The sequence below is a fragment of the Streptosporangium sp. H16 genome (genome assembly GCF_051918855.1).
Classification (GTDB): domain Bacteria; phylum Actinomycetota; class Actinomycetes; order Streptosporangiales; family Streptosporangiaceae; genus Streptosporangium.
Window position 1 is genome coordinate 1 of record NZ_JBPXMD010000045.1, and the last position, 44,321, is coordinate 44,321.

The 44,321-nt window shown below is 72.1% G+C and carries 45 protein-coding genes; 27 read left to right on the forward strand and 18 right to left on the reverse strand.

The genetic code is table 11. The features are described 5' to 3' along the window. Positions 1-111: 111 nt before the first annotated feature. Positions 112-756, reverse strand: coding sequence for a class I SAM-dependent methyltransferase (locus ACTOQ2_RS39340; RefSeq protein ID WP_440106398.1), 645 nt, complete (start codon positions 754-756; stop codon positions 112-114). 37 nt (positions 757-793) lie between these two features. Between ACTOQ2_RS39340 and ACTOQ2_RS39345 the strand changes: the two genes are divergently transcribed. Then, on the forward strand, positions 794-1,219 hold the full coding sequence (locus ACTOQ2_RS39345) for a MerR family transcriptional regulator (RefSeq protein WP_440106400.1): 426 nt from the start codon (positions 794-796) through the stop codon (positions 1,217-1,219). An 83-nt stretch (positions 1,220-1,302) separates the two neighbouring features. Here ACTOQ2_RS39345 and ACTOQ2_RS39350 read toward each other — a convergent pair whose 3' ends face one another. The 3 genes from ACTOQ2_RS39350 to ACTOQ2_RS39360 all read right to left on the reverse strand — a co-directional run bounded on the left by ACTOQ2_RS39350 (position 1,303) and on the right by ACTOQ2_RS39360 (position 4,076). Next, a complete protein-coding gene (locus ACTOQ2_RS39350; protein ID WP_440106402.1) occupies positions 1,303-2,118 on the reverse strand; it encodes an isocitrate lyase/PEP mutase family protein in 816 nt (271 codons plus the stop codon). After that, the gene (locus ACTOQ2_RS39355; RefSeq protein ID WP_440106404.1) at positions 2,115-3,017 is read right to left on the reverse strand and encodes a hypothetical protein; all 903 of its coding nucleotides are present in this window, start codon (positions 3,015-3,017) and stop codon (positions 2,115-2,117) included. Before ACTOQ2_RS39355 ends, ACTOQ2_RS39350 begins: the two co-directional genes overlap by 4 nt. A gap of 354 nt (positions 3,018-3,371) precedes the next feature. Beyond that, positions 3,372-4,076 (reverse strand): CTP synthase C-terminal region-related (seleno)protein, encoded by a 705-nt coding sequence (locus ACTOQ2_RS39360; RefSeq protein ID WP_440106406.1) that lies wholly within the window; start codon positions 4,074-4,076, stop codon positions 3,372-3,374. Positions 4,077-4,153: 77 nt separating this feature from the next. On the opposite strand from ACTOQ2_RS39360, the gene ACTOQ2_RS39365 reads away from it, so the two are divergent. Beyond that, entirely contained in the window at positions 4,154-5,041 is an 888-nt protein-coding gene (locus ACTOQ2_RS39365) for a LysR family transcriptional regulator (RefSeq protein ID WP_440106408.1), read from the forward strand. On the opposite strand, the gene ACTOQ2_RS39370 is transcribed toward ACTOQ2_RS39365, so the two are convergent. Further along, entirely contained in the window at positions 4,984-6,339 is a 1,356-nt protein-coding gene (locus tag ACTOQ2_RS39370; protein ID WP_440106410.1) for a serine hydrolase domain-containing protein, read from the reverse strand. The genes ACTOQ2_RS39365 and ACTOQ2_RS39370 overlap by 58 nt on opposite strands. Before the next feature lie 518 nt (positions 6,340-6,857). On the opposite strand from ACTOQ2_RS39370, the gene ACTOQ2_RS39375 reads away from it, so the two are divergent. Next, positions 6,858-7,124, forward strand: a complete 267-nt coding sequence (locus ACTOQ2_RS39375; RefSeq protein ID WP_440106412.1) for a GlsB/YeaQ/YmgE family stress response membrane protein — start codon at positions 6,858-6,860, stop codon at positions 7,122-7,124. A gap of 312 nt (positions 7,125-7,436) precedes the next feature. Here ACTOQ2_RS39375 and ACTOQ2_RS39380 read toward each other — a convergent pair whose 3' ends face one another. Continuing rightward, complete coding sequence (locus ACTOQ2_RS39380; protein WP_440106414.1) at positions 7,437-7,910, reverse strand: MarR family winged helix-turn-helix transcriptional regulator; 474 nt, start codon at positions 7,908-7,910, stop codon at positions 7,437-7,439. A gap of 98 nt (positions 7,911-8,008) precedes the next feature. Here ACTOQ2_RS39380 and ACTOQ2_RS39385 point away from each other — a divergent pair, with 98 nt between their 5' ends. Both ACTOQ2_RS39385 and ACTOQ2_RS39390 read left to right on the forward strand, forming a co-directional pair. Further along, the gene (locus ACTOQ2_RS39385) at positions 8,009-10,762 is read left to right on the forward strand and encodes a helix-turn-helix transcriptional regulator (protein WP_440106416.1); all 2,754 of its coding nucleotides are present in this window, start codon (positions 8,009-8,011) and stop codon (positions 10,760-10,762) included. A 39-nt stretch (positions 10,763-10,801) separates the two neighbouring features. Further along, a complete protein-coding gene (locus ACTOQ2_RS39390) occupies positions 10,802-11,272 on the forward strand; it encodes an SRPBCC family protein (RefSeq protein ID WP_440106418.1) in 471 nt (156 codons plus the stop codon). 176 nt (positions 11,273-11,448) lie between these two features. Here ACTOQ2_RS39390 and ACTOQ2_RS39395 read toward each other — a convergent pair whose 3' ends face one another. Together ACTOQ2_RS39395 and ACTOQ2_RS39400 are read right to left on the reverse strand one after the other, a co-directional pair. Next, the gene (locus tag ACTOQ2_RS39395) at positions 11,449-11,811 is read right to left on the reverse strand and encodes a nuclear transport factor 2 family protein (protein WP_440106420.1); all 363 of its coding nucleotides are present in this window, start codon (positions 11,809-11,811) and stop codon (positions 11,449-11,451) included. A gap of 2 nt (positions 11,812-11,813) precedes the next feature. Beyond that, positions 11,814-12,125: a phenolic acid decarboxylase gene (locus tag ACTOQ2_RS39400; protein WP_440106422.1), complete on the reverse strand. Its 312-nt coding sequence runs from the start codon at positions 12,123-12,125 to the stop codon at positions 11,814-11,816. 162 nt (positions 12,126-12,287) lie between these two features. Between ACTOQ2_RS39400 and ACTOQ2_RS39405 the strand changes: the two genes are divergently transcribed. The 4 genes from ACTOQ2_RS39405 (at position 12,288) to ACTOQ2_RS39420 (ending at position 15,709) form a co-directional block, all read left to right on the forward strand. Beyond that, positions 12,288-13,142, forward strand: a complete 855-nt coding sequence (locus ACTOQ2_RS39405; RefSeq protein ID WP_440106424.1) for an alpha/beta hydrolase — start codon at positions 12,288-12,290, stop codon at positions 13,140-13,142. Positions 13,143-13,252: 110 nt separating this feature from the next. Beyond that, complete coding sequence (locus ACTOQ2_RS39410) at positions 13,253-13,963, forward strand: alpha/beta fold hydrolase (RefSeq protein ID WP_440106426.1); 711 nt, start codon at positions 13,253-13,255, stop codon at positions 13,961-13,963. Positions 13,964-14,064: 101 nt separating this feature from the next. After that, positions 14,065-15,060: a hypothetical protein gene (locus tag ACTOQ2_RS39415; protein ID WP_440106428.1), complete on the forward strand. Its 996-nt coding sequence runs from the start codon at positions 14,065-14,067 to the stop codon at positions 15,058-15,060. 1 nt (position 15,061) lies between these two features. Then, the gene (locus ACTOQ2_RS39420; protein WP_440106430.1) at positions 15,062-15,709 is read left to right on the forward strand and encodes a pyridoxamine 5'-phosphate oxidase family protein; all 648 of its coding nucleotides are present in this window, start codon (positions 15,062-15,064) and stop codon (positions 15,707-15,709) included. A gap of 220 nt (positions 15,710-15,929) precedes the next feature. Here ACTOQ2_RS39420 and ACTOQ2_RS39425 read toward each other — a convergent pair whose 3' ends face one another. Beyond that, positions 15,930-16,553 (reverse strand): hypothetical protein, encoded by a 624-nt coding sequence (locus tag ACTOQ2_RS39425; protein ID WP_440066887.1) that lies wholly within the window; start codon positions 16,551-16,553, stop codon positions 15,930-15,932. A gap of 369 nt (positions 16,554-16,922) precedes the next feature. Between ACTOQ2_RS39425 and ACTOQ2_RS39430 the strand changes: the two genes are divergently transcribed. The 3 genes from ACTOQ2_RS39430 to ACTOQ2_RS39440 all read left to right on the forward strand — a co-directional run bounded on the left by ACTOQ2_RS39430 (position 16,923) and on the right by ACTOQ2_RS39440 (position 20,427). Next, the gene (locus ACTOQ2_RS39430) at positions 16,923-17,372 is read left to right on the forward strand and encodes a helix-turn-helix transcriptional regulator (protein WP_440106432.1); all 450 of its coding nucleotides are present in this window, start codon (positions 16,923-16,925) and stop codon (positions 17,370-17,372) included. 5 nt (positions 17,373-17,377) lie between these two features. Then, positions 17,378-17,788 carry a VOC family protein gene (locus tag ACTOQ2_RS39435; protein WP_440106434.1) on the forward strand — a complete coding sequence of 137 codons (411 nt, stop codon included), beginning with the start codon at positions 17,378-17,380 and terminating at the stop codon, positions 17,786-17,788. Positions 17,789-18,036: 248 nt separating this feature from the next. After that, positions 18,037-20,427 (forward strand): ATP-binding cassette domain-containing protein, encoded by a 2,391-nt coding sequence (locus ACTOQ2_RS39440; protein ID WP_440106436.1) that lies wholly within the window; start codon positions 18,037-18,039, stop codon positions 20,425-20,427. A 96-nt stretch (positions 20,428-20,523) separates the two neighbouring features. On the opposite strand, the gene ACTOQ2_RS39445 is transcribed toward ACTOQ2_RS39440, so the two are convergent. After that, complete coding sequence (locus tag ACTOQ2_RS39445) at positions 20,524-20,820, reverse strand: hypothetical protein (protein ID WP_440106479.1); 297 nt, start codon at positions 20,818-20,820, stop codon at positions 20,524-20,526. A 35-nt stretch (positions 20,821-20,855) separates the two neighbouring features. Here ACTOQ2_RS39445 and ACTOQ2_RS39450 point away from each other — a divergent pair, with 35 nt between their 5' ends. After that, entirely contained in the window at positions 20,856-21,290 is a 435-nt protein-coding gene (locus ACTOQ2_RS39450; RefSeq protein ID WP_440106437.1) for a nuclear transport factor 2 family protein, read from the forward strand. 132 nt (positions 21,291-21,422) lie between these two features. Here ACTOQ2_RS39450 and ACTOQ2_RS39455 read toward each other — a convergent pair whose 3' ends face one another. Then, on the reverse strand, positions 21,423-22,067 hold the full coding sequence (locus ACTOQ2_RS39455) for a dihydrofolate reductase family protein (RefSeq protein WP_440106439.1): 645 nt from the start codon (positions 22,065-22,067) through the stop codon (positions 21,423-21,425). 184 nt (positions 22,068-22,251) lie between these two features. Here ACTOQ2_RS39455 and ACTOQ2_RS39460 point away from each other — a divergent pair, with 184 nt between their 5' ends. From ACTOQ2_RS39460 to ACTOQ2_RS39470, 3 genes are all read left to right on the forward strand, one after another. Continuing rightward, positions 22,252-22,620, forward strand: a complete 369-nt coding sequence (locus ACTOQ2_RS39460) for a YciI family protein (protein WP_440106441.1) — start codon at positions 22,252-22,254, stop codon at positions 22,618-22,620. A gap of 7 nt (positions 22,621-22,627) precedes the next feature. Next, positions 22,628-23,944: an RNA polymerase sigma factor gene (locus ACTOQ2_RS39465; protein ID WP_440106443.1), complete on the forward strand. Its 1,317-nt coding sequence runs from the start codon at positions 22,628-22,630 to the stop codon at positions 23,942-23,944. A 505-nt stretch (positions 23,945-24,449) separates the two neighbouring features. Further along, entirely contained in the window at positions 24,450-24,884 is a 435-nt protein-coding gene (locus ACTOQ2_RS39470) for a cupin domain-containing protein (protein ID WP_440106445.1), read from the forward strand. 245 nt (positions 24,885-25,129) lie between these two features. Here the strand turns inward: ACTOQ2_RS39470 and ACTOQ2_RS39475 are convergent, their stop codons facing one another. Further along, positions 25,130-25,963: a helix-turn-helix domain-containing protein gene (locus ACTOQ2_RS39475; protein ID WP_440106447.1), complete on the reverse strand. Its 834-nt coding sequence runs from the start codon at positions 25,961-25,963 to the stop codon at positions 25,130-25,132. Between the two features lie 119 nt (positions 25,964-26,082). On the opposite strand from ACTOQ2_RS39475, the gene ACTOQ2_RS39480 reads away from it, so the two are divergent. After that, positions 26,083-26,919, forward strand: a complete 837-nt coding sequence (locus ACTOQ2_RS39480) for an SDR family oxidoreductase (protein ID WP_440106449.1) — start codon at positions 26,083-26,085, stop codon at positions 26,917-26,919. Between the two features lie 480 nt (positions 26,920-27,399). Continuing rightward, positions 27,400-28,731, forward strand: coding sequence for an aspartate--tRNA(Asn) ligase (gene aspS / locus ACTOQ2_RS39485; protein ID WP_440106451.1), 1,332 nt, complete (start codon positions 27,400-27,402; stop codon positions 28,729-28,731). A 53-nt stretch (positions 28,732-28,784) separates the two neighbouring features. Here aspS and ACTOQ2_RS39490 read toward each other — a convergent pair whose 3' ends face one another. Next, the gene (locus ACTOQ2_RS39490; RefSeq protein ID WP_440106453.1) at positions 28,785-29,999 is read right to left on the reverse strand and encodes a M20/M25/M40 family metallo-hydrolase; all 1,215 of its coding nucleotides are present in this window, start codon (positions 29,997-29,999) and stop codon (positions 28,785-28,787) included. Positions 30,000-30,166: 167 nt separating this feature from the next. Between ACTOQ2_RS39490 and ACTOQ2_RS39495 the strand changes: the two genes are divergently transcribed. The 6 genes from ACTOQ2_RS39495 to ACTOQ2_RS39520 all read left to right on the forward strand — a co-directional run bounded on the left by ACTOQ2_RS39495 (position 30,167) and on the right by ACTOQ2_RS39520 (position 35,820). Continuing rightward, complete coding sequence (locus ACTOQ2_RS39495; protein ID WP_362692404.1) at positions 30,167-30,625, forward strand: Lrp/AsnC family transcriptional regulator; 459 nt, start codon at positions 30,167-30,169, stop codon at positions 30,623-30,625. A gap of 105 nt (positions 30,626-30,730) precedes the next feature. After that, entirely contained in the window at positions 30,731-31,699 is a 969-nt protein-coding gene (locus ACTOQ2_RS39500; RefSeq protein ID WP_440106455.1) for an RNA polymerase subunit sigma-70, read from the forward strand. A gap of 140 nt (positions 31,700-31,839) precedes the next feature. Further along, positions 31,840-32,784, forward strand: coding sequence for a TIGR03086 family metal-binding protein (locus ACTOQ2_RS39505; protein WP_440106457.1), 945 nt, complete (start codon positions 31,840-31,842; stop codon positions 32,782-32,784). Positions 32,785-33,165: 381 nt separating this feature from the next. Further along, positions 33,166-33,840, forward strand: a complete 675-nt coding sequence (locus ACTOQ2_RS39510) for a response regulator (protein ID WP_440066857.1) — start codon at positions 33,166-33,168, stop codon at positions 33,838-33,840. A 7-nt stretch (positions 33,841-33,847) separates the two neighbouring features. Beyond that, entirely contained in the window at positions 33,848-35,338 is a 1,491-nt protein-coding gene (locus tag ACTOQ2_RS39515) for an ATP-binding protein (protein WP_440106459.1), read from the forward strand. Beyond that, positions 35,335-35,820 (forward strand): hypothetical protein, encoded by a 486-nt coding sequence (locus ACTOQ2_RS39520; RefSeq protein ID WP_440106461.1) that lies wholly within the window; start codon positions 35,335-35,337, stop codon positions 35,818-35,820. The genes ACTOQ2_RS39515 and ACTOQ2_RS39520 overlap by 4 nt, the downstream gene beginning before the upstream one ends. Before the next feature lie 26 nt (positions 35,821-35,846). Here ACTOQ2_RS39520 and ACTOQ2_RS39525 read toward each other — a convergent pair whose 3' ends face one another. The 5 genes from ACTOQ2_RS39525 to ACTOQ2_RS39545 all read right to left on the reverse strand — a co-directional run bounded on the left by ACTOQ2_RS39525 (position 35,847) and on the right by ACTOQ2_RS39545 (position 41,232). Beyond that, the gene (locus ACTOQ2_RS39525; protein WP_440106463.1) at positions 35,847-36,539 is read right to left on the reverse strand and encodes an aspartate/glutamate racemase family protein; all 693 of its coding nucleotides are present in this window, start codon (positions 36,537-36,539) and stop codon (positions 35,847-35,849) included. Positions 36,540-36,714: 175 nt separating this feature from the next. After that, entirely contained in the window at positions 36,715-38,094 is a 1,380-nt protein-coding gene (locus ACTOQ2_RS39530) for a UDP-N-acetylmuramoyl-tripeptide--D-alanyl-D-alanine ligase (RefSeq protein WP_440106465.1), read from the reverse strand. After that, the gene (locus ACTOQ2_RS39535; protein WP_440106467.1) at positions 38,091-39,047 is read right to left on the reverse strand and encodes a D-alanine--D-alanine ligase family protein; all 957 of its coding nucleotides are present in this window, start codon (positions 39,045-39,047) and stop codon (positions 38,091-38,093) included. Before ACTOQ2_RS39535 ends, ACTOQ2_RS39530 begins: the two co-directional genes overlap by 4 nt. Positions 39,048-39,218: 171 nt before the next feature. Further along, positions 39,219-39,791 (reverse strand): D,D-peptidase/D,D-carboxypeptidase VanY-N, encoded by a 573-nt coding sequence (vanY-N, locus tag ACTOQ2_RS39540; RefSeq protein ID WP_440106469.1) that lies wholly within the window; start codon positions 39,789-39,791, stop codon positions 39,219-39,221. 190 nt (positions 39,792-39,981) lie between these two features. Continuing rightward, positions 39,982-41,232, reverse strand: coding sequence for an MFS transporter (locus ACTOQ2_RS39545; protein ID WP_440106471.1), 1,251 nt, complete (start codon positions 41,230-41,232; stop codon positions 39,982-39,984). 134 nt (positions 41,233-41,366) lie between these two features. Here ACTOQ2_RS39545 and ACTOQ2_RS39550 point away from each other — a divergent pair, with 134 nt between their 5' ends. The 3 genes from ACTOQ2_RS39550 to ACTOQ2_RS39560 all read left to right on the forward strand — a co-directional run bounded on the left by ACTOQ2_RS39550 (position 41,367) and on the right by ACTOQ2_RS39560 (position 44,236). Beyond that, positions 41,367-42,302 (forward strand): LysR family transcriptional regulator, encoded by a 936-nt coding sequence (locus ACTOQ2_RS39550; protein ID WP_440106473.1) that lies wholly within the window; start codon positions 41,367-41,369, stop codon positions 42,300-42,302. A gap of 252 nt (positions 42,303-42,554) precedes the next feature. After that, positions 42,555-43,202, forward strand: coding sequence for an HD domain-containing protein (locus ACTOQ2_RS39555; RefSeq protein WP_440106475.1), 648 nt, complete (start codon positions 42,555-42,557; stop codon positions 43,200-43,202). Further along, positions 43,190-44,236, forward strand: a complete 1,047-nt coding sequence (locus ACTOQ2_RS39560; protein ID WP_440106477.1) for a GlxA family transcriptional regulator — start codon at positions 43,190-43,192, stop codon at positions 44,234-44,236. Before ACTOQ2_RS39555 ends, ACTOQ2_RS39560 begins: the two co-directional genes overlap by 13 nt. Positions 44,237-44,321 lie beyond the last annotated feature (85 nt).

The following is a 44,321-nucleotide window of genomic DNA, read 5'->3' on the forward strand; positions in this document are numbered from 1 at the left end:
GCAGGCACGAGATCACCTTAGACACAGCCGGGCCGGAGCGCGCCGGCACGGCGACCGTCACGACCGGGCGCGTCCGCGAGGACCTGGACGCCGACCGGCATGACCCCGCGATCACCCGGTCGGATCGTCGGCGAGCACACAGGCCACGGGCGGGTCGAGCTCAAGGGTCTCGACCCGGAGACGGGTGAAGCCGGCCTGGGTGAGCATGTCCTGGAGCTCCTGGGCGGCTCGGGCCGTGGTGTCGCGGGTGGCACCGGGGCAGCGGGGCTGGCTGACGAGCGCGATGCGTCCCGCCGGGCGGAGCAGGCGGCGCAGCTCGCGAAGCCGATCCACCGGGTCGGGCCAGAACCCCACGGAGTTGACGGCGAGGATGGCGTCGAGCGGATCGCCGAAACTCGGCAATCGCTCCACGGAGGCGTGCGTGAGGTGCACGCGGCGGGCGCGGACGGCGGCGGCGTTGCGACGGGCGGCCTGGCGGACCATGGCCTGCGAGTGGTCGATGCCGAAGACGTGGCCCCGGGTGGCGCGGCCGGCGAACTCGGCGATGGCGACGCCGGGACCGAAGCCGATCTCGAGCACCCGGTCGGTGGGCTGGACGTCCAGCAACGACACCGCCCAGACGTTGCGCTGCCGGTTGGAGGAGCGATGAGCGAACATCCAGCCGACCGCCCACCCGATGACGCCCCGGGGGTGGTGGGCCTGGCGAACCAGGCTTCTGAGCGCGCGTTGCCTGAGAGATGTGCCTGCTGTCTGCATGATCGCAGTCAACGGCTTCAAGTACGCTTGAAGTCAAATGGATGAGCAGTTGACGATCGGTGAGCTGGCGAGCCGCACGGGTGTCGCCACCTCCGCCCTGCGTTACTGGGAGGAGCTCGGCCTGCTCCCGGCACCGGCCCGGGTCTCAGGCCAACGGCGTTATCCGCCGTCGGCGGTCGAGCTGGTCGGTGTGGTGGTGTTGCTGCGAGATGTCGGTTTCACGTTGCGAGAGGTCAAAGCGTTCGTCGCGTCTCGTTCGCCGGCCGGCGACGGCTGGCGGGAGCTGTGCCGACGCAAGCTCACCGAGCTGGATGAACGGATCGCCCGGACCCAGGTGGCACGTACCGCCATAGCCCATGGCTTGGCCTGCCCGCACGAGGACATCTTCGAGTGCCCCAACTTCACCGGCGGGGTCGCGGCGCTCCTGGCGGGATCTTCCCTCGAAGAGGCTCATCCGCACTGACCTTCCGTCGAGACGGGCGGCCTCACCGCCGGCGTCACCGCCGGCGCGCGAGATCGTCACGGATGACGGCTCAGGACCGGGCGTCAGCGGTGACTCGTTCCAGGTCTGCCGTCGCCGGTGCGCGAGCCGTACCGGTGCAGCGCCTCGACCTGCTCGTAGGAGGGCACATCGCCGGTGAGCGGTTCGCCCTGGGCCACCGCCAGCGCCGTGGTGACGGCCGCGCGCAACGCCGCGCGAAACAGCAGCGACCCGTAACTGAGGCGGGCCACGCCCAGCTCGGCCAGCCGTCGCACCGGCACGCCGGGCTGGACGAGCACGTTCAGCGGCACCCCGGCCCCGCCCACCAGCGCCTCGATGTCCCGTTCGGCGCTCGCGCCCGGCACGAAGACCCCGTCGGCCCCCGCCCCCGCGTAAGCCCTGGCCCTTTCCAGTGCCAGCGCGCGGGCGTCGGGCAGGCCCAGCCAGAACGCGTCGGTACGCGCGTTGAGGAACACCTCCGGAACCCGCCGCTTGACCACCGCGACCAGTTCCGCCTGTGCCGGGACATCGGCCAGGCGGTCACCACGCCCGTCTTCCAGGTTGATCCCCGCCACTCCCAGTCCCGCCAGCTCCGCCACCAGGTCGGCGACCTGTCCTGGCTCCTCGGCGAACCCCGCCTCGATGTCCACCGTCACCGGGATCCCCAGCCTCGTTATCGTCCGGGCCAGCGTCAGCGTCTCCCCCCGCGTCGCCCGTCCGGCGTCCGGCTTGCCCGCCGCGGCGGCCACTCCCAGGCTTGTCGTCCCGATCGCGGCGAATCCCGCCTCCGCCAGGGCCGCCGCGGAGGCGTGATCCCACGCGCAGGGAAGCAGCAGCGGCTCGTCCGCGTGGTGCAGCGCCCTGAACCGCGCGAACGTCATCGGGTCGCCGCCTCGATCGTCCCGGCCGCCAGGGCCAGCGCGACCTGCCTGCCCGGGCAGGCGCGCGGTCCCGCTCCGAACGTCAGGAACTCCGGTTCGGCTCCCGTGCGCGCGAGGTCCGGGCCGCGGGGCGTCTCGGGATCCCGGCCGGCCGCCGCGACGTCGAGCACCACGGTCCTCCCGTCGCCGGGCGCCCTGCGGCGCAGTGTCCGGACCGGAGGATCGTGGCGCAGGGTCTCGTCCAGCAGTTCCCGCGCCGTCCACGCCCCGGCCGTGCGCGGCTCCCCGCCCCCGTCCCCGGAGCCGGCTTCAGCCCCGGTCCCGGCTCCGGCCGCGGACCGTGCCGGTGCGGCGGCCAGAGCACCGCGGACCAGACCGGTCATCGGACCGTACGCCTGGGCGAGCAGTCCCGCCACCACGGCCAGCCGCTCCGGAGCCGGGTCGCCCAGCAGGCGCGAGAGCCGCACCAGCCCCGCGTCGGCCGCGGCGACATCCGTCTCATCGGGTCCGGCCCCAGGCCCTGGCAGGTAGGCCGGGGCGATCGCCGCGACGGCCTCCACGGCCTCCGGCCCGTCCTCGGCCCGCACTCCCAGGGCGACGGCCAGGACCAGCACCGGAACCGGCTCCGGGGGACAGGGGTGATCGCCGGTGTCCCGCGAGGCGAGCCGGAACGCCTCGGCGCGCAGCGCGTCCGGGTCCAGCCCGGCCAGCACCGCCTCTCCCGCGGCCCTGCGCTCGGCGTGCAGGGCTCCCTCGGCGAAGCGGCCGACCGCTCCGCGCAGCCATGCCACGGTCAGCGCGAACGGCGGGCGCGGCACGGGTTCGACGGTGAAGCGGGGGTCGGCCAGCACGGCCCGTATCTCGGCGGGGCGGCTCAGGACCAGCGGATCGGATGTCATCGGTTCTCCCTGGGGTGGAGATCTCCCCCCTTCGGCCGAAGGGGGGAGGCGTGGGACCGCCACGCTCTCCGCCGGGGACGCGCGGTGTGGCGCCCCGTGGCTCGGCGATGTTCGAAGGCTAGGCACCGGACGCTTCGGCACCCGCCGAAGCGTCCGTGCGAGCCGTCCGTGCGAGCCGTCCGTGCGAGCCGTCCGTGCGAGCCGTCCGTGCGAGCCGTCCGTGCGAGCCGTCCGTGCGAGCCGTCCGTGCGAGCCGTCCGTGCGAGCCGTCCGTGCGAGCCGTCCGTGCGAAACGTCCGTGCGAAACGTCGGCGAGCCGCGGCCGGTGGCGTTCCGCTCGGCGTTTCGCGGGGGTCACGCTCGCGCGGACGAGGCGGCGCGGGTGACGCAGGCCGAGGCGAAGGCGGCGATGACCGGGTGCGGGCGGCTGCCGTCTCCGGCCAGTTCCGGCTGGAAGAGGGTGGCCAGGAAGAACGGATGGCCCGGCAGCTCCAGGACCCGTACCAGCCCCGCCTCGTCGTGGCCGGTGAAGCGCAGCCCGCCCGCCTCCAGTACGGGCACGTAGTCGGCGTTGAGCCCGAATGCGCAGGAGTATCTCTCCACGGTTCTCTCGGCGCCGACGATCTTCTCGGCCAGCGATCCCGGCGTCAGCCGGACGGCGTCCTCGTGACCCGCCAGCGAGCACGCCAGTGGCAGCAACAGCAGGTCCTCGGCGCCGGGGTCGTTCTCGGCGTGCGAGACGGGCAGGCCCAGGACGTTGCGGGCGTACTCCAGCAGGGTGTGCTGGAAGCCCCCGCAGGTGCCCAGGAACGGGATGCCGTGCTCGCGGGCGGTGCGGGCGGCGTTCACCGCACCGGCCTCGCTGCGGTACGGGCTGCCGGGCACCATCCAGACGCCGTCGAACCCCTCAAGGCCGGTGGCCTCGGTGGTGGGGACCCAGTAGGCGTCCAGCGCCAGCCCGTCGCGCTCGCACAGCGCCTCCAGCAGTACGGGAATGCGGGCATGGGATCGGACGGACGGTGACTTGTCGCCCACCAGGGCGATCCTCGCGGTGGTCATGCCCCGATCCTGGCGCCGGCCACCGGGTAAGCGCCAACGATGATTCCTGGTGACTCGATAAGCGATACTGATGCACCGTGGATCCGCACCTGCTGCGCACGTTCGTCGCCGTCGCCGACCGGCGGTCCTTCTCCGCCGCCGCCACCGAACTCGGCTACACCCAGTCGGCGGTCTCACAGCAGATCGCCGCGCTGGAGGCCGACCTGGGGCTGGCGCTGCTGCACCGCCGCCCGGTGGCGCCCACCCGGGCGGGGGAGCGCCTGCTGGAACACGCCGGGCCGCTGCTGCTGCGCCACCGGGCCGCCCGCGCGGACGTGCTGCGCGCCGCGGCGGGACCGGCCGGGCGGCCGGCGGTGGCCGCCTCCCCGCTGGCCTGCACCCCGGCGATCGTGCGGAGCCTGCCCCCGGGATGCGGGCTGCGCACCGTCGCCCGCGAGCGCGTCGCCGGGGAGGTCGCCTCGGGCGCGGCCGGTCTCGGCCTGGTCGACGGGATCGCCGCCCCCAGCGACCCGCTGCGGCTACCCGACGTGGGACCGCTGTCAGGCTTCGGGATCGTCGAGGAGGAACTGGTGGTGGTCCTGCCCGACGGCCACCCGCTCTCGCACCGGCGCGGCCTGGACCTGACCGATCTGACCGACGCCCTGTGGCTGCTGGCGCCGGTCGCCGTACCGGTGGAGCGGCTGCGCGAGCTGGCCGGCGGGGGCGGGTTTCGCGCCGCGTTCCGCTACGACGGCGAGGACGTGTGCACGGTGCTGAACCTGGCCGCCGCCGGGCACGGGCTGGTCCTGCTGCCCGCGTCCGTGGCGGTCGGGGCGGCGCGGGGGGTGCCGTTGGTCTCGCCGCGCGTGGTGCACCGGGTGGAGGTCCTCTACGCTGAGGCCACCGGCCCGGCCGCCGTGCTCGCCGCTCAGCTGCGCCAGCCGCCCTCGTCCACCCCGCCGGGCACCTCCGCCTCCGGGTCGTAGGGGGTGCGGGTGAAGACGAAGGTGTTGAGGTCCAGGTGGCTGGGCGTGCCGTCGGGCCTGCGGACCACCCGCAGGGTCTCGCCCGCGTAGTAGCCGTCCAGCCCCAGCCAGGTCCCGTCGGCCTGGGCGGTGAACCGCGAGGCCCGTCCCGTACCGGCGATCGGGTTGAGGGAGATACCGCCCTCGGGCAGCAGCCGCAGCGCGTACGCGCTGGGTCCCCAGTACCACGGGCCGGTCAGTTCCAGCAGGCCGGCGGTGTCGGCGACGGGCTCCCACTCGGCGGGCAGGCGCGGCTCGTGCTCGTCGAGGATCGCCAGCAGGTCGGTCAGCAGGCTCCGGCTGACGCCCGCGGTGGAGTTGGCGGTGAACAGCACGCCGACCTTGTCGGACGGGTCGGCCCACACCGTGGCCAGGAAGCCCGGCATGGAGCCGGTGTGACCGGCCAGCCGGCGACCGCCAGCGCGGGCCAGCTGCAGGCCCAGGCCGTACCCGCCGGTCCAGGCGTCACCGTCGTCGACCGTGGCGGGCTCGCGCATCTCCGCCACGGTGTCCGGGGCGAGCACGCCCCCGGTGTCCCCGGCCACGAACGCCGCCCAGCGGGCGAGGTCGGCGGGGGTGGACCACAGCTGCCCGGCCGGGGCCATGGCGACCGCGTCGTGCTCGGGTTCGGGCAGCAGCACGTCCGCCCAGGGGTGCACGGCGTAGCCGGTGGCGTGCGGCGCGCGCGGCCGCGAGGTGGTGTCGCGCATGCCCAGGGGCAGCAGGATCTCCTCCTGCACGGCCTCGGCCCAGCTCACACCGCGGTGGCGGGCCACCAGCTCGCCCAGCAGGGCGAAGCCCACGTTGGAGTAGTGGAAGCGGCGTCCAGGCCGGTGCTTGGCCGCCTCGGGGCCGAGCCCGGCGACGAGATCGGTGACCGGCATGCCCGGAGTCCGCTCCCACCACGGCCCCGGGGACTCGGCGCTCAGCCCCGAGGTGTGCGACAGCAACTGGGCGACGGTCACCTCGCCGACCCGGAGGTCGGGAATGTGCTTGCCGACCGGGTCGAGCAGGTCCACCTTCCCCTCGTCGCGCAGGCGCATCACCACGGCGGCGACCAGGCTCTTGGTGATCGAGCCGATGCGGTACTGGGTGACGGGGGTGGGGGCGATCCCCTCCACCCGGCCCCGCGCGCCGAACCAGGCGAGCTCTCCGTCGCGCACCACGGCGGCGGTCAGCGAGGGCAGGCGTCCCTGGGCCTGCTCCACCGCGATCCTGCGCAGCAGCGCGCGAGCCGTACTCTCCAGAACCGGGGACATCACATGGCTCCTCATCCGACACGAAACCCAACGCGAAAAGTGTCCCCAGGTTAGTGCCGTCCGGGCCGGGAGAGCATCGGCGGCGACCCGGCGGGGGGTGGGTGAGGGCCGGCCACCGGGTCGCCCGGGTGATCGCCGCGTACCGGCGGTGGCGGCGTCCGTCCGCCGGGACCGGCGGCTCCGCGCGTCGCCGGAGCCCGCTTGAGCGAGATCATCCGGGGGCCGGGCCGGGCCGGACCGGTGCGATCGCACATCGCGCGGCGGCACTGTCATCGACATACCTTGTCAGGACATGTTCGGATGATCCATTTTCGGGAAAGGTGCTGGACAGGCGGTGAACTCCGCCCCGCGGCCGCCTGCGCCGTGTTGGGCCGTTTCCGGGGGAGCGCGCCCCGCGATCGGTTCGATCACCCGATAAAGGCAGGTCATCGGCGTATACGCGATGTCAAGATCATGTCAACAGGGACATCCTAGGCTCGCCGTCGACAGTTGAGACCTGCCCGAACAGGGAGATCACCATGATCACGTTCATTATCAGCGCCATCATCGTCGGTGCGATCACCGGCGGCATCGGCCGGCTGCTGATCCCGGGCCGCCAGGACATCGGGTGGGTTCCCACCATCCTCGCGGGCATCGTGGCCGCCCTCGCCGGCACCGCCATCGCCCACCTGCTGGGCTTCGCGGACAGGGCGTTGCTGACCTTCGTGGTGCAGATCGTCATGGCCGTCATCTGCGTGAGCGTCGTTTCCAACATGCAGGCCAAGAAGAGGGGCAGCAAGGCCTGAACCTCACGGAACGCGGGCCGGGAGGCCCGCCTCCGAGCGTGGACGACGCGGGTCACCACGCCGCACGAGGAGGGTTCCCGCCCTCACGGGGTCGTGGGGACCTGCGAGGAGTCCGGAACCGATCAGCGCCGACCGGCGCGAGTCGGAACCGGACTCTCGGCGTATCCGCGGGTGGCCACTTTGCAATTTAATCCACTTTAATGATAGTAATTTTTTTTGACTATATGACTGAGACGATCACGAGCCATGTCGTCACGGACCTGCGGTCAGGTCTCGCCGATGCCGACCTTGGACTTTGTCACGGACCGCTGATCAGTCCTCGCCGACGGAGCGGAGGTGGCTGCGCTGGTGCTCGGTGATGTCGGTGAGCATGCGCTTGAACTCGTCGTAGCTCTCTTGCCCGAGGCGCCGCGCGTGCCGCTGCTGGATGGCGGTCATGATGGCGTCGGCGGCGCGCATCTGGGACAGGCCGCGTTCGGTGGGACAGATCAGCTTCGCCCGGCGGTCGCTTGGATCGGGCCGTCGCTCGACGTAACCCAGAGCCTCCAGCTCGTCGATCAGCACCCCGACGATCTGCTTGGACTGGCCCGACAGCCGCGACAGTTCGGTGGCCCGGACGCCGTCCGGGTCCAGGTACGCGAGCACGGCGCCGTGCCGGTGCCTGAGGTCGTCGAACCCCTGCCCGGCGAGCGTGACGAAGAGTTCGTGTTGCACCGCGAACAGGAGCCGTCCGGACAGCACGCCGAGGTCGGGGTCCGTCGCGTTGCGCTCCGCCCGGGTGACCATCCGCCGCACTCCTGTCCTGGCCGACCTTGCCGTCAAGACCTTATCGACCTGCTCGGATGGTACGTACCGAGCTCGCCGCTTTTCTGGAGGATCAGGCAGTGGAATTGATCGGCCGAGAAGAGGACGTCAGCTCGATCCGGGCTTTCTTCGACGGCGCCGGGGTGCGCGGCGGCGCGCTGCTCGTCGTCGGTGAGGCCGGAGTCGGCAAGACCGCGTTACTCGACGAGTTCGCGGCCGGCGAAGCGAAACGCGGCGTCCGCGTCCTGCGGGCCGCCGGCGTGCAGTTCGAGGCGGAGATCAACTACTCCACGCTCAACCAGCTGCTGTTCCCGCTCGGCGACGAGATGGCTTCGCTCGGTCCCGACCACCGCACCGCGCTGCGCTGCGCGCTCGGCTTCGAGATCGGTCCGGTACCGGACCGGCTCGTCGTGGCGAACGCGGCGTTGCTGTGGCTGCGAGCCGTCGCGGCCGAGACGCCGATCCTGGTCCTCGTCGACGACCTGCACTGGGTGGACCGGGCCAGCGCGGAGGTGCTCGGCTTCGTCGCCCGCCGCCTGGTCGGCAGCCCGATCGTCTTCCTGGTGGCCTGCCGGTCGGGTGAGCGCGGCTTCTTCCGTGACAGCGGGCTGACCGAACTGGTCCTCTCGCCGCTGCCGGCTCCGGCGGCGCGAACCCTGGTGGACCGCCGCTTCCCGGAGCTCGCGCCGGCGGTGCGGCGGCGGCTGCTCACCGAGGCCGCGGGTAACCCGCTGGCGCTGCTGGAACTGCCGTCCGCGCTGGACGGCGACCAGCGAGCGGACTTCACCACGTTGCCCGACGTCCTGCCGCTGTCCGAGCGGCTGCAGGCGATGTACACCGCCCGGGTGCGAGGCCTGCCGGAGCGGTGCCGGCTGATGATGCTGCTCGGCGCGCTCGGCGGCACCACCGGCCTGGCCCGCCTGCGGACGGCCGGCGGCGCCGCCTGCGACCTCGACGACCTGGCCCCGGCGGAGGAGGACCGGCTGGTGCGGCTGAACGCGCACCGGCTGACGTTCCGGCACCCGCTGGTCGGGGCGGCGGTGGTCGAGGCGTCCACGGAACGGGAACGGCGCTGGGCGCACGGCGCGCTCGCGGAGGCCGTCGACGCCCCGGAGCGTCGCGTCCGGCACCTCGCCGAGTCGGCGGTGGGGCCCGACGAGGAGATCGCCGCCCAGCTCGAGGCCACGGCGCAGGTCCTGCTTCGGCAGGGCGACGCGCTCGCCGCGGTCACCACGCTGACCCGGGCCGCGGAGCTCAGCCCCGAACCGGCCGGCCGGAGCCGACGGCTCGCCGCGGCGGCCTACATCGGCGCGGACGCCGGCGGGGAACTGGTGACCGCGAGCCGGCTGCTGGGCGACGCGCGGCGCGGCGGATCCCTGGAGATCCACTCGCTGCCCGCGGCGGCCGCGACCGCGCACCTGCTGATCAACTCCGACGGAGACGTGACCACCGCGCATCGGCTGCTGGCCGGCGCGATCGAGGCCGGCGACCACGGCTTCGCCGCGGCTGACGCCGACCTCGTCGAAGCCCTGCTCAACCTGCTGCTGATCAGCTGGTACGTGGGCACCGAACAGGCCTGGCACACCTTCCACGACCTGGTCGGCCGGCTGACGCCGGAACCGCCGCCGCTGCTGCGGGTGAACGCGGCCGTGTTCTCCGACCCCGCGCGGGCCACCGCTGACGACGTCGCCGCCCTCGACGCGCTGATCGACACCGTCGGCACCGGCGAGGACCCCACCCGCCTCATCCGCATCGGCACCGCCGCGGTCTTCGCCGACCGCCTTCCTCGGCTGCGCGACCCGGAACGGCATCTCGCCCAGACGCGCCGGGACGGCAAGGGTCCGGCCCGCCGCCACCTCGGCGCACTCATGCACCTGGGCCTCGACGGCTTCGCCGCGGGCCGCTGGGACGAGGCGCGGAAGATGGCCGACGAAGGCCTCGCCGTCTGCGCCGAACACGGGTTCCGCTTCTTCCACTGGTACTTCCACTACATTCACGCGCTCGTGGCGGCGGGGTCCGGAGAGGTCGAGGCGGCCCGGCGGCTGACCGACGAGATGAACCGGTGGGCCATCGCCCACCAGGCCACCGGGGTCACGTACTTCGCGGCGCAGGCCCGGGCGCTCGCCGAGATCGGCGCGGGCGAGCACGAGGCGGCCTACCAGAACGCGGCGCGGGTCAGCCCGCCGGGCCGGCTCGCGCCCTACCGGCCGACCGCGCTGTGGGCCGGCCTGGACCTCGTCGAAGCCGGCCTGCACACCGGGCGCCGGGCCGAGGCGGCGGCGCACGCGGTCGCGCTGAGCGAGGCGGGCCTGGGCACGTTGTCGCCGCGTCTGTGCCTGCTGAGCACCGCGGCGGCCGCCTTGACGGCGGACGACGAGACGGTACGTGACCTGTTCGAGGCGGCGCTGTCCGTACGGGATCCGGAGCAGTGGCCCTTCGACGTGGCCCGGGTACGCCTGGCCTACGGCGAACGCCTGCGCCGGCTGCGCGACACCGGCGCGGCCCGTGAGCAGCTCGCCCTGGCGCACGAGGCCCTGGCGGCGCTGGGCGCCGTTCCGTGGCGGGACCGTGCCGCCAACGAGCTGCGGGCGACCGGGCTGACCCGGCGTTCGGGCCCGGACGCCCGGTCGCCGTTGACGCCGCAGGAGCGTGAGATCGCCGAGCTGGCGGGCGCCGGGCTGACCAACAAGCAGATCGGGCAGAAGCTGTTCATCTCGCACCGGACGGTCAGCGACCACCTGTACAAGATCTTCCCCAAGCTGGGCATCACGTCGCGGGCCGCGCTCCGGGACGCGCTCAACGCCCATGACCGGTCGGACAAGACAGTCATGTGACGGGTGCTGGGCGCGGCGGCGCGCGCGACCCTGGAAGGCATGAGCGCAGAACCGAACCCCGGCGTCCACTGGCCCCCAGGCTGGGGCCCGGACCGCTGTGACAGCTTCGTCAGCCACGAACGCCGCGTGGCGGCCCCGGCCGCCGCCGTTTTCGCCCACCTGGTCGCCGTCGAGAGGTGGCCGAGCTGGCAGCGGGAGGTCGAGCGCACGGAGGTCTCCGGCGAGCTCGCCGTCGGCGGCCGCTTCGTGGTCGTGGCACCACCGCACATGCTGGACGGGATCGTCGGCGAGCTGGTCCGCCCGACCCGCTTCGGCTGGGCCGCGGTGAGCGACGAGCTGAGCTTCTACCAGTCGTGGCTCCTGCTGGAGGAGCCGGACGGCGGCACGCTGGCGATCTTCGAGGAGGCGTCCCGCGGACCGGCGGCGTTGTTGCGGGCGGCCGGACGGGCCGAGCTGGCGCGCAGCTGGGTGGACGCCCTGGCGCCGGTCGAGGGGGAGTGGCTCGGCTGAGTTCATCGCGCCGTGTGCCGGTGACCGGGTGGCCCGGTCGCCGGCTTTCGGCGTGCCACCAGGTGATCGGCACCACGGTGACCTGTGCGGGCACCTCGCGCCGTCGACCGCGCTCACGCCCTCACGCCTTGAGGGGCCCGAACGGATGTCCGAGCCCCTCATTCGCGCGTCATGCCTCACACCATCGCGTTGCCGCTGACCGTCTTGTCCGCCGGGACGTACGGTTGCACCACGTCCCAGTGCTCGACGATGCGGCCGTTCTCGAAGCGGAAGATGTCCACGATCGCCGCGTCCCCCTCCGGGATCCAGCCGCTCACCCGGCTGTGCGCGATCACGTAGTCGCCGTCCTCGAAGATGCGTTCCGGGTTCCAGCCGAAGCCTTCGAGCGACGGCACCGCCGCGCGCAGCCCGTCGAGGCCGTTTGGCAGGTTCGGGCTGTGCTGCACGTACGGCTCGGCCCAGTAGCGATCCAGCGCCGTCACGTCCTTGTCCTCGAACAGCTCGCGCATGGCGGTGCGGAGGATCTCCTTGTTCGACATCGTCAGACCTCCGTGAAAGTGCCGGCCAGGCGGTAGAGCCGCCCGTCGAGGGTCACGGTCGAATGCACGATGGAGTGCTCCAGGTCCTCCACGTGGACCACGGTCGCGCCGGTGGCCTCCTGCCAGGACACCAGGTAGACCCGCGGGCGGATCTCGACGATCTCCACCTCGACGGTCTCGGTGTGACCGTCGGCCACCATCGCGGCGCCCGACGTGACCACGAAGGTCATCTTCGAATCCGTGTCGTAGGTCAGCTTCACCTTCAGCCGGCCGAGGTCGGCGGCGAATGTCCGGCCGACGAGTTCTGGGGTCATCCCTTGCTCCTTGCTGTGCGTCGCGTTCATGGTGACGAGAACCATCGTCGCGACGAGGCCGCCGGGCAACGCCTGTCAGATGACTGTGACCGTGACGGTCACCGGCTGCCGGTATCGTCCGGTGGCGTATTCACGGATCGCGCGTTTTCGGAGGTGAGGGCCATGGTGGACACGCCGGTCGTCCTGCTGCACGGCTTCTACCACGGAGCATGGGCATGGACCGAGGTGATCGCCGAGCTGGCCGCGCGCGGGTGTGCGGCGGTCGCGGTCGACATGGCGGCGCACGGGCTCAACGCCGTGTCGCCGGCCGCGGCGGGCCGTCGCCCGTTCGACCCGGTCCTCTTCGCCGCCGAACCGTCCCCGGTGGCGAAGGTGGGACTCGACGCCGCCGCCGACCTGCTGATCGCCCAGCTGAAGCGGGTGGGCGGCGGGAAACCGGTTTCCGTGGTCGCGCACAGCATGGGCGGCGCGGTGCTGAGCAGGGCGGCGGAACGGGCACCCGCGCTCGTGGCGCACATGGTGTACCTGGCGGCGTACATGCCGGCCTCGGACACGCCGTGCCTCGCCTACCCGTCGTTGCCGGAGGGAAGTGACAACCGGTTCATGCGGTTGCTGGTCGGCGATCCGGGAAGCACCGGCGCGCTGCGGATCGACCCCCGCAGCCCCGATCCCGCGATCCGGGCGGCCATCCGTGAGGCGTTCCACGGTGACGTCGACGAGGCGAAGGCGGCGGCCGCGACGGCTCTGCTGAGTTGTGACGCGCCGTTGGCCATGGTGGTGGAGAGCACCGTGCTCACCGAGGCGGGCTGGGGTTCGCTTCCCCGGACGTACGTCGTGTGTACCGAGGACCGCACCATTCCGGCGCCGTTGCAGCGGCTCTTCGTCGCGCAGGCCGACGCGGCGTTCCCGGCGAACCCCACCGGCGTCGTCGAACTCACCGCCTCGCACTCGGCTTTCCTGTCCGTTCCCGGCCGCGTCGCCGAGATCATCGCGGAGCTGCCGCCGGCGCGGCGATGACTGGCCGGCGGTGACCGTCTGGACGACGGTCATCTGACAGGTGCTGTCCACGGGCGTCCTGCCGACCATGGTTTCCGTCAGCACGAACGAGAGACCTTTCGGAGGAAGCCATGACCACGAACAAGAAGCCGACCATCGTCCTGGTGCACGGGGCGTTCGCGGAGTCGGGCGGCTGGGGCCCGGTCGCCGAGCGGCTGCAGGCCGCCGGGCACCAGGTCATCGCGGCGCCCAACCCGCTGCGCTCGGTGGCTCACGACGCGGCGCAGGTGCGTGCGCTGGTGGACACGATCGAGGGCCCGGTCGTCCTGGTCGGGCACTCCTACGGCGGGATGGTGATCAGCAAGGCCGCCGCCGGAGCCGAGAACGTCTCCGCCCTGGTCTACATCGCGGCGTTCGCTCCGGAGGCGGGCGAGAGCGGAGCGAGCCTGGCAGGGAAGTTCCCCGGCAGCACCCTTGCCGAGACGCTGCGGCCGGTGCCGCTGCCGGACGGCAACCAGGACATGTACGTCGCGCAGGAGCTCTACCGAAACCAGTTCGCGGCCGACGTGCCCGAGGAGACGACGCGGGTGATGGCCGCGACCCAGCGGCCGATCACCGCCGCCGCGCTGAACGAAGCCGCCGAGGGCCCGCAGGCGTGGACGGAGCTGCCCGGCTTCTTCCTGATCGCCGAGGCGGACAAGAACATCCCGGCCGCCGTGCACCACTTCATGGCCGAGCGCGCCGGCGGCGAGGTCGTCAGCATCGCGGGCGCCTCCCACGCGGTGTTCGCCTCCCACCCGGACGAGGTCGCCGGCCTCGTCCTGCGGGCCGCCAACGTCTGAGCGCCACCCGGAGACCACCACCTCACCCGACACGGCACCGCCGCCGGCGGTGCCGTCGGCCCGGTCCGCGTCACCCGCGGCCGCCGCCCCCGGAGGACATCATGACCAGCACCCTCATCCATCGCCACGCACCGGCCGAAGCGCCCGCCCCCCGACCGGCGCCGGAGAGGCTTCCGCTGACCACGCTCGCCGTCGGCTTCGGCCTCGCCGGTCTCGCCGAGGCGTGGAGCAAAGCCGGCCCGGCGCTCGCCCTGCCACGCGCGGTTCCGCAGGTGTTCTGGGCTGTGGCGGCGATCGCCTGGGGCTGGCTGCTCGCCGCGCACCTCGTCCGGGGCGCCCGAAGCGGGCAACGCCTGAGCGGTCAGCTCCGGCATCCGGCGCAGGGGCCCCTCGCGGCACTGGCCCCGGTCACCGCGATGCTACTCGCCGCCGACCTCTTCACCTTCTCGCCCGGCGCCGGGCGGGCGCTGTTCCTGCTCGCTCTGATCGTCTCGGCGCTCCTCGCGGCCTGGTTGTTCGGCTCGTGGTTCGAGGGGCGCCTCGATCTCGACGCCGTGCATCCCGGCTACCTGCTGCCGACCGTCGCGCCGGGGCTGGTCGGTGCCGACGTGGCTCACACACTCGGCCATGGCGGCCTCGCGTGGGCGCTGTTCGGCGTCGGGACCTTCTTCGCCGTCGTCATGACGGCGATCGTCGTCCTGCGCCTGATGTTCCGCGCCGCCCTCCCGGACGCGCTGCTGCCCAGCCTCGCGATCCTGCCGGCCCCGCCGGCGGTCGCGGGCCTGGCCTGGTTCTCCCTGAACGGGCATGCCGCGGACCCCGTCGCCCAGGCGATCGCCGGCCTCGGCGTGCTGCTCCTGCTGGTGCAGGCCGCCATGCTGCCGCGCTACCGGAGGCTCCGCTTCTCCCTCGGCTTCTGGTCGTTCACGTTCCCGTCGGCCGCCGCGGTGGCGCTGGCCGGGGAGTGGCTCCAGATCGCCCAGCCCCCCGGGTGGCAGGTGATCACCGGCGTCCTCGTGGCCGTTCTCACCGCCTTCGTCGCGGTCATCGCCGGCCACTCCCTGCGGCTGGGCGCCCGCCGTCCGGGGAGGGCGTGACATGCCGCACCGCTATCTGGCCGAGTTGACCACGCCGTCGGTCGAGGCCGCGCAGAAGGAGTACGGCAGCCACAGCGCCATGCGGCGCATGATGGCAGGCCTGCACACCGACGGCGTGCTCGGCGAGGAGGAAGCCGAGTTCATCGGCGAGCGTGACGGGTTCTACCTCGGTACCGTCGGCGAGACCGGGTGGCCCTACGTCCAGTATCGCGGGGGTCCACCCGGTTTCCTGAGGGTGCTCGGCACCGAGAACGGCGCGAGCGTGCTCGGTTGGGCCGACTTCCGCGGCAACCGGCAGTACGTTTCTGCCGGCAACCTCAAGGCGTCGAATCGTGTCTCGCTGTTCCTCATGGACTACGTCCACCGGCAACGGCTGAAGATCCTGGGCGAGGCCCGTACCGTCGACGCCCGCGAGGAAGGGGCCGCCCAGCTCCTGGAACAGGTCGCCCTGCCCGGTTACCGCGCACGCGTCGAGCGGGTCATCACCGTGCGGGTGATCGGCTACGACTGGAACTGCCCCCAGCACATCACCCCGCGCTGGACGCAGGCCGAGCTGAAGCCCGCGCTGGAACGGCTCCAGAAGGAGGTCGAAGACCTGCGCGAGGAGAACCGCCGCCTGCGGGAACGACTCGTCATCCCGAAGAACTGAAATGCCGGGCAGGAGATCGCGCTCGCGGCGGTGCGGGAGCTGTTCGAGGAGGAGGGCCTTACGGTCCTGGACCGCCACGGGGCCGGCCCGCACCCGCGGCACGACCCGAAACCGCCCCACGGCACGGACGGTCCGCGCAAGGCGGTCCCGGCGTCGCGGGGGTCCGGCCGGCGGCGGAGCGGCTCGCCACTCCCACCGCCGGCCGGTCGGGGTCGCGTCCTCAGCGACGGACGAGCTCGCGTCCGAGATCCTCACGGAGGTGCACCTCGATGAACACCCGCAGGTAGCGATCGCCTGCCAGGTCGTCGAAGGCGGCGGCCAGGGACGGGTCAGGCCCGTCGGTCAGGTGGACGATGCGCCAGAGGTTGAGCGGGTCGTCCTCCGGACCGGTCACGGAGTGTTCGACATGGAAGACCGGCTGCCCGGTCCCGGCGGTGAGGACGCGGCCGTCGGGCGCCTCGAAGCGCTCGGCGCCGATGAAGAACGCGCGCCGGTCCCGGTGATCGAGACGGACGTGCTCGATGACCGTCGTGTACCGGTCAGGGTGGGCCCACAGCCGCTGCACCGACACCCTGGTGAAGTCCTCGAACCGGCCGTGGCGCACGCTCGGGAACTTCTCGGCGCTGCCTGCTCTCACGGCTGTCGGGATGTACTTGTCCGGTGCCGCGGCCTTGCGGACCTCCATGTCCCACAGCTGCGCGCCGGTGTAGGCGAACGGTGGCCGCGTGTCGTAGCGGTCGCGCAGCACGTCGTTCACCCGTATCGGTGGCAGCTCCACCGACGTGGTGCCCGGCGCCTGCCACGCCTGCTCGAAGATCGATTCGTGGTCGAGCGTCTCGGTCATCTCTTCCCCTGGCCGCAACTAGTAAAAATTCAGGATAGTCAATATTTATGACTAATGTTCGCCAGTGTACGGCTGCGGGACGTGTGCGCCGACTGCGAGACCGAACCTGCCGAGTTCAAGCGGCGCCGAGAGCGTGAGGGACCTCGTCGCGGTCATCATCGGGCGCCCGCCGACGTCCGGGACCTTGCCCGCTTTCACGCTTCGCCGCGACAGGCGCGCAGCTCACGGCGCGCCCGGTGACGGTCGCGGCGGCACCGTGATCACCTCCGACTTCGCGCGCGACGTATCGGGACCCGAGGCGACGACGTCGCTCGGAGAAACCGATTGCGAGGTCACCGGGCGATTGCGGGGCGACATACGATTGTGCGGGTGACCAGCAGACCCGTCCCGGCGCAGCGCCTTCGTGACCTCGCACGGCTGCGCCGCGTCCGCGACCGGATCGACCGGGAGTACGCGCAGCCGCTGGACGTCGAGGCGCTCGCCCGCGGCGCGCACATGTCGGCCGGGCACCTCAGCCGCGAGTTCCGGCTCGCCTACGGAGAGTCGCCGTACGGCTACCTCATGACGCGGCGCATCGAGCGCGCGATGGCGCTGCTGCGCCGTGGCGACCTCAGCGTCACCGAGGTCTGTTTCGCGGTCGGCTGCTCGTCGCTGGGCACCTTCAGCACCCGCTTCACCGAACTGGTCGGCATGCCGCCCAGCACCTACCGGCGCCAGGCGGCGAGCGCGACGGCGGGGATGCCGCCGTGCGTGGCGAAACGGGTGACCAGACCCGTCAGGAATCGAGAAGCGCCGGCCCCCGCGCCGCGCCTAACGTGATCGCCATGGACATCACCATTCACGCCACCTTCCTCCCGCACGACGATCCGGATATCTCGCTGGCCTTCTACCGTGACGTTCTCGGCTTCGAGGTCCGCGACGACGTGGGGTACGAGGGGATGCGCTGGATCACGGTCGGCCCCGCCGGCCAGCCCGGCACGTCCATCGTCCTGGAGCCACCGGCCGCCGACCCCGGCGTCACCGACGACGAGCGCCGCACCATCGCCGAGATGATGGCCAAGGGCACCTACGCCGGCATCACCCTGGCCACCGCCGACCTCGACGGCACCTTCGCGCGGCTGCGGGCCGGCGGCGCCGAGATCGTCCAGGAGCCGACCGAGCAGCCGTACGGCGTTCGCGACTGCGCCGTCCGCGACCCCGCGGGCAACCTGCTCCGCATCAACGAGCTCCGCTGACCCCTCCGGCGACCACGGCCGAGGCCTCCGGGTGGCCGGCGCCTCGGCGGGCGGTGCGCCGTGCCGCGGTTCCGCCGCCCTTCGGCCGGGACGGCGAGGTGCCGCCGATGGCCACGCCGCACCGCCGGCCCCGCCTCCACCGGACCGACAAGGAAAAACCAGACGTACCGCTCGAAGCTGGTTAGATCGAGCCAGGCGACGCCGGCGGAGTCCGCGAAGGCGGCCCCCTATACATATATGGAGACACGATGAACATGGCTGCCAGGACGGATACGCCGTCGCCCGCGCCGCACGATGCCGACAGCCACGACCTGATCCGCGTGCACGGCGCGCGCGGGAACAACCTCAAGGACGTCAGCGTCGAGATCCCGAAGCGTCGGCTCACGGTGTTCACCGGCGTCTCCGGCTCGGGCAAGAGCTCGCTGGTGTTCGGCACGATCGCCGCGGAGTCGCAGCGGCTGATCAACGAGACCTACAGCACCTTCGTGCAGGGCTTCATGCCGACGCTGGCGCGGCCCGAGGTCGACGTGCTCGAAGGGCTGACGACCGCGATCATCGTCGACCAGCAGCGGATGGGTGCCAACATCCGCTCCACGGTCGGCACCGCCACCGACGCCAACGCGATGCTGCGCATCCTCTTCAGCCGGCTCGGGCAGCCGCACATCGGCTCGCCCAACGCGTTCTCCTTCAACGTCCCCACGGTCCGGGCGAGCGGTGCGATCACGGTCGAACGCGGCGCCCGCAAGACCGAGAAGGCGACCTTCACCCGCGTCGGCGGCATGTGCACGCGCTGCGAGGGCCAGGGAGCGGTCTCCGACATCGACCTCACCCAGCTCTACGACGACTCCAAGTCGCTCGCCGAGGGCGCGTTCACCATCCCCGGCTGGAAGTCCGACAGCTTCTGGACCGTGCGGGTCTACGCCGAGTCGGGTTTCGTCGACCCGGACAAGCCGATCCGCAAGTACACCAAGAAGGAGCTCCACGATTTCCTCTACAAGGAGCCGGTCAAGGTGAAGGTCGACGGCGTCAACCTCACCTACGAGGGGCTGATCCCGAAGATCCAGAAGTCGTTCCTGTCCAAGGACCGGGAGGCGATGCAGCCGCACATCCGGGCGTTCGTGGACCGGGCCGTCACCTTCACCACCTGCCCCGAGTGTGAGGGCACCCGGCTCAGCGAGGAGGCCCGGTCGTCGCGGATCGGCGGGATCAACATCGCCGACGCGTGTGCGATGCAGATCAGCGACCTGGCCGGATGGGTCGGAGACCTCGCCGAGCCGTCGGTGGCGCCGCTGCTCGCCGCGCTGCGGCACACCCTCGACTCGTTCGTGGAGATCGGGCTGGGCTACCTCTCGCTCGACCGTTCCTCGGGCACGCTGTCGGGCGGCGAGGCGCAGCGCGTCAAGATGATCCGCCATCTCGGCTCCTCGCTCACCGACGTCACCTACGTCTTCGACGAGCCCACCGTCGGCCTGCACCCCCACGACATCCAGCGGATGAACAACCTGCTGCTGCGGCTGCGGGACAAGGGCAACACGGTGCTCGTCGTGGAGCACAAGCCGGAGACGATCGTGATCGCCGACCACGTCGTCGACCTCGGCCCCGGCGCCGGTACGGCGGGCGGCACCGTCTGCTTCGAGGGAACCGTGGAGGGGCTGCGGGCCAGCGGCACCATCACCGGCCGCCATTTCGACGACCGGGCCACCCTCAAGGAGACGGTGCGAAAGCCCACCGGCGCGCTGGAGATCCGCGGCGCGACGGCGCACAACCTGCGCGACGTCGACGTCGACATCCCGCTCGGGGTGCTCGTCGTCGTCACCGGCGTCGCCGGCTCCGGCAAGAGCTCGCTCGTGCACGGGTCGGTCCCCGCGGGCGCGGGGGTGGTGTCGGTCGACCAGGGGGCGATCCGCGGCTCGCGACGGAGCAACCCGGCGACGTACACCGGACTGCTCGAGCCGATCCGCAAGGCGTTCGCGAAGGCCAACGGCGTGAAGCCGGCGCTGTTCAGCGCCAACTCCGAGGGCGCCTGCCCCAGCTGCAACGGCGCCGGCGTCATCTACACCGACCTGGGAATGATGGCCGGCGTCGCCACCACCTGCGAGGAGTGCGAGGGCAGGCGGTTCCAGGCATCGGTGCTGGACCACCACCTCGGTGGCCGCGACATCAGCGAGGTGCTCGCGATGTCGGTGACCGAGGCCGAGGAGTTCTTCGGCGCCGGCGAGGCGCGCATACCGGCCGCGCACGCCATCCTCGGCCGGCTCGCCGACGTCGGGCTCGGCTACCTCAGCCTCGGCCAGCCGCTCACCACGCTGTCCGGCGGCGAGCGGCAGCGGCTCAAGCTGGCCACCCACATGGCCGAGAAGGGCGGCGTCTACGTCCTCGACGAGCCGACCAGCGGCCTGCACCTCGCCGACGTCGAGCAGCTGCTCGGCCTGCTCGACCGGCTCGTCGACTCCGGCAAGTCGGTGATCGTCATCGAGCACCACCAGGCGGTCATGGCGCACGCCGACTGGATCATCGACCTCGGTCCCGGCGCCGGCCACGACGGCGGCCGGATCGTCTTCGAGGGCACCCCCGCCGACCTCGTCGCAGCCCGCTCCACCATCACCGGCGAGCACCTCGCGGCCTACGTCGGCGCCTGACCGGGCAGCCGCAGGAGGTGCGCGACCGCGCCTTCCCCGGTCCCGCGGGCAACCGCGGGATCGGGAATTGCCTGGAGGGCGACGTGGCGCAGGTACTCACCGCCGGGCATGAGCGATTCGCCTCTCCCGCAGGATCGCCGCGCTCCGGTGGCACCAGTCCCGGTTGCCCCGCTCGAAGGCGAGGCCGCGCAGGCAGGTCAGGTAGGAGCCGACGCGTTCACCGTGGCGCAGGAAATCCTCCTCGCTCCTGTCGCCGCGCATCTGCCGCAGCAGCCCGCCGAACAGTTCGATCTTGGCGTCGGCGAAGGCGGCTCGCTCCATGAGCTGGGCGACCACCTCGTCGGTGTCGAGGTGGTCGGCGGCCTGGACCTTGACGAGAAGGTCGTCAAGGATTGATTAATCACTTTATTGAGTATTGAGGTGCAGTCATGACCACCGCAGACCGCTTCCGGGCCGCCGTCGAGAACCGCGACCTCACCGCGCTGGGCGCCCTGCTCACCGACGACGTCCGCCTGTACAGCCCGGTGAAGTTCACCCCCTTCGAGGGCAGACCCATGGTCGTGGGGCTCCTCGGTGTCCTGCTGCGCATCTTCGAGGACGACTTCCGCTACATCGGGCACTTCGACGGCACCGCGCAGACCAGCACCGACGGCACCGAGGCCCCGTCGGCCGTCCTGCTGTTCCGGGCCACCGTGCACGGCAAGCAGATCCACGGCATGGACCTCCTCCAGTTCGACCGGGCCGGCCTGATCAAGGAGCTCACGGTGATGGTCCGCCCGCAGTCCGCGGTCCAGGTCCTGGGGGAGGCGGTCCTCGCCGGTCTCGTCGCCGACGGCCTCGTCCCGGTCCCGGCCGACCGCTGAGGCGCCCGCGGTCCCGGAACCGCCACGACGGCCGACGACCTGCCCGTGCCGGGGTCGACGGGCAGGTACGCGCTCATCGCGGCAGGTGCGTGCGATCGTGCGGGGGCGGTGATCACCATTAATCACCGTTGGTCACCGTCTCCAGAACAGGAGGTGGGTGACTCCGCTGGGGCTCGGTACCGTCTCGAGGTGGAAGCGGTCGAGCAGGTCGGTGTGGCTGTCCCACAGCCGTTCGCCCCGGCCGAGGTCGACGGGCGCGACGGCGATGTGCATCACGTCGACCAGGTCGGCCCGGATGAACTCGCGGATGGTGGCGACCCCGCCGCCGAGGCGCACGTCCCGGCCGCCTGCGGCCTGCTTCGCGCGTGCCAGCGCCTCGGCCGGTGTCGCGTCGAGGAAGTGGAAGGTGGTGTCGGCCAGGGTGAAGGACGGGCGTTCGTGGTGGGTGAGCACGAAGACCGGCGTGTGGAACGGCGGGATGTCTCCCCACCACCCCTGCCACTCGTGGTTCTCCCAGGGGCCGCGCTGGGGGCCGAATTTGTTACGCCCCATGATCTCCGCCCCTATGCCGCTGGTGTGGGCGCGGGTCAGGTAGTCGTCCAGGCCGCGGGTGCCTCCGGGGTCGGTGCGATTCACCCAGCCGGCGGTGGCGCTCGCCCAGGACCACAGGGGGGTGGGGTCCGCGTGGCCGAAGGGCCGCTCCAGGCTCTGCCCCTCACCGGTGCCGAACCCGTCCTGCGACACGTTGAAGCATTGCACCCTCAACAGCTGCGACATGCGTCCTCCTTCGGGAGCCGGCAAGTACCTTCTGATGGAACGCCCAGGTCAGGCGCCTCTTTCTGGAGGTAGTCGAAACAGCGGGGAGATTCTTGCGGTCCGGTACCGCAAGAATGCGGCACCGGCGCCGACTCCATGGTGAACGGCGCCTCAGGGGCGCCGCCCGGCCGTCGAAGGAGACGACGTGAAATTCTTGTTGATCATGCACAACAACCCGCGGATCTGGGACGCGCTGACCGAGGAGGAGCGCGACGAGGTGATGAGGGGCCACGGCGCGTTCATGGAGACCGTCAGGAGGTCCGGGGAGATGATCAGCACCGTCGCGCTGGCCGACCCGTCGCGGAGCGCCGTGGTCCAGGTCCGGGGCGGCGTCCCGGCGGTGACGGACGGGCCCTACCTCGAGGCCAAGGAGTACCTGGGCGGCTACTACCTGGTGGAGTGCGAGAACAGGGAACGTGCCCTGGAGCTGGCCGCGCTCATTCCGGACGCCGGCGTCGAGGGCCTGGGCATCGAGGTGCGGCCGGTGGTCCACGCGGGCACGGCGGACGGCTGAGCACGCGGTGAGGTTACTGCTGAGTCTCCACCTGGACGCGGCGGACCCGCCGGGGGAGGGGCTTGACCATGAGGAGTTCCTGGCCGCGTCCGAAGGCCTCGGGGACCTGCTGCGCGAGCTGGCGCCGCGGGTCCTCGGCGTGCTCCTGCACCGCTACGGCGGGTTCGAGGAGTGCGAGGACGCGGTGCAGGAGGCGTTGCTCGCGGCCGCGACGCGGTGGCCCGCCGAGGGCGTCCCGGAAAGCCCGCGGTCCTGGCTGGTGACCGTCGCCTCCCGCCGCCTGATCGACCAGGTACGCAGCGAGCAGGCCCGCCGCCGCAGGGAGGCCGCCGCGGCGGTGCGGGAGGCGCCGGACGCCGGCCTCGCGCCGGCCCCCGGCGACGAAAGCCCTCTCGACCACGACGACACCCTCACGCTGCTGTTCCTGTGCTGCCATCCGGCGCTGACGCCCGCCTCCCAGGTGGCGCTCACGCTGCGCGCCGTCGGCGGCCTCACCACCGCCGAGGTGGCGCGGGCGTTCCTCATGCCGGAGGCCACCATGGCGCCGCGGATCAGCCGCGCCAAGCAACGGATCAAGGCCGTCGGCGCCTCGTTCGAGACGCCGGGCGCCCAGGAGTGGGCCGGACGGCTGGACGCCGTCCTGCACGTGCTCTATCTGATCTTCAACGAGGGCTACACCGCCGGCTCCGGACCCGACCTGCACCGCGGCGAGCTCACCACGGAGGCGATCCGGCTCACCCGGATGGTGCACCGGTCCCTGCCGGACGACGGCGAGGTCGCCGGGCTCTTGTCGCTGATGCTGCTGACCGACGCCCGCCGAGCCGCCCGCACCGGCCCGGACGGCGCCCTCGTGCCGCTGGCCGAGCAGGACCGGAGCCGGTGGGACGCCGCCATGATCGAGGAGGGCACCGCGCTGGTCACCGGCGCCATGTCCGCCTCGGCCCTCGGTCCTTACCAGCTCCAGGCGGCGATCGCCGCGCTGCACGTCCAGGCGCAGCGAGCCGGGGACACCGACTGGGAACAGATCCGCATCCTGTACGCGATCCTCACCCGGATCGCGCCGAACCCGATGGCCACGCTCAACCACGCCGTCGCGGTCGCGATGACCCGCGGGCCCCGGGCCGGGCTCGAACTGCTGGAAAACCTGGACGGCGACCCCCGGATCACCCGTCACCACCGCCTCCACGCCGTGCGCGCCCACCTGCAGGAACTTGCCGGCGAGCACGCCGCCGCGCGAGAGAACTACCGGCTGGCGGCCCGGCGTACCACGAGCCTTCCCGAACAGCGCTACCTACGGGACAGGGCGGGCAGGCTGGACCGGTGACGGCCGGCGTACGTGGGCCGCCCAGAGCCAGGTGGTGCCGAGCCAGGCGGTCGCCGCGGCAAGGTGGGATGGTCGCCTTGAGCGCATGGATTCGACGTTGGGCAAATCATCGCCAAGATTTGAATTCATCCTCGGTTAGCCTTCGAGATTCCTGGAAATCATGGCCGGATAATCCCAATTCGCCTGGCCAGGACCCGCCCCGGGGCGAGCCGCCTCGGCACGGCAGTGCCTTCGCGCACGCCTACGTGCGCGAAGGCACTGCGCGCGACCGGCTCGGTGGCGAGCCGGTGCGTTACCTGACCAAGGCGAGAGCCGGGTCGCGCCGCCGGGCGCCCACCACGTGTTCGCGGAGTGACGGATCTTCGCCATCGTCCCGTCCTCGGCGCGAGACGACCGTATGACGCCTTCACCGGCGAGCCGCGCCTGGTCACGTGCCGATCCCCGCCGGTGGGCCGGGGCTCGTCTCAGCCGACAGCGGAACCGACCGGAAAGGACGAAAGAACACATGAGCACCGCACATACGCACCATCTCGAGAATCCCGACGCGACCACCCCGCCGCCGAAGATCGAACTCGTCTCGTCGGTACCATCTCCTCCGCCGATGCCGGACAACGCCGAGGCGATGACAATCCTGGTCACACTGCCGCCGGGCAGCGAGGGCAACCCGCCGCACCGCCACACGGGACCCGCGTACGGATACATGATCAGAGGCGAGATGATCTTCGAGCTGGAAGGCGAGCCGCAACGGATCGTCAAGGCGGGGGAGTCGTTCTGGGAGCCCGGCGGGGACCTCATCCACTACCAGGATGGCAACAACCTCCCGGACGCCGAAACCCAGTTCGCCGTCACGATGTTCGGTGTGGCCGGACAGCCGATGCTCATTCCGGTGAGCGCGGAAGAACTCGAAGAGCGCCGGGACCGCCGAGCGCCTCGCCCGTAACCGTGGACGGGGAGTCCGGCGCTGCTCCTTGTTCGCGGACTTCCCGCACCGGCCTGCCGCGCTGCCGATCTCGCGCGCGGAGGTCATGGCCCGTGGGCTCCTGCGGGCCACGTCGCTGCCGGTGATCGTGGTCAGGGAAACCGTACGTAAATGATCTTGAAGGGGCCGGTGGTCGCTCACGTACCCGCTGGAATTTGATTCTGAAGGCCCGGCTCGCGTGCCTCCAAAATCCTCACACCTGTCCCTCATGGAGTCCGGCCGCTCAGCAGCCGCAGGGCCTCGGCGGTGGCGGAGCCGGGTTCGACGTTGTAGACGCACAGGGTCTGGTCGGGGTCGTCGGGAGGCTGGAAGGTCTCGTAGGAGAAATGAAGATCACCGACCACGGGGTGGTGGTAATGCTTGCTGCCATGGGTGCGGCGCAGGACGTGGTGGTCGTTCCACCAGGTGGTGAACTGGGGTAAACGCAGGGTGAGCTCGGCCACGAGGTCGGCGAGCAGCCGGTCGTGCGGGTGGCGGCCCGTTTCGAAGCGGAGCATGGCGACGGTCTCGGCGGCCGCCTCTGCCCAGTTCCCGACGCGGTCACGGGCGTCCGGGTCCAGGAGGTAGTAGCGGGCGAGGTTGCGCCGGGGGGCGGGGATGGCCTCGAAGTCCGTCAGGACCGCGCAGATCAGGCGGTTGGTGGCCAGCACGTCGGTGCGCCGGCCGAGGATGAAGGCGGGGACGTGCTCCAGGGTCCGGAGCGTGAGGTGCAGGCCCGGGCGGACCCGCTGCGGGCCGGCGGGGGTACGGGGGGCGGGTACGGGCCGCGCCAGCAGGTCGGTGAGGTGCTCGCGCTCCGCGAAATCGAGCTGGAGCGCGCGTGCGAGGGTCGCGACGACCTCCTGAGAGGGGTTTCTGGCGCGGCCCTGTTCAAGGCGGGTGTAGTACTCGGTGCTCACTCCGGCGAGGCGGGCGACCTCGTCGCGGCGCAGTCCCGGCACCCGCCGGATGCGACCGTCATCCGCCAGTCCCGCCCGACCGGGGGTGATCCGGGCCCGGCGGGAGCGCAGAAAGTCGGCGATCTCGCTACCACGGTCCATGTCTCCAGTGTGAACCCGCCGGGTGTGGCGCGCCTTCGCCGGGTGGCCCTGCCGGTACCTGCCTGCTCAGGGCCTGTTCAAGCCCCGTAAACGCAGCTCGGGGGTGGTGTGCTGGATGTATGGGACGGTTGCCGGCCACGGCCCATCCCTTGATCCGTTTCTCGTTGGGAGGTGGCCCCATGCTCGGGGAAATCCCTGTCAAGCCCCTGACCGGCCGTGTGGCGGTCATGACCGGCGCCTTCGGCGACGTCGGTGAGGCCTCGGCCGAACACCTGGCGGGGCTGGGCGCGCGTGTCGCCGTCCTGGACCGGAGTGCGGACCGGCTGGACAGGCTGGTCTCCCGGATCGGGAGGAACGGCGGCACCGCCCTGGCGATCACCGTTGACGTGACCGACGCCGCGGCGGTGCGCTCGGCCGCCGGCCGGGTGGCGGCCGAGCTGGAGGACGCCGACCTGCTGATCAACAACACGGGCGTCATGCTGCCCGTCCCGAGCGAGGAGCCGGTCGCCGATCGGTGCAAGCGTCAGATCGACCTCAACATCACCGGGCTGACGAACGTCCTCGGCGCGTTCACCCCGCAGCTGGTCAGGGCCGCCGGTGAGCGTGGCGTGGCCGATCTGATCAACGCCTCGTCGATCGCGACGCGGAACGGCTTCCCCGACTTCGCCGTCTACTCCGGTACCAAGACATACGTCACCCGCCTCTCGCATCACCTGCGTGTCGAGCTGGGCACCAAGAACGTGCGGGTGTCGAGGCTCGAACAGGGCGTCGCCGAAACCGGGCCACGGTGCCGCGTCACCGGCAACGGTGCGTTCCGGTGGCTGAGAGGTTCCAGGAAGACGATGGAGTGGCTCACACCGCAGGACGTCGCGGAAACCGTCGGCTTCATCGCCACGCTGCCGCCGCGCGCGACCCTCCAGCGGATCACGATCACGCCCACCCGCCGGCCCGTCTGACCCTGCTCGCCCCCCCTGCGCTCGCCCCTGCCGAGGCCACGGGCCGCGAGGACACCTGCCCGATCCTCCCCGGCGGGCGCCACCGGACCGGCGACCGGCCGACCCGGCCCCGGAACCTACGGGCCCTACGGGTCGGCGGGCTTTCTCGGCGTACTCCGCGACGCGCGGCGATTGTGGTTGCGATGCGCGACAGCGCACGCGTACTCTTCCGGCAACGCATTGACGGAGACGAGTAGTCACGGGATCAGGGCGGGCAGGAGAGAGCCGCCGGCAGCTGCGAAGGCGGCCCCGTCCCCGGTGACGAAGACCCTCCCGAGTGCGGGGAGAAACGGCGTCCGCGCCCAATGCCCCGCCGGCCGGCCCCCGTCACCGGGCCCATCGAGGCCGCCGTCGTCACGGCGGTGAAAGTGCGGTGGCACCGCGAGTTCCCTTCTCGCCCGCACTCCCAAGGGATCACCACTCACTGCCAAGAGGTTTGTGATGATCTCCTCATCCACGACTGTCCCGTCCACCGGCAGAACGCTGGCCGCGGAGCTCCCGCGGCGAATCGGCCGGCAGGTGACCGTCCAGGGCTGGCTGCACCGCAGGCGAACCCTGAAATCCGTGGTCTTCCTCATCCTGCGAGACCGCTCCGGCCTGGTCCAGGCCGTGGTCACCGAGCCCGAGGCCATGGCCGCGGCCGGCGGCCACCCGGAAGAGACCGTCCTGCAGATCACCGGAACCGTGACCGCCAACCCCCAGGCTCCCGGCGGAGCCGAGGTGACGTCCCCGGTGGTGACCGCCCTGTCGGGACCGGCCGAGGCCCCTCCGTTCGACCTCTACCGCCCCTCGGTGCCGGCCACCCTGCCGACCATCCTCGACCACGCCCCGGTGGCCCTGCGCCATCCGCTGCTGCGGGCGCCCCATGCCATCTCCGCGGTCTCGGTGGCGGGTTTCCGCACGACGCTGGACGCGCTCGGCTTCACCGAGATCCACACGCCCAAGGTGGTGGCCTCGGCGACCGAGTCCGGTGCCGGCGTCTTCGAGATCGACTGGTTCGGCACCCGCGCCTACCTGGCCCAGTCGCCGCAGTTCTTCAAGCAGGCGATGGTCGGGGTCTTCGAGCGCGTCTACGAGACCGGGCCGGTCTTCCGGGCCGAACCCCACGACACCGCACGGCACCTGGCCCAGTACACCTCGCTGGACGCCGAGCTCGGCTTCGTCGGCGACCACCGGGAGGTGATGGCCGTGCTGCGCGAGGTGATCGCGGGCATGACGGCCGCCGTCGAACAGCACGCCGGTGAGGCGTGCGCGCTGCTGGGCGTCGAGCTGTCCGACGTCCCGGAACGGATCCCGGAGATCCACTTCGCCCGGGCCCAGGAACTCCTGGCCGCCCACACCGATGAGGACCCCCGGGGTGAGCCGGACCTCGCCCCGGCCCACGAACGCTGGCTGTCGCGGTGGGCGCTGCGCGAGCACGGCAGCGAGTTCCTGTTCGTCACCGGCTACCCGATGGCCAAACGCCCCTTCTACACCCACCCCGAGCCCGGCAGGCCGCAGTACTCCAACAGCTTCGACCTGCTCTTTCGCGGCTTGGAGCTCGTCACCGGCGGCCAGCGCCTGCACCGCCACGAGGACTATCTCGCGGCCCTGGCGGCCCGCGGGGAGTCACCGGAGCCGTACGCCGGCTATCTCGCCGCCTTCCGGCACGAGATGCCCCCGCACGGTGGCTTCGCCCTCGGCCTGGAACGGTGGACCACCCGGCTGACAGGGGCCGACAACATCCGCCGTGCCACCCTGTTCCCCCGTGACCTCCACCGGCTGACTCCCTGACGCCTCCGGGTGCGGCCCGCCGGGACACCACCGGGACGGGCCGCACCCGGTCGTCAGGACAGCATGTCGCTCGCGTAGCGGGCGTACACGGCGGCGCAGCGGCGCATGGCGATCTCGTCGACGTACTCGTCGGGACCGTGTGAGACGTCCAGGCGGCCCGCGCCGTAGCCGAAGGCGGGGATGCCGAGCTGTGCGTACCAGCGGGTCTCCAGGATGCCCGCGCACATCTCGAACCGGGCCGGCGCGCCCTGGACGTCGCCGACGACGCGGGCGAGCGCGACCGCCGCGGGATGGTCGCGCCCGGTGCCGGCGGAGGGCTGCAGCTGGATCGTGCGGATCGACACGTCGGCGCCGATCTCGCGGGCGGCGTCCTCGATGAGGCCGGTCAGGCGCTTGAGCTCGCCCTCCAGATCCTCTTCGGGGTTGTAGCGGCCGTCGACGGTGAAGAAGGCCGAGCCGGGCACGACGTTGAAGTTGGAGCCGCCGCCGGACAGGCCGCCGACGACGAGCATGCTGCCGCGAGCGTCGCCGTCGCTCATCGGGAAGCCGGTGTGCCGCCCGGCCATCTCGGTGGCGTACCGCTCGACGGGGCGGGCGATGTGCAGCATCTGCTGGAAGGCGTTGACCCCGAGGTTCGCCTGCCCGACATGGGCCTCGCGGCCCCGGATGTCGACGCGGACGGAGACGGCGCCGCGGGCGGCGTTCCAGATGGCGCCGCCGCTGGGTTCGGCGGTGACCATGGCCAGCGCGGCCGGCTCGATCAGCTCGGCGGCGCGCAGGTGCCCGGCGCCCACGACGCTGCCGGTCTCCTCGTCGCACACCAGGTGCACGACGACCCGCCCGTCGCCGAGCAGCCCCAGGTCCCTGGCCGCCGCGGCGCCGTAGAGCATGCTGACGATGCCGCCCTTCATGTCCGCCGTGCCCCGGCCGATGATCCTCCCGTCGCGGCGTACGGCCGTGAACTGCCCGCGGCTCTGGGCGGGCACCACGTCGAAGTGGCCGTGGAAGTAGACGAGCCTGTCACCGTCGCCGGCGGTGCCGCGCACGACGCAGGGCTCTTCGAGCTCACCGGACGGGTCGACGAGGTCGATGATCTCCGGGGACAGGCCGAGACGGTCCATCGCCTCGCGCAGCACCCGCGCGCAGCGGCCCAGCGCGCGGCCGGGCGGGTTCTCGGAGTCGACGGCCACGAGACGTTCGAGAAGCAGAGCCATCTCCTCGGCCCGTTCGTCCAGCCAGGCTCCGACCTGCGCGGCGTGGTTCGCCATGGGTTCTCACCTCTCGTCGGACGGTGTCACGGTGCGGCTCGCCCCCGGAGCCCGTATGGGCGTGCACGACGGAAAGCGGGGCGTTCAGCCACCGGAAAAGCAATTGACGCAATTCTAGGTTGAAATCAACCTCATATGGTTTCCGATTCTGACTCTAGAATCGCAATATGAGCAATGAAAACATACTTGATGCCATTGACCGCGAAATTTTGTTCCACCTGCGGCGGGACGGCCGGTTGACCAACGTCGAGCTCGCCAGGCGCGTGGGGCTCACCCCGCCCCCGTGCCTGCGCCGGGTGAAGCGCCTGGAGGAGGCGGGCGTCATCACCGGCTACCGGGCGACGGTCGATCACGGGATCCTCGGCGGCGGGCTGGAGGTCATCGTCTCCATCGAGGTCGCCGTGAGCGATCTGAAGACCCTGGAGCAACTGGAGAGGACCATCGCCGCCTACGACGAGGTCGTCGAGTTCCGCCGCCTGTTCGCCACCCCCGACTACCACCTGCGCGTTCTCGTCGCCGACTACGCCGCCTACGAGGCGTTCCAGACCGGGAAGATCATCGGTATTCCCGGCGTGGCCCGGGTGATCTCCCAGCCGACCATGAAGAAGATCAAGGTTCTCGACTGATCGGGGGCGCACCAGGAAACGTGTCACCAGCGGCAGTGCGACTCCGATCCGGCGTGGAGGGCGAACTCGCCGTTTGTGTCGTACCCGGTCGCTAGGCTCACCGCCGTGAGTACGGTCGAGGACATCGGCGCGGGGCAGGCGCGGCTGCTGGCCGCCGCGCAGGGTGGTGATCGCGCCGCCTTCGACGCCCTGCTCGCGCCGCATCGGCGGGCTCTGCACCTGCATTGCTATCGCATGCTCGGCTCGATCGACCAGGCCGAGGACGCGGTGCAGGAGGCGCTGTTGCGGGCCTGGCGCGGGCTGGGCGGCTATGAGGGCCGGGCTCCGCTTCCCCACTGGCTGTACCGGATCGCGACGATGACGTGCCTGCGGGCCGTCGAGCGGCGCGAGCGCCTGCCGGCTGTGCATGCCGAGATCGCCCACCTGCAGCCGTACCCCGACGCACTGATCGACGAGCTCGACCCCGCCCTGCTCGCCGAACGGCGCGAGGAGGTGGCACTGGCGTTCGTCGCGGCGCTGCAGCTGCTGCCGCCCACCCAGCGGGCAGTGGTCATCTTGCGCGAGGTGCTGTGCTGGAGCGCCGCCGAGGTCGCCGCCCTGCTCGACCTCAGCGTCCCGGCCGTCAACAGCTCGCTGCAGCGCGGCCGGGCCGCCCTGCGCGCCCACGCGGACAGGCCGCGCCGGCCGCTGATCGACTACGAGCGGCAGCTGCTGCGCCGGTTCGTGCGCTCCTGGCAGCGGCGTGACCTCGACGCGCTGGCCGCCCTGCTGCACGAGGACGTGATCTTGCGGATGCCGCCGGAACAGGTCGAGATCAGTGGCCGGACGGCGGTGACGGAGTTCTTCGCCACCGAGCCGGCCGGTGGTCGGCTGGACCTTATCGATCTGGTCGAGATCGCCGCCAACGGCCAGCCCGCGCTGGCGGCCTACCTGCCCGACCACGCCGGCGCCTGCCGCGGCTACGGGATCATGGTGCTGTCCCTGACCTCGCACGGGGTGGCGGAGATCGTCGGCTTCCCCGATCCGGAGCTGTTTCGCTGGTTCGGCCTGCCGCCGGCGGCTGGTACGCGATGAGACTGCGTGACCTGCGCAACCATGCCGTTGTTTTCTCTCCGTACCGGAAATTCCGCCGCCTTGCGATGAGTCGGCGCGGTGAGCCGGATCTGACGGGGTGAACGGTCGCGCCCGCGACCTCGTACCGGGAGACACCCCGAATGGATCCTCGCATCATCGTCGAGCCCTATTACCACGCCTGGCAGCACCGGGCCGGCGACATGAATCAGGTGCCGCTGGCCGACGACTTCGCCTTCACCGGCCCCGTCGCCAGCTTCACCGACAGCGCCGGCTATCGCGCCATGGCGCGTCAGGCCGGCGCCGCGGTCCGCTCCTTCCGCGTCCGCCACCAGTTCGCCGACGGCGACCTGGTCTGCTCCCTCATCGACTGGGAGATGGATCCGCTGCCCGGCACCCTGACCGCCGCCGAACTGCTGCGCGTCCGTGACGGGCAGATCGTCTCCGGCGAGCTGCTCTACGACGCCGAAGACCTGCGCCGCGCGATGACCGCCACTCGCCGGCTGGCCCTCACGGACCTGCTGGAACGCAGCCACGCTTCGGTCGTCCGGGTGCTTGGGCAGATCCGCGCACAGGGCTGGGAGGCGGTGAGCACGTGCGGGGAATGGACCGTCCGTCAGACGGCCAACCACCTGGCCGGCGCACTGTCGCTGCTCGCCCGCTTCGCCGAGGGCGAGCAACCGGATCCGGCCGAGCTCGACGGACAGCGCCAGGCCGACACCGACCACCTCGGCGCCGACCCCGCCGCCGCCTTCCGTGCGATCGCCGAACGATCGGTGGCGGCCTTCGCCGCGCCCGGCGCGCTGGAGCGCCGATACGCCTTCATGGGCGCCACCGTGCCCGGTGCCGTGCTGGCCTCGATCAGCTTGCAGGAATCGCTGATTCACGGCTGGGACATCGCCACCGGCGCCCACCTTCCCTACACCGCCGACGACGACGTCGTGCACGAGGTCTGGCAGTACGCCAAGACTGGCGTCGGCGACGACCAGCGCCGCGCCGGCCAGTTCGCCGAGGCGATTCCCGTCCTGCCTGCGGCCCCCTTGTTCGTCCGGCTGCTGGCCCACGCGGGACGGCACGCCCAGCCCTGACATCCGGCCGCCCGCCGCGATGCGGCGGGCGGCCTCGACGGGAGCGACCCCGAGGAGACCTGACGTTCTGAACGTGCGGTCATCGATTCGCCCGGATGGCGGCAGGAGCAGGGTGAACAGCCGGTCACGGGGCCGGGGTGGGGTCGTGCGCGGCTCGTTCACGACGAACTACGATTGGTGCCGAATGCGCGCGCGTTGTCCGCCGCATGCATGTGACCGTTCGTCGGCGGAGGCCACCGTCGGCGCGACCGTCGGCAAGGCCGTGACACAACCATGACACGGCGAAGACGAGGCGGGCACACGGCCGGCCGACAGTGGATGGGATTGACCGGCGGACGGGCTGCGGGCGAGTTACGGGGGCGTGCTGTGAAACTCGGGGGCGTGTCGCGAGTGCTGTTGATCGAGGACGACCCGGCCGTGCGGGAGGGCCTTGAGCTGGCCCTGACCTTGCACGGGTACCGGGTGCGCGCGGTGGAGTCCGGCGAGCAGGGGCTGGAGCGGCTGCGTACGGACCTTCCCGACGTCGTCGTGCTCGATCTGATGCTGCCCGGCATGGACGGCTTCGAGGTCTGCCGCCGCATCCGGGCCGCCGGCCAGCTGCCGATCATCATGCTGACCGCGCGCGGCGACGACATGGACGTGGTGGCCGGGCTGGAGGCGGGCGCCGACGACTACGTGGTCAAGCCGGTGCAGCCCAGGGTGCTCGAGGCGCGCATCGGCGCCGTGCTCCGGCGGATCGGCCGGGACCAGGCGGAGCTGGAGCGGCACGGGGACCTGACCATCGACCGGGCCGGGATCGTGGTCGCCAAACGCGGCGTGCCGGTGGACCTCGCCCCGACCGAGCTGCGCCTGCTGCTCGAGCTCTCCGGCACGCCGGGCCGGGTGCACAGCCGCCAGCAGCTGCTGGAGTCGGTGTGGGAGCACGGGTATTTCGGCGACTCGCGCCTGGTGGACGCGTGCGTGCAGCGGTTGCGCGCGAAGATCGAGGACGACTCGGCCGCGCCCGTCTACGTGCAGACGGTGCGTGGGTTCGGGTACCGGTTCGGGCCGGTGTGAGCCGCCGGTGACACCCCGGCCGAGCCTGGGGCTGCGTGCCCGGCTGCTGTCCGCCTTCGCGCTGCTGTGCGTGGTCACCGCGGCGGCGGTGGCCGGCGGGATCTACGTCCAGGCCCGCAACGCCATCCTGCAGAGGACCCAGGACGCCGCGGTGCAGGCGATGGCCGGCCGTCTGGAGGCGCTCTACCCGTTGCGGAGCGCGGCGCCGGGCCCGGACGAGCTCGGCGAGATCGCCGAGGCCGCGGCCGACCAGAACAGCTTCGCGGTCGCCGTCTACGGCGAGACGCACTCGCCGCTGCCCCCGTCCTCGCCCCCGGCGCCGGGGTCGGGGCCCTGGAGTCCGGACGGGAACGCCAGGCTCTCGGACCTCGGGGTGATCTCACCGGAGTTGCGGCAGGTGGTGGCCGGCGGCCGTACCGCGTGGCAACGCGTGGTCTGGCAGAACGCGCCCATCCTGATCATCGGCATGCCGTTGCTGATCATCGAGCAGGACCGGACGACGCGGGTGTCCGGCATCGAGGTCTACAGCGCGCGCAGCCTGCTTCCCGAAGAGCGCAGCGTCGACGAACTCGCCGCACGCGCCTGGCTCATCGGCGGGGCCGCCCTGGCGTTCGCGGTCGTCCTGGCGTTGCTGGCCACCCGTGGCGTGCTGGGCCCGGTGCGCGAGCTCGGCCGGGCGGCACGTCTGCTGGGCGAGGGCGAGATGCGGACCAGGATCGCGGTGCGCGGCTCCGACGAGCTGGCCGACGTGTCGCGCACGTTCAACGACACCGCCGCGGAGCTGGAACGGCTCGTCGGGCAGCTGCGCGAGATGGAGGCCGACGCCCGCCGGTTCGTGGCCGACGTGTCCCACGAGCTGCGTACCCCGCTGGCCGCGCTCGCCGCGGTCGCCGACGTCCTGGGGGAGGAGGCCGCCCGGCTGCCCGAGCCCGCAGGCAGGGCCGCCAGGCTGGTCAGCCAGGAGACGCTCAACCTCACCGCTCTGGTGAACGACCTCATCGAGATCAGCAGGTTCGACTCCGGCGTCGCTGCCCTCGCGCCGAACGAGGTCGACGTGGCCGAACTGGTGCGCGCGACCTTGCGCGTCCGGGGCTGGTCGGAGCGGGTGGACGCCGAGGTGCCGGCCGGGGTGGCGGCGCGGCTGGACCCGCGCCGGGTGGACGTCATCCTCGCGAACCTGGTCGGCAACGCCCTGCGGCACGGCGAGCCACCGGTGTCGGTACGGCTTCGCGCCGACCCGCACTGGATCACCCTTGAGGTCCGCGACCACGGATCGGGGCTGGACGAGGCGGTGCTGCCGCACGTGTTCGACCGGTTCTACAAGGCCAGCGCGGCCAGGGCCAGGTCCGAGGGCAGCGGCCTGGGCCTGGCCATCGCGAGGGAGAACGCGCGCCTGCACCGAGGCGACCTCACCGTCGCCAACGCCCCGGACGGCGGCGCCGTGTTCACGCTGCGCCTGCCACGCCGGGCATCCGATCCGGACGGAGGCCCCGAATGAGGACCGGACCCGCCCGCCGCACGCTCGCCGCGGGCCTCGTGTCGCTCGCCGCCGTGGCCGGCTGCGGCGTGCAACCCAGCGACGTCATCCCCGCCGGCGACCCGCCGAGCGGACGCGTCGCACCGACCACGACGATCACCCTCTATCTGGTGAAGAGCGGCCGGATCAGCGCGGTGACGCGGCCCCGTGATCGTCCGATGTTCCCGGCGGACACGCTTGCGCTGCTGGCGGACGGACCCACCGCGGGGGAGCGGGCGAACGGATTCACCACCGAGGTCCCGCCCGAAGCCGGTCCGTTCTCGGTGACCGCCAGGCCGGCCGGCCACCTGGTGGTGACCCTGTCCACTCCGGCCGGCGATCTGTCCGCACCGGCCGTCGAGCAGATCGTGTGCACGGCCGCCGCCACGGCGCCGGGAAGCCCTGCCCAGGTCACCGTCGTCGGTGCCGGGCAGAGCGTCGGCCCCCGGACCTGCCCGGGGTAACGGCGGAGAGCCGTCCTGTCGGTGCGTCAGCCGGCCAGCGCGAAGCCGGCCGCCGCCTCCGCGTGCAGCCGAGCGCTCGGCAGCAGCGGGACGGCGGTGTCCTTCTCGCTGATCAGGAGCTCGATCTCCGTGCAGCCGAGGATGACGCCTTCGGCTCCGCCGGCTGCGAGATCGGCGATGATCTGGGCGTACGCGTCCCTGGAGGATTCCCGGAGCACCCCGCGCACCAGCTCGTCGAAGATCACGCGATGGGCCAGTTCCCGCTGCTCGCGCCGCGGGACGACCACGTCGAAGCCGTGGGCGGCCAGCCGATCCCGGTAGAAGGGCTGCTCCATGGTGAAGCGAGTGCCCAGCAGGCCGACCCTGCGCATCCCCCTGGCGCGGACCTCCGCGCCCACGGCGTCGGCGATGTGCAGCACGGGCACGCCCGTGGCCCGCGCCACGTCGTCGCTCACCCGGCTGAAGGTGTTGCTGCAGACGAGCAGGACCTCGGCGCCGAGATCCTCCAGTTTCCCGCCGGCGTCGGCCAGCAGCGTCCCCACCTCGTCCCAGCGGTCGGCGAAGATGAGGTCCTCGACGGTCGTGTAGTCGACCGACCAGATGAGGCTGTTGGCGGAATGGCTGCCGCCGAGTCGCTCGCGTACCCGCTGGTTGACGATCTGGTAGTAGATCATCGTCGATTCCCAGCTCAACCCGCCGATGAGACCGATGGTGCGCATGGAACTCCGTTTCGATGTTTCTATAGGTCGATGGCCTGTGCCGGCAGGCCGGTCGGTGCCGGTCACGGTGGCGGTCACGGCGGCGGTGCCGCCCCCGGCCCGGCCGGGTCCGGCCAGGCGGTGCGTCGGCGCGGACTCGGCCGACTCGCCCGGCCCCTCGGCGACGCGCCGGCGGTCAGGCGCCGGCCAGCGCGCGGGCGCAGGCACCGAGCCCGATCTCGCTGGAGGCCTTGACGAACACCACGTCTCCCGGTTCGAGAAGCGCGGTGGCCAGCCTGAGGGCCTCGGCCACGTCCTCGGCGGTGTGGACGGTCACGCCCTGGTCCGAGGACTCCGCCGCCTCCGCCATCGCGAGCGGATCCCCTGCCCCGACCGCGATCAGCACGTCGAAGCGGAGGTCGGCGACGAGCCGGCCCATTTCCGCGTGCCGGGCGCGGGAGGCGTCCGCCTGCTGCCCCATCGCGCCGAGCACGGCGACGGTACGACGGGTGCCGGCCAGGGCCTTCACCGCCCGCAGCCCGGCCCGCATGGATTCGGGGCTGGCGTTGTAGGCGTCGTCGACGACGGTGATGCCGTCAGGTCGTTCGACGATCTCCAGCCGGCCCGCGGAGCGCCGCCGGGCGGCGTTCAGCCCGTCGGCGATCTCGGCGACGCCCAGACCGAGCGCGGTGGCGACGGCGGCGGCGGCCAGGGCGTTGCCCACCTGGTGCTCGCCCAGGAGGTCGAGCTCGACCGGGGCGCGGCCGGAGGGCGTCACCAGCTCGAACGCGGTTCGCGCGCGGTCGGCCATCCGCACGTCTTCGGCCCGCACCTGCGCCTTCGCCGACCTGCCGTACAACAGGATCCGGGCCCTGGTGCGGCCGGCCATGCCCATGACGTACGGGTCGTCGGCGTTGAGCAGTGCGAACCCGTCCGCCGCAAGTGCCTCGACCAGCTCGCCCTTGGCCTCGGCCACGTCGGCCGGCCCGGTTCCCATCCGCTCCACGTGCGCGGTGCCGACATTGAGCACCAGCCCGACCTGGGGCGGTGCGAGCCCGGTCAGGTACGTCAGGTCGCCCTTGCGGCCCGCACCCATTTCCAGCACCAGGTACCGGGTGGCGGCATCGGCGCGCAGCACGGTGAGCGGCAGCCCGAGCTCGTTGTTGAACGACCTGTCGGTGGCGACCGTCGCGGCGTGCCGTTCGAGCACCTGGGCCAGCAGGTCCTTGGTCGTGGTCTTGCCCACGGAGCCGGTCAGGCCGATCACGGCCGGGCTGATGTGTTCGAGCAGGTGCCTGGCCAGCAGGCCGATCGCGAGCTGGACGTCCTCGACCACGAGGGCGGGCACGCCGACGGGCCTGGAGGCCAGCACGGCGACGGCGCCGCCCGCGACGGCGCCGGCCGCGTGGTCGTGGCCGTCGACGCGGGCGCCGGCCGTCGCGACGAACAGGCCGCCGGGCACCACCTCGCGGGAGTCGACCGCCGAGGGCGCCGTCACCTGTGCCCGCGGGTCGCGCACGTCATGCAGGCTCGCGCCGACGACCCGCGCGATCCTGCTCAGCGTCATGGGGATCATGAGCCGCTCCTGGCGAACGCGAGGTCGACGAGGCGGCGCAGCAGGTCCGGGTACGGGACGCCGCTCGCGGCCCACGATCTGGCGTAGACCGAACGGGAGGTGAAGCCGGGCATGGTGTTGATCTCCAGCACGTACAGGCGTCCCGTGTCCTCCTCGTAGAGGAAGTCGACACGGGACAGGCCGTAGCCGCCGATCGCCCGGAAGGCGCGCAGGGCCAGCTCGCGCACGTCCTCGGCCACCCGTTCCGGCAGCGCGGCGGGGATGGCGGCGATCTCGGCCCGGCTGAGGTACTTGGCCTCGTAGTCGAGCCAGTCGCCGGGCACGATGAGCTCGCCGGGCACCGAGGCGTCCGGAGTGTCGTAGCCGCCGAGCACGCCGCAGATGATCTCGCGCGCGGTCACGCCCTGCTCGACGACGACCACCCGGTCGTAGGTGAGCGCCAGCTCCACGCCCGCGCGCAGCTCCTCCATGGAGGTGACGCGTGAGATGCCGATGGAGGAGCCCATGCCGGCCGGTTTGACGTACATCGGCCAGTCGAGCGACTTCACCAGGCCCCAGTGGTCGGTGGTGGTGCCCCATTCGTACTCGGTGAACCACACATGTGGGGTCAGCGGAATGTCCTCTGCCAGGAACGCGCGCCGCATCGCGACCTTGTTCATGGCCACGGCGGAGGCCATGACGCCGCAGCCCACGTACGGGATGCCCAGCGTCTCCAGATGACCCTGGACGACGCCATCCTCGCCGAACGGCCCGTGCAGCACGGGGAAGACCACGTCCACGAGATCGCGTCGCAGTTCCACCGGCCACCTGCCCCGCCGGTCGATGATGACGGCGACGGGCTCGTACAGATCCCTCGGCAGGGCGTTGAGCACGGCCTGCGCCGACTGCAGCGACACCTCGTGCTCGGCGGACGGCCCGCCCGCCAGCACGGCCACGCGTACGCGTTCGGTCACGATCGATCAGCCTTCCTCGGTGGCACGGAGACAGCCGGACCCGTCGCTGGGAAACAGGCGCCGGTCGGCCCCGTCCACTGTCGGCCGACCGTGTCCCCGCCTCGTCAGCGCCGTGTCATGGTTGTGTCACGGCCGAGCCGTCCTCGGGGCTGCCCGTGGGCCGCCTGTGGGCTACGGCCGGTCCGGGTGCTCGCCGGCCTGGCCCACGCCGGGGTGGGGCCGTCGTCGTGGTGGCCTGCCGCCCCTGTCCGGGCGGTACTCGAAGTGCCACCACTCGTTGTCGTAGATGCGGTACAGGTCGTAGCGGGCGCCGTGTTCCTCCAGCCAGCGCGCGCCCTCATGGGGGCGCACGTCCAGCGCGATGCCTTTGACGTGGGAGGATTCTGCCGGTGGCAGCACGAGCATGCGCGCCGACGCCGGGGAGCCGGAGCGGCGTACCTCCTCGTCGAACATCCGTTGCTGGACGTGGGGATCGCGGTACCCCGAGGTGAGGCCGATGAGCTGGCCGTGACGCCAGAGCGCCCGGGCGCGCGCCGCGGTGAACGCCGCCAGGGCGCCGTCGGTGAGCCCGGTGAGGTCCTCGGCGGGGAATCGCACCCGCAACGCCCAGCGGCAGGCCAGTTCGCGGGCACGGCCGGGATGGCGGGCGAACGCCGCGGGCAGCAGGAACACGGCGAGTACCAGCGTGACCGCGGCATACAGCCGGTCACGGGGCCGAAGCGGGATCGTGCGTGGCTCGTTCATGACGAACCACGATCGGCACCGGATGTGCGCGCGTCGTCCGCCGCATGTCACCGTTTCTCGATGACGGCGGCCGTCGGCAAGGCCGTGACACGACCATGACACGGCGAAGACGAGGCGGGCACCCGGCCGGCCTGGAAGGGGTTGACCGGCGGGCGCGTCACGTGGGCCCGCCGTGAAACCCGGCGGCGGGTCACGAGCGTCGCCGATCGAGGACGATCCGGTCGTACGGCAGGGGCGCCGCGGCGCGCCGGGGGAGCAGCAGCGGGGTCGCCAGCAGGAGCACGCCGGCCAGGCCGATGGCCGTGCGCGGGCCGAGCACGCCGCCCAGCACGCCCCAGACGGCGGTCAGGAGCGCGGTCGAGACCTTGGTCGTCACCGCCCAGGCGGACAGCGTGCGGGCGACCCGGCCGGTCGCGGTGCGCTCGAGGCGGTAGGTGGCGCAGACGGGGTTGAAGACCCCGCAGCAGAAGATGAGCCCGAGTTCGACGCCCATCACCAGCAGCAGCCCCCCGGTGCCCGGCCCCAGGAAGACCAGGCCGACGGGCCAGAGCGCGCGCAGCGTCCCCGCCACGACCAGGACCCGGTGCTGTCCGAACCGGGTGACGAGCGGCCGGGCCAGTCGCGAACCGAGCAGCCCGCCGATCGCGGGGGCGGCGAAGGCGAGGCCGTACTGCCAGGGTGCGAACCCGAGCCGGCCGAGCATCAGGACGGCCAGCAGCGGCCCGGTGGCCATCACCAGGCCGTTGAACAAGGCGGTGTTGACCAACAGCCGGCGTAGCGTCGCGTCGGCGAGGATGTACCGCCAACCGTCGAGCAGGTCCCCGGCCCGCATGCGCGCGGCCTTTCGGCGTTCGGGCCGCGGCTCCCGGCCGCCCGTCGCGCCGATGCCCAGGGCCGAGAGCAGGTAGCTGACCGCGTCGGCCACCACCGTCGCCACCGGGCCGAGGAGCCCGATCGCGGCGCCACCCAGCGGCGGCCCGACGATCGTGGTCGTCCAGGTCGTGGACTCGAGCCGGGCGTTGGCGACGAGCAGGTCCTCGACCGGCAGCAGCGTCTTCAGGTACGCGCCGGAGGCGGCGCGGAAGGTGATGTCGGCCGCCGCGACGACGACCGAGACCAGCAGGAGCTGGACGAAGGAGAGCACGCCGAGCGCGAACGCGGCGGGGATCGTCAGCAGCGCCGCGAACCGCACCAGGTCCATCCCGATCAGCACCGGCCGCTTGCGGCGGAACTCCCCCCACGGGCCGAGCGGCACCGCCACGGCCGCGCCCGCCAGAGCCCCCACGCTGGACAACGCCGCGACCTGCGCAGGGCCGGCGTGCAGCACCTGGATCGCGATCAGCGGGAACGCGCCGAAGGCGAGCCACGTACCGAGCGCGCTGGTCCCGTACGCCCCCCAGAGCCACCCGAACCGCCGCCCCAACCGGTGCCCGTTCCTCATGTTCGACGCCCCTCGTCACTCATCCACACAACCGATCCGCGATCGAAAAGCATCAAAGCGAGCCCCATGGCCGGGGATCAAACAACTACAGGCCACCCGGCCACAACCAGCGGTTGTACTCATAGGGTGTCCGCATGGACCTCGAGACCGTACGGACCTTCGTCGCCGCCGCCGACGCAGGGCAGTTCCAGGAGGCCGCCGCCGAGCTGGCGGTCACCCAGCAGGCCGTCTCCAAGCGCATCGCCGCGCTGGAGCGCGACCTCGGCGTGCGATTGTTCACCCGCACCCCGCGCGGCGCCGAGCTCACCATCGACGGGCAGGCGTTCCTGCCCCACGCCCGCGAGCTGCTCCGGGCCGCCGAGCGCGCGGTCGCGTCCGTGCGCGCCGGCAGCCGTCCGCTGCGCGTCGACGTGATCACCTCGCGCAGCGCGCAGTCGGGCCTGATGCGCGGCTTCCACCGCGCGCACCCCGAGATCGAGCTCGACGTGGTGATGCTGTTCGACATCGAGAAGGCCCTCGCCGCCATCCGGTCCGGTGCGATCGACGCGTCCTTCCGCGCCGTCGCCGCGCCCGGCCGGCCCCTTCCCGAGGGCATCGAGTCCGTCCGGGTGCTCGACGAGGCGCTTCAGCTCCTCACCGGGCCCGCCCACGCGCTGGCGGGCGCCCGGTCGGTGACGGTCGCCCAGCTCGCCGGGCACCGGATCTGGATGCCCGGCATCGTCCCCGGTACCGAGTGGGCCGCCTACTACGACGATCTCGTCGCCGAGTTCGGCCTCACCATCGAGGCGACCGGCCCCAACTTCGGCTCCGACGCGCTCCTCGACACCGTCGCCGACACCCCGGCCCTGGCCACCTTCATGGGCGAGCAGACCCGCCTGGTCTGGCCCGCCGGCCACGGCCTGCGCCGCATCCCGGTGACCGGCCCCACGCCCGTCTACCCGCACTCGCTCCTGTGGCACCGCGACAACCCCCACCCGGGGCTGGCCACCCTCCGCGCCCACCTCGCCGCCGCGGCGGCCGGCCACGGCGCCGCCGGGACCTGGGCGCCGGACTGGGCGATCACGCGCTGAACGCCGCCGCCCGGCAGGCGCGAGCAGGCACGCCACAGCCCCCGACCGGGGTGAGAAGCCGCCGTCACCGAACCGTTTCCAAGATCGTCTCTGGCGCCGGGATCCGGGTCGGTCCTTTCCGAAAGACCATTCCGGCCGATGTCCGTATCTGTGGGTTGTAGGGCCCTACGGCCATGGCGCCGCGGTTGGGCGGTTCGTAGATTGGAGGTGCCGCCGGAGGGCCGGCAGGCGACGTGAGCAGGGGTGATGGCGATGATCGGGGACTTTTCCGCACCGGCCGGGATACGGGTGCCGGACTCGACCCTGGCGAGGGAGGCGACCGCGCTGGTACGCGACAGCGCGAGCGAGCTGATCTACGACCACTCGCGCCGGGTGTACTTCTTCGGCGCCCTGCAGGGGCGCAACCGGGATCTGGGCTTCGACCCCGAGCTGCTCTACGTCGCGGCCATGTTCCACGACCTGGGCCTGGGCGAGCCCTTCCACGGCAGCGGGCGGCGTTTCGAGGTCGACAGCGCCGACGAGGCCCGCCGCTTCCTGCGGGAGCGCCAGGTGCCCGAGGACGGCGTCCGCCGGGTGTGGACCGCGATCGCCCTGCACACCACCCCGGGCATCCCCGAGTTCATGGAGCCGGAGGTGGCACTGGTGACGGCGGGGGTCGAGTACGACGTGCTGGGCATCGGCTACCACGACATCAGCGAGGCCGACCGGGCGGCGATCGTGGCCCTGCACCCGCGCCCCGACTTCAAGCGGCGCATCCTCGACGCCTTCACCGAGGGGATCCGGCACAAGCCGCAGACCACGTTCGGCAACGTGAAGGCCGACGTGCTCGCCCGCTACGTTCCCGGTTTCGTGCGCGGGGACTTCGTGCGCACCATCCTGGACTCCCCGTGGGCCGAGTAGCCTCGCGCCGGCGGGCGGACCACGTGGTCGCGGTGGTGGCCTTCGACGGCGTGCAGCTGCTGGATGTCACCGGTCCCGCCGAGGTCCTCACCACGGCGAACGGCTTCGGCGCCCGTTACGCGGTACGGGTCGTCTCCCCGTCCGGCGCGGACGTGCGCACCTCCTCCGGAGTGCGGATCGGGGTGGACGGAGCCCTGGAGAGCCTGCCCGCGCGGCTGGGCACGGTCGTCGTCCCCGGCCGCCACGACTGGCGGCGGGCCGTGGCCGACCAGGATCTGCTCGCCCTGGTCACGGAGCTCACCCGCCGCTCGGCGCGGGTCACCTCGGTGTGTGCCGGGGCCTTCGTGCTGGCGCAGACGGGCGTGCTCGACGGACGGCGTGCCGCCACCCACTGGCGGCTCGCCGCGCAGCTGGCGGCCGCCTATCCCCGGGTGAGGGTCGAGCCGGACCCGGTGTTCGTCAGGGACGGCCACGTCGTCACCTCCGCCGGCGTCACCGCGGGCATCGACCTGGCACTGTCCCTGGTCGAGGCCGACCACGGGGCCGGTCTCGCGCGCGACGTCGCCCGCGAGCTGGTCGTCTTCATGGCCCGCCCCGGAGGGCAGTCCCAGTTCAGCGCCCGCCTGGCCCCGCGTGAGGCGGCGCACCCGGTGCTGCGGCTCGTGATGGACGCCGTCGTGGCCGACCCGGCCGCCCCGCACAGCCTGGAGTCCCTGGCTCGTGACGCCGGTGTCAGCGCCCGCCACCTCAGCAGGCTCTTCCGCCGCGAGACGGGGACGACCTTGGGGCACTACCTCGAGTCGATACGGCTGGAGGCCGCCCAGGCTCTCCTCGAAGCGGGGAACAACCCCGTGGAGAGGGTGGCCGAGGAGTCCGGCTTCGGGTCCGCGGAGACCATGCGCCGCGTCTTCCAGCACACCCTGGGCGTCGCCCCGACCACCTACCGGGCACGCTTTCGCACCACCACCACCACCACTACCACCACCGCCGCCGCCGTGACCCGCGCGGCCGTGCCGGGACACCTCGTCTCGTAGGCCGCGAGGGGTTGGAAGCAGTTGGTGGTGGAGCATGTATCAGGATGCGTGAGTGAATGTGAAGGAGTGGGTTAAGGCGCAGGGT

Excerpts from the sequence above, each read along its gene's own strand:
- ACTOQ2_RS39350 (WP_440106402.1), bottom strand. The coding sequence starts at position 2,118 with ATGACGTTCGCGCGGTTCAGGGCGCTGCACCACGCGGACGAGCCGCTG.
- ACTOQ2_RS39380 (WP_440106414.1), bottom strand. The coding sequence starts at position 7,910 with ATGGTCACCCGGGCGGAGCGCAACGCGACGGACCCCGACCTCGGCGTG.
- ACTOQ2_RS39360 (WP_440106406.1), bottom strand. The coding sequence starts at position 4,076 with ATGACCACCGCGAGGATCGCCCTGGTGGGCGACAAGTCACCGTCCGTC.
- ACTOQ2_RS39505 (WP_440106457.1), top strand. The coding sequence starts at position 31,840 with ATGGATCCTCGCATCATCGTCGAGCCCTATTACCACGCCTGGCAGCAC.
- ACTOQ2_RS39425 (WP_440066887.1), bottom strand. The coding sequence starts at position 16,553 with ATGACCGAGACGCTCGACCACGAATCGATCTTCGAGCAGGCGTGGCAG.
- ACTOQ2_RS39345 (WP_440106400.1), top strand. The coding sequence starts at position 794 with ATGGATGAGCAGTTGACGATCGGTGAGCTGGCGAGCCGCACGGGTGTC.
- ACTOQ2_RS39455 (WP_440106439.1), bottom strand. The coding sequence starts at position 22,067 with ATGTCGCAGCTGTTGAGGGTGCAATGCTTCAACGTGTCGCAGGACGGG.
- vanY-N (WP_440106469.1), bottom strand. The coding sequence starts at position 39,791 with ATGAACGAGCCACGCACGATCCCGCTTCGGCCCCGTGACCGGCTGTAT.
- ACTOQ2_RS39405 (WP_440106424.1), top strand. The coding sequence starts at position 12,288 with ATGGTGGACACGCCGGTCGTCCTGCTGCACGGCTTCTACCACGGAGCA.
- ACTOQ2_RS39370 (WP_440106410.1), bottom strand. The coding sequence starts at position 6,339 with ATGTCCCCGGTTCTGGAGAGTACGGCTCGCGCGCTGCTGCGCAGGATC.
- ACTOQ2_RS39375 (WP_440106412.1), top strand. The coding sequence starts at position 6,858 with ATGATCACGTTCATTATCAGCGCCATCATCGTCGGTGCGATCACCGGC.
- ACTOQ2_RS39340 (WP_440106398.1), bottom strand. The coding sequence starts at position 756 with ATGCAGACAGCAGGCACATCTCTCAGGCAACGCGCGCTCAGAAGCCTG.
- ACTOQ2_RS39520 (WP_440106461.1), top strand. The coding sequence starts at position 35,335 with ATGAGGACCGGACCCGCCCGCCGCACGCTCGCCGCGGGCCTCGTGTCG.
- ACTOQ2_RS39420 (WP_440106430.1), top strand. The coding sequence starts at position 15,062 with ATGCCGCACCGCTATCTGGCCGAGTTGACCACGCCGTCGGTCGAGGCC.
- ACTOQ2_RS39395 (WP_440106420.1), bottom strand. The coding sequence starts at position 11,811 with ATGTCGAACAAGGAGATCCTCCGCACCGCCATGCGCGAGCTGTTCGAG.
- ACTOQ2_RS39390 (WP_440106418.1), top strand. The coding sequence starts at position 10,802 with ATGAGCGCAGAACCGAACCCCGGCGTCCACTGGCCCCCAGGCTGGGGC.
- ACTOQ2_RS39550 (WP_440106473.1), top strand. The coding sequence starts at position 41,367 with ATGGACCTCGAGACCGTACGGACCTTCGTCGCCGCCGCCGACGCAGGG.
- ACTOQ2_RS39440 (WP_440106436.1), top strand. The coding sequence starts at position 18,037 with ATGAACATGGCTGCCAGGACGGATACGCCGTCGCCCGCGCCGCACGAT.
- ACTOQ2_RS39555 (WP_440106475.1), top strand. The coding sequence starts at position 42,555 with ATGATCGGGGACTTTTCCGCACCGGCCGGGATACGGGTGCCGGACTCG.
- ACTOQ2_RS39470 (WP_440106445.1), top strand. The coding sequence starts at position 24,450 with ATGAGCACCGCACATACGCACCATCTCGAGAATCCCGACGCGACCACC.
- ACTOQ2_RS39545 (WP_440106471.1), bottom strand. The coding sequence starts at position 41,232 with ATGAGGAACGGGCACCGGTTGGGGCGGCGGTTCGGGTGGCTCTGGGGG.
- ACTOQ2_RS39400 (WP_440106422.1), bottom strand. The coding sequence starts at position 12,125 with ATGACCCCAGAACTCGTCGGCCGGACATTCGCCGCCGACCTCGGCCGG.
- ACTOQ2_RS39480 (WP_440106449.1), top strand. The coding sequence starts at position 26,083 with ATGGGACGGTTGCCGGCCACGGCCCATCCCTTGATCCGTTTCTCGTTG.
- ACTOQ2_RS39490 (WP_440106453.1), bottom strand. The coding sequence starts at position 29,999 with ATGGCGAACCACGCCGCGCAGGTCGGAGCCTGGCTGGACGAACGGGCC.
- ACTOQ2_RS39495 (WP_362692404.1), top strand. The coding sequence starts at position 30,167 with ATGAGCAATGAAAACATACTTGATGCCATTGACCGCGAAATTTTGTTC.
- ACTOQ2_RS39415 (WP_440106428.1), top strand. The coding sequence starts at position 14,065 with ATGACCAGCACCCTCATCCATCGCCACGCACCGGCCGAAGCGCCCGCC.
- ACTOQ2_RS39525 (WP_440106463.1), bottom strand. The coding sequence starts at position 36,539 with ATGCGCACCATCGGTCTCATCGGCGGGTTGAGCTGGGAATCGACGATG.
- aspS (WP_440106451.1), top strand. The coding sequence starts at position 27,400 with ATGATCTCCTCATCCACGACTGTCCCGTCCACCGGCAGAACGCTGGCC.
- ACTOQ2_RS39435 (WP_440106434.1), top strand. The coding sequence starts at position 17,378 with ATGGACATCACCATTCACGCCACCTTCCTCCCGCACGACGATCCGGAT.
- ACTOQ2_RS39450 (WP_440106437.1), top strand. The coding sequence starts at position 20,856 with ATGACCACCGCAGACCGCTTCCGGGCCGCCGTCGAGAACCGCGACCTC.
- ACTOQ2_RS39410 (WP_440106426.1), top strand. The coding sequence starts at position 13,253 with ATGACCACGAACAAGAAGCCGACCATCGTCCTGGTGCACGGGGCGTTC.
- ACTOQ2_RS39475 (WP_440106447.1), bottom strand. The coding sequence starts at position 25,963 with ATGGACCGTGGTAGCGAGATCGCCGACTTTCTGCGCTCCCGCCGGGCC.
- ACTOQ2_RS39530 (WP_440106465.1), bottom strand. The coding sequence starts at position 38,094 with ATGATCCCCATGACGCTGAGCAGGATCGCGCGGGTCGTCGGCGCGAGC.
- ACTOQ2_RS39355 (WP_440106404.1), bottom strand. The coding sequence starts at position 3,017 with ATGACATCCGATCCGCTGGTCCTGAGCCGCCCCGCCGAGATACGGGCC.